General features: G+C 74.4%; 36 protein-coding genes (1 of these 36 cut by a window edge). 28 read left to right on the forward strand and 8 right to left on the reverse strand.

The features are described from left to right. The 6 genes from AB2U05_RS30205 to AB2U05_RS30230 form a co-directional block, all read left to right on the forward strand. Positions 1 to 1,481, forward strand: the 3' portion of a protein-coding gene (locus AB2U05_RS30205) for an amino acid adenylation domain-containing protein (RefSeq protein WP_369184832.1). 1,747 nt of this gene lie to the left of the window's left edge; the window shows 1,481 of its 3,228 coding nt (coding positions 1,748-3,228); the start codon falls outside the window, past its left edge; its stop codon occupies positions 1,479 to 1,481. Continuing rightward, the gene (locus tag AB2U05_RS30210) at positions 1,478 to 9,559 is read left to right on the forward strand and encodes an amino acid adenylation domain-containing protein (protein ID WP_369184833.1); all 8,082 of its coding nucleotides are present in this window, start codon (positions 1,478 to 1,480) and stop codon (positions 9,557 to 9,559) included. The genes AB2U05_RS30205 and AB2U05_RS30210 overlap by 4 nt, the downstream gene beginning before the upstream one ends. A gap of 65 nt (positions 9,560 to 9,624) precedes the next feature. Then, entirely contained in the window at positions 9,625 to 16,764 is a 7,140-nt protein-coding gene (locus AB2U05_RS30215; protein ID WP_369184834.1) for an amino acid adenylation domain-containing protein, read from the forward strand. A 77-nt stretch (positions 16,765 to 16,841) separates the two neighbouring features. Beyond that, positions 16,842 to 17,834 (forward strand): TauD/TfdA family dioxygenase, encoded by a 993-nt coding sequence (locus tag AB2U05_RS30220; protein ID WP_369184835.1) that lies wholly within the window; start codon positions 16,842 to 16,844, stop codon positions 17,832 to 17,834. Positions 17,835 to 17,846: 12 nt separating this feature from the next. After that, entirely contained in the window at positions 17,847 to 19,094 is a 1,248-nt protein-coding gene (locus AB2U05_RS30225) for an MFS transporter (RefSeq protein ID WP_045699981.1), read from the forward strand. A gap of 72 nt (positions 19,095 to 19,166) precedes the next feature. Beyond that, a complete protein-coding gene (locus AB2U05_RS30230; RefSeq protein WP_045710806.1) occupies positions 19,167 to 19,937 on the forward strand; it encodes a 2OG-Fe dioxygenase family protein in 771 nt (256 codons plus the stop codon). A gap of 53 nt (positions 19,938 to 19,990) precedes the next feature. On the opposite strand, the gene AB2U05_RS30235 is transcribed toward AB2U05_RS30230, so the two are convergent. The 3 genes from AB2U05_RS30235 to AB2U05_RS30245 are packed head-to-tail and all read right to left on the reverse strand — an operon-like array spanning position 19,991 to position 24,678. Continuing rightward, complete coding sequence (locus AB2U05_RS30235; protein WP_369184836.1) at positions 19,991 to 21,748, reverse strand: amino acid adenylation domain-containing protein; 1,758 nt, start codon at positions 21,746 to 21,748, stop codon at positions 19,991 to 19,993. A 42-nt stretch (positions 21,749 to 21,790) separates the two neighbouring features. After that, entirely contained in the window at positions 21,791 to 23,110 is a 1,320-nt protein-coding gene (locus tag AB2U05_RS30240; protein WP_052707519.1) for an MFS transporter, read from the reverse strand. Further along, a complete protein-coding gene (locus tag AB2U05_RS30245) occupies positions 23,107 to 24,678 on the reverse strand; it encodes a condensation domain-containing protein (RefSeq protein ID WP_369184837.1) in 1,572 nt (523 codons plus the stop codon). Before AB2U05_RS30245 ends, AB2U05_RS30240 begins: the two co-directional genes overlap by 4 nt. Positions 24,679 to 24,990: 312 nt before the next feature. Between AB2U05_RS30245 and AB2U05_RS30250 the strand changes: the two genes are divergently transcribed. Beyond that, positions 24,991 to 26,043: a thioesterase domain-containing protein gene (locus AB2U05_RS30250; protein ID WP_045699985.1), complete on the forward strand. Its 1,053-nt coding sequence runs from the start codon at positions 24,991 to 24,993 to the stop codon at positions 26,041 to 26,043. A gap of 67 nt (positions 26,044 to 26,110) precedes the next feature. Here the strand turns inward: AB2U05_RS30250 and AB2U05_RS30255 are convergent, their stop codons facing one another. From AB2U05_RS30255 to acnA, 3 genes are all read right to left on the reverse strand, one after another. Next, on the reverse strand, positions 26,111 to 27,370 hold the full coding sequence (locus AB2U05_RS30255; RefSeq protein WP_369184838.1) for a hypothetical protein: 1,260 nt from the start codon (positions 27,368 to 27,370) through the stop codon (positions 26,111 to 26,113). 46 nt (positions 27,371 to 27,416) lie between these two features. Further along, complete coding sequence (locus tag AB2U05_RS30260) at positions 27,417 to 28,859, reverse strand: amino acid adenylation domain-containing protein (RefSeq protein WP_369184839.1); 1,443 nt, start codon at positions 28,857 to 28,859, stop codon at positions 27,417 to 27,419. A 135-nt stretch (positions 28,860 to 28,994) separates the two neighbouring features. Beyond that, complete coding sequence (gene acnA / locus AB2U05_RS30265; RefSeq protein ID WP_369184840.1) at positions 28,995 to 31,655, reverse strand: aconitate hydratase AcnA; 2,661 nt, start codon at positions 31,653 to 31,655, stop codon at positions 28,995 to 28,997. A 48-nt stretch (positions 31,656 to 31,703) separates the two neighbouring features. Between acnA and AB2U05_RS30270 the strand changes: the two genes are divergently transcribed. Then, entirely contained in the window at positions 31,704 to 32,762 is a 1,059-nt protein-coding gene (locus AB2U05_RS30270; RefSeq protein ID WP_369184841.1) for an isocitrate/isopropylmalate family dehydrogenase, read from the forward strand. Positions 32,763 to 32,778: 16 nt separating this feature from the next. Here the strand turns inward: AB2U05_RS30270 and AB2U05_RS30275 are convergent, their stop codons facing one another. Continuing rightward, positions 32,779 to 33,900 carry a hypothetical protein gene (locus tag AB2U05_RS30275; protein WP_045699990.1) on the reverse strand — a complete coding sequence of 374 codons (1,122 nt, stop codon included), beginning with the start codon at positions 33,898 to 33,900 and terminating at the stop codon, positions 32,779 to 32,781. Positions 33,901 to 34,196: 296 nt separating this feature from the next. Here AB2U05_RS30275 and AB2U05_RS30280 point away from each other — a divergent pair, with 296 nt between their 5' ends. The 8 genes from AB2U05_RS30280 (at position 34,197) to dxr (ending at position 43,219) form a co-directional block, all read left to right on the forward strand. Continuing rightward, positions 34,197 to 34,982 carry an isocitrate lyase/phosphoenolpyruvate mutase family protein gene (locus AB2U05_RS30280; RefSeq protein WP_244178910.1) on the forward strand — a complete coding sequence of 262 codons (786 nt, stop codon included), beginning with the start codon at positions 34,197 to 34,199 and terminating at the stop codon, positions 34,980 to 34,982. Positions 34,983 to 35,069: 87 nt separating this feature from the next. Then, complete coding sequence (locus tag AB2U05_RS30285) at positions 35,070 to 36,167, forward strand: isocitrate/isopropylmalate dehydrogenase family protein (protein ID WP_369184842.1); 1,098 nt, start codon at positions 35,070 to 35,072, stop codon at positions 36,165 to 36,167. 29 nt (positions 36,168 to 36,196) lie between these two features. After that, positions 36,197 to 37,024 (forward strand): aminoglycoside N(3)-acetyltransferase, encoded by an 828-nt coding sequence (locus AB2U05_RS30290; protein ID WP_045710799.1) that lies wholly within the window; start codon positions 36,197 to 36,199, stop codon positions 37,022 to 37,024. Further along, positions 37,021 to 38,334: a FrbG gene (locus tag AB2U05_RS30295; protein WP_369184843.1), complete on the forward strand. Its 1,314-nt coding sequence runs from the start codon at positions 37,021 to 37,023 to the stop codon at positions 38,332 to 38,334. Before AB2U05_RS30290 ends, AB2U05_RS30295 begins: the two co-directional genes overlap by 4 nt. Then, positions 38,331 to 40,217: an aminotransferase class I/II-fold pyridoxal phosphate-dependent enzyme gene (locus AB2U05_RS30300; RefSeq protein ID WP_369184844.1), complete on the forward strand. Its 1,887-nt coding sequence runs from the start codon at positions 38,331 to 38,333 to the stop codon at positions 40,215 to 40,217. The genes AB2U05_RS30295 and AB2U05_RS30300 overlap by 4 nt, the downstream gene beginning before the upstream one ends. Next, complete coding sequence (locus AB2U05_RS30305) at positions 40,204 to 40,851, forward strand: NUDIX domain-containing protein (RefSeq protein ID WP_369184845.1); 648 nt, start codon at positions 40,204 to 40,206, stop codon at positions 40,849 to 40,851. The genes AB2U05_RS30300 and AB2U05_RS30305 overlap by 14 nt, the downstream gene beginning before the upstream one ends. Further along, positions 40,844 to 41,863 carry a TauD/TfdA family dioxygenase gene (locus tag AB2U05_RS30310; protein ID WP_244178907.1) on the forward strand — a complete coding sequence of 340 codons (1,020 nt, stop codon included), beginning with the start codon at positions 40,844 to 40,846 and terminating at the stop codon, positions 41,861 to 41,863. The genes AB2U05_RS30305 and AB2U05_RS30310 overlap by 8 nt, the downstream gene beginning before the upstream one ends. Positions 41,864 to 42,004: 141 nt before the next feature. Beyond that, entirely contained in the window at positions 42,005 to 43,219 is a 1,215-nt protein-coding gene (gene dxr, locus AB2U05_RS30315) for a 1-deoxy-D-xylulose-5-phosphate reductoisomerase (protein WP_045699995.1), read from the forward strand. 136 nt (positions 43,220 to 43,355) lie between these two features. On the opposite strand, the gene dhaL is transcribed toward dxr, so the two are convergent. Next, positions 43,356 to 44,015, reverse strand: a complete 660-nt coding sequence (dhaL, locus tag AB2U05_RS30320; protein ID WP_045710773.1) for a dihydroxyacetone kinase subunit DhaL — start codon at positions 44,013 to 44,015, stop codon at positions 43,356 to 43,358. Positions 44,016 to 44,355: 340 nt separating this feature from the next. On the opposite strand from dhaL, the gene AB2U05_RS30325 reads away from it, so the two are divergent. From AB2U05_RS30325 to ssuE, 12 genes are all read left to right on the forward strand, one after another. Continuing rightward, the gene (locus AB2U05_RS30325) at positions 44,356 to 45,747 is read left to right on the forward strand and encodes a NarK/NasA family nitrate transporter (RefSeq protein WP_045710772.1); all 1,392 of its coding nucleotides are present in this window, start codon (positions 44,356 to 44,358) and stop codon (positions 45,745 to 45,747) included. A gap of 38 nt (positions 45,748 to 45,785) precedes the next feature. Beyond that, positions 45,786 to 46,769 (forward strand): 2,3-diaminopropionate biosynthesis protein SbnA, encoded by a 984-nt coding sequence (gene sbnA / locus AB2U05_RS30330; protein WP_045699998.1) that lies wholly within the window; start codon positions 45,786 to 45,788, stop codon positions 46,767 to 46,769. Beyond that, positions 46,766 to 47,851 (forward strand): 2,3-diaminopropionate biosynthesis protein SbnB, encoded by a 1,086-nt coding sequence (sbnB, locus tag AB2U05_RS30335; RefSeq protein WP_369184846.1) that lies wholly within the window; start codon positions 46,766 to 46,768, stop codon positions 47,849 to 47,851. Before sbnA ends, sbnB begins: the two co-directional genes overlap by 4 nt. Further along, positions 47,848 to 49,524: an amino acid adenylation domain-containing protein gene (locus AB2U05_RS30340; RefSeq protein WP_369184847.1), complete on the forward strand. Its 1,677-nt coding sequence runs from the start codon at positions 47,848 to 47,850 to the stop codon at positions 49,522 to 49,524. The genes sbnB and AB2U05_RS30340 overlap by 4 nt, the downstream gene beginning before the upstream one ends. Further along, positions 49,521 to 50,708, forward strand: a complete 1,188-nt coding sequence (locus tag AB2U05_RS30345) for an acyl-CoA dehydrogenase family protein (RefSeq protein ID WP_369184848.1) — start codon at positions 49,521 to 49,523, stop codon at positions 50,706 to 50,708. Before AB2U05_RS30340 ends, AB2U05_RS30345 begins: the two co-directional genes overlap by 4 nt. Before the next feature lie 216 nt (positions 50,709 to 50,924). Further along, positions 50,925 to 51,494, forward strand: coding sequence for a hypothetical protein (locus tag AB2U05_RS30350; RefSeq protein WP_369184849.1), 570 nt, complete (start codon positions 50,925 to 50,927; stop codon positions 51,492 to 51,494). Positions 51,495 to 51,513: 19 nt separating this feature from the next. After that, a complete protein-coding gene (locus tag AB2U05_RS30355) occupies positions 51,514 to 51,747 on the forward strand; it encodes a hypothetical protein (RefSeq protein WP_045700002.1) in 234 nt (77 codons plus the stop codon). A 24-nt stretch (positions 51,748 to 51,771) separates the two neighbouring features. Next, entirely contained in the window at positions 51,772 to 52,512 is a 741-nt protein-coding gene (locus AB2U05_RS30360; protein ID WP_078860417.1) for a thioesterase II family protein, read from the forward strand. Continuing rightward, positions 52,509 to 53,372: a PAS domain-containing protein gene (locus AB2U05_RS30365; RefSeq protein WP_045700004.1), complete on the forward strand. Its 864-nt coding sequence runs from the start codon at positions 52,509 to 52,511 to the stop codon at positions 53,370 to 53,372. The genes AB2U05_RS30360 and AB2U05_RS30365 overlap by 4 nt, the downstream gene beginning before the upstream one ends. Before the next feature lie 67 nt (positions 53,373 to 53,439). Continuing rightward, positions 53,440 to 55,521, forward strand: coding sequence for a molybdopterin oxidoreductase family protein (locus AB2U05_RS30370; RefSeq protein WP_369184850.1), 2,082 nt, complete (start codon positions 53,440 to 53,442; stop codon positions 55,519 to 55,521). Continuing rightward, the gene (locus AB2U05_RS30375) at positions 55,518 to 57,002 is read left to right on the forward strand and encodes an FAD-dependent oxidoreductase (RefSeq protein ID WP_369184851.1); all 1,485 of its coding nucleotides are present in this window, start codon (positions 55,518 to 55,520) and stop codon (positions 57,000 to 57,002) included. Before AB2U05_RS30370 ends, AB2U05_RS30375 begins: the two co-directional genes overlap by 4 nt. Positions 57,003 to 57,091: 89 nt before the next feature. After that, complete coding sequence (gene ssuE / locus AB2U05_RS30380) at positions 57,092 to 57,646, forward strand: NADPH-dependent FMN reductase (RefSeq protein ID WP_045700007.1); 555 nt, start codon at positions 57,092 to 57,094, stop codon at positions 57,644 to 57,646. Positions 57,647 to 57,671 lie beyond the last annotated feature (25 nt).

Below are 57,671 nucleotides of genomic sequence, written 5' to 3' on the forward strand. Positions count from 1 at the left end.
AGGCGTACTGGGGCACCGACTTCTCCGCGGAGGTCATCGACGGGCTCCGCGCGGGCCTCGCCGGGCAGCCGCACCTGGCCGGGAAGGTCGAACTGCGGGCCCAGGCCGCCGACGTGGTCGACGGCCTGCCGCAGGACTACTTCGACACCATCATCCTCAACTCCGTCCTCCAGCACTTCCCGAACGCCGACTACCTGGTGGAGGTCGTCGAGCGGGCGATCGGACTGCTCGCCCCCGGCGGCCGGCTCTTCGTCGGCGACGTCCGCAACCTGCGGCTGCACCGCTGCCTGATGACCGCCGTCGAGCTGCACCGGCGCGGCGGCGCGGAGGGCCTGGACGCGGTGCGCCGCGCGGTCGAGCAGGCCCTGGTCATGGAGAAGGAACTCCTGGTCGACCCCGACCTGTTCGTGGCCTTCGGCGAGCGCTCGGCGCAGGTGGCGGCCGTCGACATCCAGCTCAAGCGGGGCCGCTACCACAACGAGCTCTCCCGCCACCGCTACGACGCGATCCTGCACAAGCACCCCCGGGCGCCGCTCGCCCCGGTCGAGGAGACCGTGCTGCGCTGGGGCGCCGACCTCGCCTCCGCCGAGCAGGTGGCCGACCACCTCGGCACCCACCGCCCGGCCGCGCTGCGCGTCACCGGGGTGCCGCACCTCGGGCTCGCCGGCGAACTGGCCGCGCTGCGGCTGCTGGACGCCGGCCAGGACGCCGGCGCCGTCCTGGCCGCGCTGCGCGGCGAGGTGCCGCTGGACGGCGTGGACGCCGAGGAGTTGTACCGGGTGGGCGAGCGGCTCGGCTACCGGACGGCCGTCACCTGCGGGGCCGCCGCCGACACCGGCGCCATGGAGGCGCTGTTCGTCGACGCCGCCGGCTCGGGCCGCACCGACGCGGTGGCCGACCCGGTGCCCGCCTACCGCCGCACCGGGCCGGACGGCGCCCCGCTCACCGCGTACGCCAACGACCCGGCCGGCTCCCGGCAGGTGGGCTCGCTGGTCTCCGCGCTCCGCGAGCACCTGCGCGACCGGCTGCCGGAGCACCTCGTCCCCGCCGCCTTCGTGCCGCTGGAGGCCCTGCCGCTCACCCCGAACGGCAAGCTCGACCGCAAGGCCCTGCCCGCGCCGGACCTGCGCGCCGGCACCCCGGGCCGCGCGCCGAGCACCCCGCGCGAGCAGCTGCTGTGCGCCCTCTTCGCCGAGGTGCTCGGCCTCGCCTCGGTCGGCGTCGACGACTCCTTCGTCGAGCTCGGCGGCGACAGCATCATCTCCATCCAACTTGCCTCCAGGGCCCGGGAGTCGGGGCTGGTGATCACCCCTCGTGAGATCTTCCGGCACCGCACCGCCGAGGCGCTCGCGCAGATCGCGGGCACGGCCGGCGGCGACGACGCGCCGGAGCCCGCACCGGCGGAGGAGGACCTGCCGGTGATCGACCAGGACGAGTTCGACGAGATCGTGCGCGGCATCGACGGGGGGACGTGGGCATGAAGCAGCAGCCGGACATCGAGGGCATCCTGCCGCTGACCCCGCTCCAGGAAGGGCTGCTGTTCCACACGCGGCTCGACCACGAGCAGGGCGGCCTGTACATCGACCAGTACGTCATCGAGCTGCGCGGCGAGCTCGACGCGGCGCGGCTGAAGGCGGCCGCCGCCGCCCTGACGGCCCGCCACCCCGCGCTGCGGACCGGGTTCACCCACCGCCGCAGCGGCGAGCCGGTCCAGGCCGTCCACCGGGACGCCCCCGTGGCCTGGCGCGAGGTCGACCTGCGCGGGCCCGGCGCCGGAGCGGCCGAGGCGCGGGCCGACGAACTGGCGGACCAGGACCGGGCGCTCGGCGTGGACCTCGGCCGGCCGCCGCTGCTGCGCCACACCCTGGCCACCCTGGCCCCCCGGCACCACCGGCTGATCGTGACGGCCCATCACATCGTGGTCGACGGCTGGTCGTTCACCATCCTCTTCGACGAGCTGTTCGCCCTGTACGCGCAGGAGTCGGACGGGCCGGCCGTGGAGGCCGCCCTGCTGCCCCCGGCCCGCCCGTACCGCGACCACCTGCGCTGGCTGGCCGGACGGGACCGGCCGGCCGCCGACCGCGCCTGGCGCACCACCCTGGCCGGACTCCAGGACCCGACCCTGCTCGCCCCGCCCGGCAGCGCCGCGACGCCCCCGGCGCCGGCGGCGGACGGGACCGTCGTGGTCCCGCTCGCCGAGGCCACCGGCGCGGCCCTGGTGGAGCGCGCCCGCCGGTCCGGGGTGCTGCTCAGCAGCGTCTTCCAGGCCTCCTGGGCGGTCGTGCTCGGCGAGGCCACCGGCCGCGACGACGTGGTCTTCGGCTGCACCGTCAGCGGGCGCAGCCCCGAACTCCCCGGCGCCGACCGGATGGTGGGCCTGCTCATCAACACCGTCCCGGTCCGCGCCCGGCTCGCCCCGGGCCTGACCCTGCGCGCCCTGGGCGAGCAGCTCCAGGACCAGCGGATGGGGCTCCTGGAGCACGACCACCTCGCCCTGACCGACGTCCAGCGCACCGCCGGCCTCCCGGGGCCACTGTTCGACACCAACGTGGTCATCGACAACTTCCCGGTGAACACCTCCCCGGCGCTGCCCGGCCGGGACCTCGACGTGTCCATCCGGTTCCGGGACACCCCGACGCACTTCCCGCTCACCCTGGTCGTCGAACCGGGCGCCCGACTGGAAGTGCGGCTGAACCACCGCGGCGAGCTCGTCGACCGGGCCCAGGCGCAGCGGCTCGCCGCCCGGCTGGCCCGGCTGCTGGAGCAGTGGGCCGCCGACCCCGGCCGCACCCTCGGCGAGCTCGACCCGCTCGACGGGGACGAGCGCGAGCGCGTCCTGCGGGCGTGGAACGACACCGCGCGGCCGCTGCCGCACACCACCCTGCCGGAGCTGTTCGAGGCCCAGGCCGCCCGCACCCCGGACGCCACCGCCGTGGTCTTCGCCGACGAACGCCTCAGCTACGCCGAGCTGGACGCCCGGGCGAGCGCCCTGGCCGGCCGGCTGACGGCCCGCGGCATCGGCCCCGAGGACGTCGTGGCCGTGGCCGTGCCGCGCTCGGCCGACCTCGTCGTGGCCCTGTACGGGGTGCTCAAGGCGGGCGCCGCCTATCTGCCGATCGACCAGGGGCAGCCCGCGCAGCGGATCGCGGGCATGCTGGCCGACGCGGCGCCCGCCCTGCTGATCGCCACCGGCGAGGCGGGGCGCGCCCTGCCGCCGGGCCCGGTCCCGAGGCTCCTCATCGACGAGCCGGACGAGCCGGACGGGTCGGAGGGGCGGGACGGCCCGCCGCGCCGCACCCCGCTCACCCCGGACCACCCGGCCTACCTGATCTTCACCTCCGGCTCGACCGGCCGCCCCAAGGGCGTCCTGGTCCCGCACGCGGCCGTCGTCAACCGGCTGCTGTGGATGCAGGAGGAGTACGCCCTGACCGCCGACGACCGCGTCCTGCAGAAGACCCCGAGCGGCTTCGACGTGTCGGTGTGGGAGTTCTTCTGGCCGCTGATCACCGGCGCCGCGCTCGTCGTCGCCGAGCCGGACGGCCACAAGGACCCGGCCTACCTCGCCGCCCTGATCACCCGGGAGGCCGTCACCACCGCCCACTTCGTCCCCTCGATGCTCGGCGCCTTCCTCCAGGAGCCGGCCGCCCGCGCCACCGCGGGCACGCTGCGCCGGGTCGTGTGCAGCGGCGAGGCCCTGCCCCCGGAGACCCAGGCGGCGTTCTTCGACACCCTCGGCGGCGTGGACCTGCACAACCTGTACGGGCCCACCGAGACCGCCGTCGACGTGACGCTGTGGCCCTGCCGCCCCGACCCGGCGGCGAGCACCGTCCCGATCGGCCGCCCCGCCGCCAACACCCGGGCCTACGTCCTCGACGGCCGGCTGCGACCGGTGGCCCCCGGCACCACCGGCGAGCTCTACGTCGCCGGCGTCCAGCTGGCCCGCGGCTACGTCGGCCGGCCGGGCCTGACCGCCGAGCGCTTCCTCGCCTGCCCGTTCGAGCCCGGCGCCCGGATGTACCGGACCGGCGACCTGGTGCGCTGGACCGGCGACGGCGTCCTGGAGTTCCTCGGCCGCGCCGACGACCAGGTGAAGATCCGCGGCTTCCGGATCGAACTCGGCGAGGTGGGCACCGCCGCCGCCCGCTGCGCCGGCGTCGCCCGGGCCGCCGCCGTCGTCCGCGAGGACCGGCCCGGCGACCGGCGCCTGGTCGCCTACGTGGTGCCCGCCCCCGGCGCCGACCCGCGGCCCGACCGGCTGCGGAAGGAACTGGCCGAGGCGCTGCCCGAGCACATGGTGCCGTCCGCCGTGGTCGTCCTGGACGCCCTCCCGGTGACCGCCAACGGCAAGCTGGACCGCGCCGCCCTGCCCGTCCCGGACCACGGCGCCGCCCGCGCCGGCCGCCGGCCCCGGCCCGGCCGCGAGGAGATCCTCGCGGGCCTGTTCGCCGAGGTGCTGGGCCTGCCGGAGGTGGGCGCCGAGGACGACTTCTTCGCCCTGGGCGGCAACTCGCTGCTCGCCATGCGACTCGTCACGCAGGCCCGCCGGGCCCTGGGCGCCGAGCTCGGCATCCGCGAGGTGTTCGCCGACCCCACCGTCGCCGGGCTGGCCGCCCGGGTTGACGGCGGGCGGCGGGCGCGGCCCCCGCTGCGCCCCATGCCGCTGCCCGAGGAGCTGCCGCTGTCCTTCGCCCAGCACCGGCTGTGGTTCCTCAACCGCCTCGAAGGCCACACCTCGGACTACCACTGCACGCTGCGGACCGCGCTGCGCGGACGGATCGACCTGGACGCCCTGCGCGCCGCGCTCGGCGACCTCGTCACCCGCCACGAGACGCTGCGCACGGTCTACCCCGAGTCCCCGGACGGGCCCCGCCAGACGGTGCTGCCCGCCGACGCCTGGCCCGGCCTGACCGTCGTCGACCGCCCGGAGCCGGACCTGGCCGCCGCGGCCGCCGACGCCGCCCTGCGCGCCTTCGACCTCGCCGCCGAGGCCCCCTTCCGGGCCACCCTGCTCCGTGCGGGCCCGGAGGAGCACCACCTGGTGCTCGCCGTCCACCACATCGCCACCGACGGCTGGTCGTGGGAGCCGCTGCTGCGCGACCTCGCCGCCGCCTACGAGGCCCGGCAGGCCGGCCGGCCCCCGCAGTGGGCGCCGCTGCCGGTGCGGTACGTGGACTACGCGCTGTGGCAGCGGGAGCTGTTGGGCGGGGAGGGGGATCCGGAGAGTCTGCTGAGTCGCCAACTGGCTTTCTGGCGGGGGGCGTTGGCGGGTGTGCCGGTGGAGCTGGCGTTGCCGTTCGATCGTGCGCGGCCGGCGGTGGCGAGTTATGCGGGGGCGTCGGTGCCGGTGGTGCTGGATGCCGAACTGCACGGCCGGTTGGCGGGGTTGGCGCGGGAGTGCGGTTGCACGCTGTTCATGGTGCTGCGGGCTGGTCTGGCCGTGCTGCTGTCGCGGCTCGGCGCCGGTACGGACATTCCGATCGGTACGCCGGTGGCGGGGCGTGCGGACGAGGCGTTGGACGAGCTGGTCGGGTTCTTCGTCAACACCCTGGTGCTGCGTACCGATCTGTCGGGGGACCCGGGGTTCGCCGAGGTGCTGGCCCGGGTGCGGGAGGCGGACCTGGCCGCGTACGAGCACCAGGACGTGCCCTTCGAGCGCGTGGTGGAGGCGCTCAACCCCGAGCGCTCGCTCGCCCGCCACCCCCTCTTCCAGGTGATGATGACCCTGGAGAGCGGCCCCGCCCCGGCCCTGGAGCTGCCCGGCCTCGCGGCCGAGCCGCTGCCGGTCGGCTGGGACACCACGAAGTTCGACCTGACCGTCGACTTCCGGGAGCACCGCAGCGCCGAAGGCGCGCCCGCCGGGATCGGCGGCGCACTGGAGTACCCGACGGACCTCTTCGACCGGGAGACCGCCGAGGCGATGGCGGCGAGCCTCGTCCGGGTGCTGGACCAGCTGGCCGCCGCCCCGCGCCGCCCGGTCGGCGAGACGGACCCGCTGTCCGCCGAGGACCGCGAGCGGATCCTGGTCCGCTGGAACGGCGCCGCGCTGCCCGTCCCCGACGCGACCCTCCCGCAGCTGTTCGAGGCCCAGGCGGCGCGCACCCCCGGGGCCACGGCGCTCGTCCACCGGGGCACCGCCCTGACCTTCGCCGAACTCGACGCGCGGGCCGACCGCCTGGCCGGCGCCCTGGCCGAGCACGGCGCCGGGCCGGACAGCCTCGTCGCGCTGGCGCTGCCGAGGTCCGCCGAGTCGATCGTGGCCCTCCTCGCCGTCCTCAAGGCCGGCGCGGCGTCCGTCCCCGTCGACCTGGAGTACCCGGCGGAGCGCATCGCGCTGCTCCTGGCGGACGCGGCGCCGACCGTGGTCGTCACCGACTCCGCCACGGCCGCCGCGCTGCCGCACGTCCCCGGCGCCCGACAGGTCCTCGCCGACGACCCGGCGGTCGCGGCCCGGCCGGCCGCCCGGCTCGGCCGCACCGTCCGGCCCGGCGACGCGGCGTACGTCATCCACACCTCCGGCTCCACCGGCCGGCCCAAGGGCGTGGTCATCGACCACGCGGGCCTGCGCAACCTCTACACCCACCACCGGGCCGGCCTGATGACCCGGGCCGAGCGGTCCCGCGGCGGCGAGCGCCGGATGCGGGTGGCCCTGACGGCCTCGCTCTCCTTCGACACCTCCTGGGAGGGGCTGCTGTGGATGGTCGCCGGCCACGAACTGCACCTCATCGCCGATGACGTCCGCCGCGACGCGGGCGCCATGGCCCGGCACATCGCCGAGACCGGCATCGACGTCCTCGACGTCACCCCCACCTACGCCGAACAGCTCATCGAGGAGGGCCTGCTGACCGACCCGCGCCACCGGCCCCGGGTCCTCCAGATCGGCGGCGAAGCGGCCGGCCCGGCCCTGTGGGCGCGGGTCAGGGAAGCGGACGACCTGATCTGCTACAACATCTACGGCCCGACCGAGTGCACCATCGACGCCCTGTGGTGGGACACCGCGGACAGCGGACGGCCCCTGGTCGGCGTGCCGCTCGCCAACACCCGCGGCTACGTCCTGGACGCGGCGCTGCGGCCGGTGCCGGACGGCGTCGAAGGCGAACTGTACGTCGGCGGAGCCCAGTTGGCCCGCGGCTACCTGGGCCGCCCGGCGCTCACGGCGGAGCGCTTCGTGGCCTGCCCCTTCGTGCCCGGGGAGCGCATGTACCGCACGGGCGACCTCGTCCGACGCGGACCCGGCGGCGCCCTGGAATTCCTCGGCCGCGCCGACGACCAGGTCAAGATCCGCGGCTTCCGGATCGAACCCGGCGAGGTCGAGGCCGCCCTGGCGCGGCTGCCGGACGTGGCGCAGGCCGCCGTGGCCGTCCGGGAGGACGGCCCGGGCGGGCCGCGGCTGGTGGCGTACGCCGTGCCGGTGGCGGGCCGCGAGCCGGACGCGGCGGCCCTGCGCCGGGGGCTGGCGGCCGCGCTGCCGGCCCACCTGGTGCCGTCCGCGGTGGTCGTCCTGGACGGCTTCCCGCTCACCCCGAACGGCAAGCTGGACCGGGCCGCGCTCCCGCGCCCCGATCACCCGGCGGCAGCCGCGGCGCGCGCACCGCGCACCGCACGGGAGGAGATCCTCGCCGGGCTCTTCGCCACCGTGCTGGGCCTGCCCGAGGTGGGCGTCGACGACGGCTTCTTCGACCTCGGCGGACACTCCCTGCTCGCCACCCGCCTGATCTCCCGGGCCCGGACGGCCCTCGGCGTCGAGGTGAGCCTGCGCGACCTGTTCCAGGCGCAGACCCCCGCCGCGCTCGCCGAGCTCACCCGGGCCGCCGACCGCGCCCGCCCGGCGCTGCTGCGGCGCGAACTCCCCGACCACCCGCCGCTGTCCTTCGCCCAGCACCGCCAGTGGTTCGTCCACCAGGCCGAGGAGCGGGCCGCCCACCACAACATGCCCTTCGCCGTGCGGCTGCGCGGCGCCCCGGACCGCACCGCCCTCGCCGCCGCCCTGGCCGACGTCGTCGCCCGGCACGAGGTGCTGCGCACCCTGTTCCCCGAGGTGGACGGCCGGCCGGTGCTGCGCGTCCTGCCCCCGGAGCAGGCCCGCCCCCGCCTCCTCGTCGAGGAGATCGAGGAGATCGAGGAGGTCGAGGGCGCCGACGAGGCGCGGCTGGGCGCGGCGCTGGCGGCGGAGGCCGGCCACCGCTTCGACCTGGCCACCGAAATCCCCCTGCGGGCACGGCTGTTCCGGCTGGGGGAGGAGGAGCACGTGCTCCTCCTGGTGCTGCACCACATCGCCTCCGACGGCTGGTCGATGGAACCCCTCCTGAAGGACCTGACGCGGGCCTACGCGGACCGGGTGCGGGGGAACGCCCCCAGCTGGGCGCCGCTGCCGGTGCGGTACGTCGACTACGCGCTGTGGCAGCGGGAGCTGTTGGGCGGGGAGGGGGATCCGGAGAGTCTGCTGAGTCGCCAACTGGCTTTCTGGCGGGGGGCGTTGGCGGGTGTGCCGGTGGAGCTGGCGTTGCCGTTCGATCGTGCGCGGCCGGCGGTGGCGAGTTATGCGGGGGCGTCGGTGCCGGTGGTGCTGGATGCCGAACTGCACGGCCGGTTGGCGGGGTTGGCACGGGAGTGCGGTTGCACGCTGTTCATGGTGCTGCGGGCTGGTCTGGCCGTGCTGCTGTCGCGGCTCGGCGCCGGTACGGACATTCCGATCGGTACGCCGGTGGCGGGGCGTGCGGACGAGGCGTTGGACGAGCTGGTCGGGTTCTTCGTCAACACCCTGGTGCTGCGTACCGATCTGTCGGGGGACCCGGGGTTCACCGAGGTGCTGGCCCGGGTGCGGGAGGCGGACCTGGCCGCGTACGAGCACCAGGACGTGCCCTTCGAGCGCGTCGTGGAGGCGCTCAACCCCGAGCGCTCGCTCGCCCGCCACCCCCTCTTCCAGGTCATGCTCCAACTCCAGAACGGCGCCGACGCCACCCTCGCCCTGCCCGGGCTGGCCGCCAGCGCCCAGCCGGTCGCCTTCGACGCCGCCAAGTTCGACCTCACCCTCGACCTGGCCGAACGCCACGGCAGCGACGGAACCCCGGCCGGCCTGCACGGCGAACTCACCTACGCCACCGAGCTGTTCACGCCGGAGACCGCGCGGCACCTGGCCGCCGGCCTCGAAACGCTGCTCGGCCGCGTCGCCGCCGAACCCACCCGGCCGCTCAGCACCGTCGACGGACTGCCGTCCCCGCGCCCGGCCGTCCGGGCCGCCGACCGGGCCGCCGACCGGGCCGCCCCGGCAGCAGCGCCCGGGCCACGACCGGACGGGGCCGGCGGGGCCGCGACCGTGCAGGCCCTGTGCGCGCTCTTCGCCGAGGTCCTCGACGTCGAATCCGTCGCCCCCGACGACAACTTCTTCGTCCTCGGCGGGCACTCCCTGCAGGTCACCAGGCTCGTCAGCCGGGTCCGGGCGGAGCTCGGCCTGGAGCTGCGCATCCGCCAGGTGTTCGAGAGCGCCACCCCGGCCGGCCTCGCCGCCCGCCTGACCACCGCCCCGAAGGCGCGCCCCGCGCTGCGCCGCTCGTCGGTCTGACCGGACGGTCCGACCCCGACGCCGAGTGCGCGCACCGCCGAGTGCGCGCACCTCTAGGAGATCCCGTGTTCCCCGTGTCATACGCCCAGCGCAGGCTGTGGTTCCTCAACCGCGTGATCGAGACCGGCCCGGCCTACAACTGCCCGCTGGCCGTAAGGCTGCGCGGCCCGCTCGACCGCACCGCCCTCGCGGCGGCGCTGGCCGACGTGGTCGACCGGCACGAGCAGCTGCGGACGGTGTTCCCCGAGGTCGGGGGCGAGCCCGTGCAGCGGCCGCTGGACCCCGGGCCCGGGACGCCGGAGCTGGCGGTCACCGGGATCGGCGAGGGCGAACTCGCCGCCGCCCTGGCCGCGCAGGCCGGACACGTCTTCGACCTGACGGCCGAGGCGCCGCTGCGCGCCGTGCTGTACGCGCTCGGCGAGGACGAGCACGTGCTGAGCCTCGTGGTGCACCACATCGCCTCCGACGGCGGGTCCTGGGCGCCGCTGCTCGGCGACCTGGCGCAGGCCTACGGGGCGCGCCGCGCGGGCACGGCCCCGTCGTGGGAGCCGCTTCCGCTGCGCTACGCGGACTACGCGCTGTGGCAGCGTGAGCTGCTGGGTTCGGCGGACGATCCGGACAGTGTGATTGCCGAGGAACTGGGTTTCTGGCGGGAGGAGTTGGCGGGGATCCCGGGGGAGCTGGCGTTGCCCTTCGACCGCCCCCGGCCGGCGGTGGCGAGCTACGCGGGTGGTGCGGTGCCCCTCGCGCTGGACGCCGAACTGCACGCCCGGCTGGCGGGGTTGGCGGCGGAGCGCGGCTGCACGCTGTTCATGGTGCTGCAGGCGGGCCTGGCGGTGTTGCTGCACCGGCTCGGTGCCGGGGAGGACATCCCGCTGGGCACTCCGGTGGCGGGCCGGTCGGAGGAGGCGCTGGACGGGCTGGTCGGGTTCTTCGTGAACACCCTGGTGCTGCGCACCGACGTCTCCGGCGACCCGAGCTTCCTGGACCTGCTCGACCGCGTCCGGGAGGCCGACCTCGCCGCCTACGAGCACCAGGAAGTCCCGTTCGAGCGCGTGGTGGAGGAGCTCAACCCCGAGCGCTCGCTCGCCCGCCACCCCCTCTTCCAGGTCATGCTGACGCTGGAGAGCGGCCGGGCACCGGCCCTGGACCTGCCGGGCCTCGCCTGCGCCGAACACCCGGTCGACTGGGACATCGCGAAGTTCGACCTGACCGCGGACTTCCAGGAACGGCGGGACGCCGCCGGCCGGCCCGCGGGGATCGGCGGCACGCTGGAGTACGCCACGGACCTGTTCGACCGGGAGACGGCCGAGGCCGTCGCCGCCGCCCTGACGCGCGTGCTGGCGCAGCTCGCGGCCGACCCCTCGGCCCCGGTGGGCGCCGTGGACCCGCTGTCCGCCGAGGAGCGCCACCGGGTGCTGGTCGAGTGGAACGACACCGACCGGCCCGCTCCGCGCGGAACCTTCCCCGAGCTGTTCGAGGACCGGGCCGCGCGGACCCCGCGGGAGACGGCGGTGGTCTTCGAGGGCGCCGCGCTGACCTACGCCGAGCTGAACGCCCGGGCCAACCGGCTGGCCCGCCGGCTGCGGGCCCGGGGCGCCGCGCCGGAGCGGCTGGTGGCCCTGGCGCTGCCGAGGTCGGCGGACTCGGTGGTGGCGATGCTGGCCGTCCTCAAGGCCGGGGCGGCGTTCGTCCCCGTCGACGTCACCTATCCGGCCGAACGCGTCACCCGGCTGCTGCGGTCGGCCGACCCCGTCCTGGTGCTCACCGACCGCCCCACCGCGGCCCTGCTGCCGCTGGGCGACCTCCCCCGGGTCCTGGTGGACGAGGACGCGCACGGGGAGTCCGCGGACGACCTCGGCCTGCGGCCGCACCCCGCGAGCACGATGTACGTCATCCACACCTCGGGCTCGACCGGGGAGCCGAAGGGCGTGGTGACCGAGCACGCGGCGATGCGCAACCTCTACGCCTTCCACCGCGACGGCGTCATCGCCCAGGCCGAGGCGGCCGCCGGCGGCCGCCGGTTCCGGGTCGCCCTGACGGCGGCGCTGTCCTTCGACACCTCCTGGGAGGCGCTGCTCTGGATGGTGGCCGGCCACGAACTGCACGTCATCGGCGACGAGGTGCGCCGGGACGCGGGAGCGATGGCCCGGCACGTCGTCGAGGCCGGCATCGACGTGCTCGACGTGACGCCGACGTACGCCGAGCAGCTGGTCGAGGAGGGCATGCTCGACGACCCGGACCGCCGCCCGAGCGTCCTGCTGCTGGGCGGCGAGGCGGCCGGCGCCGCCCTGTGGAGCCGGCTCCGGGCGACGGAGGGTCTGATCTGCCACAACCTGTACGGCCCGACCGAATGCACCCTGGACGCGCTGTGGTGGGACGCGGCGGACAGCGAGGCCCCGCTGGTCGGCCTGCCGATCGCCAACGCGCGGGCGTTCGTGCTGGACGGCCGGCTGCGGCCGGTGGCCCCCGGCGTCCGGGGCGAGCTGTACGTGGCCGGCGCCGGGCTGGCCCGCGGCTACCTGGACCGCCCGGGCCTGACGGCGCAGCGCTTCGTCGCCTGCCCCTTCGTCCCCGGCGCCCGGATGTACGCGACGGGGGACGTGGTCCGGTGGGACCGCGAGGGGCGGCTGGAGTACCTGGGCCGGGCCGACGACCAGGTGAAGATCCGCGGCTTCCGGGTGGAGCTGGGCGAGGTGGAGGCCGCGCTGGCCCGCTGCCCGGGCGTGGCGCAGGCCGTGGTGGCGGCGCGGGAGGACGGCCCGGGCGGCCGCCGGCTGGTCGGCTACGTGGTGGCGGCCGGCGAGGGCGGCGTCGACGCGGGCGCGCTGCGCCGGCGGCTCGCCGCGGTGCTGCCGGACCACATGGTCCCCTCGGCCTTCGTGGCCGTGGAGTCGTTCCCGGTGACCCGGCACGGGAAGCTGGACCGGGCCGCCCTGCCCCGGCCCGACTACGCGTCGGCGGCGGCCCCGGCCGGGCGCGGGCCCCGCGGCCCGCAGGAGGAGATCCTGTGCGGGCTGTTCGCCGAGGTGCTGGCCCTGCCGCGGGTCGGCGTCGACGACGACTTCTTCCACCTGGGCGGGCACTCGCTGCTCGCGACCCGGCTGATCTCCCGCGTCCGCTCCGTGCTGGGCGTGCAGCTGGGGATCCGTGAGCTGTTCCGGACCCCCACCGTCGCCGGCCTCGCCGCCGGGCTCGGGCCCGCCGCCCGCGCGCTGCGCCCGGCCCTGCGGGCGGCCGCCCGCCCGGAGCTGGTGCCGCTGTCCTTCGCGCAGCGGCGGCTGTGGTTCCTGAGCGAGCTGGGGCAGGGTGCGGACTACAACTGCCCGGTCGCCGTACGGCTGTCCGGCCCGCTCGACCTCGACGCGCTGGCGGCGGCGCTGACCGACCTCGCCGCCCGGCACGAGGTGCTGCGGACGGTGTTCCCCGAGCGGGACGGCGAGCCGTACCAGCTGGTCCTGCCGCCGGAGGCCGCCGCGGTCGGGATCCGGGTCGGCGCCTGCGGACCGGCCGGACCGGCCGAGGCCCTGGCGGCCCTGGGCCGCGAGGAGTTCGACCTCGCCACCGAACCGCCGCTGCGCGTCGCGGTGTTTCCGCTGGGCGAGGACGAGCACGTGCTGGGGCTGGTGCTGCACCACATCGCCTGCGACGGCGGCTCGTGGGCGCCGCTGCTGGGCGACCTGGCGCGGGCGTACGCGGCGCGCCGCGCGGGCGGGGCGCCGCAGTGGCCGGACCTGCCGGTGCAGTACGCGGACTACGCGCTGTGGCAGCGCGAGCTGCTGGGCTCGGCGGACGATCCGGGCAGCGTGATCGCCGAGGAACTGGGCTTCTGGCGGGAGGAGTTGGCGGGGGTCCCGGGGGAGCTGGCGCTGCCGTTCGACCGGCCCCGGCCGGCGGTGGCGAGCTACGCGGGTGGTGCGGTGCCCCTCGCGCTGGACGCCGAACTGCACGCCCGGCTCGCGGGGTTGGCGGCGGAGCGCGGCTGCACGCTGTTCATGGTGCTGCAGGCGGGCCTGGCGGTGCTGCTGCACCGGCTCGGTGCCGGGGAGGACATCCCGCTGGGCACCCCGGTGGCGGGCCGGTCGGAGGAGGCGCTGGACGGGCTGGTCGGTTTCTTCGTGAACACCCTGGTGCTGCGCACCGACGTCTCCGGCGACCCGAGCTTCCTGGACCTGCTGGACCGCGTCCGGGAGGCCGACCTCGCCGCCTACGAGCACCAGGAAGTCCCCTTCGAGCGCGTGGTGGAGGAGCTCAATCCGGACCGCTCGCTCGCCCGCCACCCCCTCTTCCAGGTCATGATCCAACTCGACGAGGACGTGGACGACGACCTGCGGCTGGCCGGCCTGGAGGTCCGCGACGAGCCCGTCGCCTTCGACGTGGCCAAGTTCGACCTCCGGCTGGAGCTGACGGACCGGCGGGGCGAGGGCCGGGCCCCGGCCGGGCTGGACGGTGTGCTGGAGTACGCCACCGACCTGTTCGACCGCGCCACCGTCGCCCGGCTCGCCGCCTACCTGTACCGGGTGCTGGAGCAGGTGGCGGCCGAGCCGACCCGGCCCGTCCGCGCCGTCGACCTGCTCTCCGCCGAGGAGACCCACCGGATCCTGGTCGAGTGGAACGCCACCGACACCGAGGTGTCCGAGCGGACGGTGCCCGAGCTCTTCGCGCTGCACGCGGCCCGCAGGCCGGCCGCCGTCGCCGTGGTCTGCGGCGAACTCGCGCTGACCTACAAGGAGTTGGACGAGCAGTCGGACCGCCTGGCACACCGGCTGCGGCAGCTGGGCGCCGGCCCCGAGCGGCTGGTCGCGCTCGCCCTGCCCCGCTCGCCCGCCCTCGTGGTCGCGCTGCTCGCCGTCCTCAAGGCCGGGGCCTGCTACCTGCCGCTGGACCCGGCGCAGCCGTCCGACCGGCTGGCCGGGATCCTGCGCGCTGCCGCCCCGCCCCTGCTGCTGACCGTGGACGCCCTCGCCGACCACCTGCCCCGGGACGTGCCCGGGACGACCACCGTGCTCCTCGACGGCACCTCGGCGGACGAGCCCCCGGCCGACCGGATCGCCCCGCCGCACCCGGGCACCCCCGCCTACGTCATCTACACCTCCGGATCGACCGGCGAGCCCAAGGGCGTGGTCATCGAACACCGCTCGCTCAGCCTCTACCTGGCCTGGGCCCGGCACGCGTACCCGGCGGTCGGCGGGCGGGCGCTGGTCCACTCCCCGGTGGCCTTCGACCTGACCGTCACCGGCATCTGGGCCCCGCTGACCTCGGGCGGCGAGGTGCACCTGGTGTCCCTGACCGACGACCCGGCGGCGGACGGCGCCGCACCCGCCGTCCGGCAGCCGACCTTCGTCAAGGCCACCCCCTCGCACCTCGGCCTGTTCGGCGTGCTGCCGCCCGAGTACGCGCCCACCGGCCAACTCGTCCTGGGCGGAGAGCTGTTGCTCGGCGCCGCACTGGACGAGTGGCGGGCCCGGCACCCCGGCGTCACCGTGGTCAACGAGTACGGCCCGACCGAGACCACGGTCGGCTGCGGCGAGTTCCGCATCGAGCCCGGCGACCGGCTGCCGGCCGGCGGCATCACCATCGGGCGGCCGGTCTGGAACACCCGGTGGTACGTGCTGGACACCGCGCTGCGGCCGGTGCCGCCCGGCGTCACCGGCGAGCTCTACATCGGCGGCGGGCTCCAGGCGCGCGGCTACCTCGGCCGACCGGGACTGACCGCGACGCGGTTCGTCGCCAACCCCTTCGGCACCCCCGGCGCGCGGATGTACCGCACCGGCGACCTGGTGCGCCGGCGCCCGGACGGGCAGGTGGACTTCGTCGCCCGGGTCGACGACCAGGTCAAGGTCCGCGGCTTCCGGGTGGAACTCGGCGAGGTCGAGTCGCTGGTCGCCGGGCAGCCGGGCGTCGCGGGCGCGGCCGCGGTGGTGCTCGACGACGGCCGGCTGGTCGCCTACGCGGTACCGGCGGCGGGCCGCCGGCTCGACGGCGCCGACCTGCGCGGCAGGCTCGCCCGGACGGTGCCGGAGTACCTGGTGCCGTCCCGGATCACCGTGCTCGACCGGCTGCCGCTGACCAAGAACGGCAAGGTCGACCGCGCGGCGCTGCCCGCCCCCGAGCCACTGTCCGCCGCGGCCGGCCGCGCCCCCCGGACGGCGCGCGAGGGCGAGCTGTGCGCCCTGTTCGCCGAGATCCTCGGCCTGGAGCGGGTCGGCGTCGACGACGGCTTCTTCGACCTGGGCGGGCACTCGCTGCTGGCCGTGCGCCTGGTCTCCCGGGCGCGGACGGCGCTCGGCGCGACGCTCGGCATCCAGGACCTGTTCCAGGCCCCCACCGTCGCCGAACTGGCCGCCCGCCTGGAGTCCGGCACCGAGGGCCAGGACGCCTTCCCGTGCCTGCTCCCGCTGCGCACCGGCGGCTCGCTGGCCCCGCTGTTCTGCGTGCACCCCGGAGCCGGGATCGGCTGGGTGTACTCGGGGCTGCGGGACCGGCTCGACCCGGAACTCCCCCTCTACGCCCTGCAGTCCAGGGGGCTCAACGCCGGGGCGGAGCGGCCGGGGAGCGTCGAGGAGATGGCCCGCGACTACGTCGACCGGATCCGCGAGGTCCAGCCGTCCGGGCCGTACCACCTGCTCGGCTGGTCGTTCGGCGCGGTCGTCGCCCACGCCATGGCGGCGCGCCTCCAGGCGCTCGGCGAGGAGGTCGCCCTGCTCGCCCTGCTGGACGGCTACCCCGTCGAGCCGGACGGCTTCGAGGACCGCCCCGGCCAGGGCGCGGACGACGACGCGGAGATGCTGGCCGAGCTGCTGGAATCGCTCGGCTACGAGCCGCCCGGCGAGCCCGGCGACCGGCTGCGGATGGCCGACTTCGTCGCGCGGCTGAGCGACGGGGACGGACCGCTGGCGGGCCTCGGCGCGGACACCGTCGAGGCGATGGGCGCGACCTTCGTCGGCAACGTCACCCTGGCGCACCGCCACCGGCCGCCGCGGTACCGGGGCGACGCGCTGTTCCTCACCGCCACCCTCGACACGGCGGACGGCGAATCCGGCCGGAAGGCCTGGGCCCCCTACGTGACGGGCCGGATCGACAACCACGACATCGCCTGCGCGCACGGCGACATGATGAGCGCCGACGCCCTCGCCGCGATCGGCCCGATCCTCGGCGCGGCCCTCGCCGGACCGCCGAGCGCCGGCACGACCGGGACCGTCTGACGCCCACTCGGCCGCGGGCCCCCTCGAACTCCCTTCGCACCCCTGACGAACGACTCCTTATCGAGCCCGGAGGAACCATGCCCCATTCCGTGCGCACCGCGCAGCCGACACCAGGAGACGCCGTCTTCTCGATCCCCGAGGACGAGGCGGCGGACATCGGGCGCGTCGCCCGCCGACTGGCGGCCGCGCCGCAGGACGTGGACAGCGAGGCCTGGGTGCTCGCCGCCCGCGCCGCCTGGGAGGAGCTGCCGGCGGCCCTGCGCCGCCGCGTCCGCGCCTTCCGCCGCGACTCCGGCCCCGGCGGCGCCCTGGTGGTCCGCGGCCTGCCGGTGGACGAGGCGGCCCTGCCGGGGACCCCGTCCGCGGGCGGCTCGGTGCAGCGCACGGCCAGCGTCCCCGCCGCGCTGCTGCTGATGACGGCCTGCGGTCTCGGCGACCCGACGGCCTTCCTGGCGGAGAAGTCCGGCGCCCTGGTCCAGGACGTCGTACCGGTGCCGGGGCAGGAGGAGTTCCAGGGCAACGCCGGCTCGGTGACCCTGATGCTGCACACCGAGAACGCCTTCCACGAGCACCGCCCGGACTTCGTGCAGCTGCTGTGCCTGCGGCCGGACCACGAAGGCGTGGCCGGGTCGGTGACCGCGTCCATCCGGGAGGCGCTGCCGCTGCTGCCCGGGCCGGTCCGCGACGCGCTGGCGACGCGGGACTTCACCACCCACCCGCCGCCCTCCTTCGGCCCCGGCGGCGGCCCGGTGCCCCGGCACGCGGTGCTGACCGGCGACCCGGCCGACCCGGACGTCCGGGTGGACTTCGCCGCCACCCACGGCCTGACGCCGGAGGCGAAGGCCGCGCTCCTCGACCTGGAGGCCGCCCTGCACCAGGTGGCGCGCACCGAGCGACTGCGCGCCGGCGACCTCGCGATCGTCGACAACCGGGTGACGCTGCACGGCCGGACGGCGTTCCGGCCCCGCTACGACGGCCGGGACCGCTGGCTCCAGCGCACCTTCGCCCAGGCCGACCTGCGGCGCTCGCGCGGGCTGCGGCCGCGCGACGGCTACGTCGTCGCCGGCTAGGCGGAGGTGGACATGCTCGGGCGGAGCACCGGTGCGCTGCGCCACCGGGACTTCAGACTGCTGTGGCTGGGCGAGTCCGTCAGCCAGACCGGCAGCGCGGCGACCAAGGTCATGCTCCCGCTGGTCGCGGTGACGACCCTGAACGCGGACTCGTTCACGATGGGCCTGCTGGGCGCGGCGGCCTGGGTGCCCTGGCTGGTGATCGGCCTGCCGGCCGGCGCCTGGATCGACCGGGTGCGCCGCCGCCCGGTGATGATCGGCTGCAACACGGCCTCGGCGGTGCTGCTCTTCTGGACCATGGCGGCGGCCTGGTGGGGCATGCTGACGATCGGTCAACTCCTCGCCGTGGCCCTGCTCTCCGGCGCCGCCAACGTGTTCTTCGTCGCCGCCTACAGCGCCTACATCCCCTCCCTGCTGCCGCCGGCCGACCTGACCGACGGCAACGCCAAGCTCCAGATGAGCGAGGCGGCGGCGGAGGTCGTCGCCCCGAGCGCGGGCGGCGCCCTCGCCCAGGCGGGCGGCGCCGTCCTCGGCTGCCTGGTGGACGGCCTGACCTTCCTGCTGTCGGTGCTGATGCTGACCAGGATCCGCTCGCGGGAGAGCCCGGTCGCCCGGCGCCCCCGGGGCGAGCGGTCCCTGGGCCGGGAGATCCGCGAGGGCATCGGGTTCCTCGCGGGGGACCCGTACCTGCGGACGATCCTGGCCTGCGACGCGGGCATGAACCTGTTCCTGGCCGGGACGCAGGCCGTGGAGATCGTGTTCCTCAGCCGCACGGTCGGGCTGAGCGGCGGCCTCATCGGCGCGCTGATGGCGGCCGTGGGCCTCGGCGGCGTCGCGGGCGCCCTGCTCTCCCCGTGGCTGGCCCGCACCGTGGGCACGGCCAGGGCGGTCCTGCTGTGCGCGTTCTGCGGCGGCCCCTTCGGCCTGCTCATCCCGCTGACCAGCGACGGGCCGGGCCTGCTCGTCTTCCTGGTGGGCCAGTTCTGCCTCACCGCCTGCATCGTCGCCGGGAACGTCGTCATCGTCAGCTTCCGGCAGTCGTACTGCCCGCCCGGGATGCTGGGCCGGGTCAGCGCCGGCATCCGCTTCCTGATGTACGGCACGCTGCCGATCGGCAGCCTGCTCGGCGGTGCGCTGGGCGGGGCCCTCGGCGACCGCGACGCCCTGTGGGTGCTCTACCTGGGCAACGCGCTGTGCGCGCTGCTGCTGCTCCGGGGCCCGCTCCGGACCGAGCGGGCGCTCCCGGTCTCCACCGGCTGAGCACCGGCCCGCATTCCATTCACCCGACGAGGGTCCACCGCGGACCCGTCACGTCCCCTGGAGGACACCACCATGACCACCACCCCCTCCGAGCTCTCGAAGAACGGCTACGACCGCTGGGACCTGGCCGAGCACTTCGGCCTGACCGAGGCGGACGAGAACTACCGGACGCTCCGGGCCGCCTACGACGACCTCCCCGCCGACCCCTACGCCCCCGGCTCCGGCCGCCACCGCCGGTACGCCCGGGGCGTCTTCCTCCCGTGGTCGAAGGAGTTCTTCTGGATGCCGGCCACCGAGAGCCAGGCCCGCGAGGGCATGAACGGCTACTACCAGGGCGACAACAACCCCGAGTACGTGGGCGTGGTGCGCGAACTGCCCGCCATCAGCCAGGAGATCTGCGCCAACCCGCTGCTCCTGGACCTGATCCGGTTCGACTTCGAGCAGACCCGCTGGAGCCAGGACGACGCCGTCTGGCCGCTGTACGTGGGCGTCCACCTGATCAAGCTGCACGTCGAGGACGGGGAGGGGGAGGCCGTCTCCTCCCCGAACGAGCTCCACCAGGACGGCGAGCCGTACGTCTTCTGCCACCTGATCTACCGGGACAACGCCGAGGGCGGCCACAACGTCGTCGCGACGCCGGCCCACCGCGGCAAGCAGCCGCAGGACGTCCCGGCGCACGACCTGCTCGCCGAGTTCGAGCTGGAGAAGCCGCTGGAGTCGTACGCCATCGCCGACGAGCTGGTCAGCCACTACGTGGCGCCGATCCGCAACGCCGGCGCCCCGCGCCCGGGCGAGCGGGCGATCATGCTGGCCGACTGGGTGCCGATGCGGCACCGCATCTGAGCGCCGTCCGGGGAGAGCCGCCGGCCGGCGGCTCTCCCGGGCGACAGCCTGACCTAGTCCGTGAGCAGGCCGGTGATCCCGGGGCTGCGGCGGAAGTCCGGGGCGGGGAGGGCCGACCGGTCCAGCTTCCCGTTCGGGGTGAGCGGGAGCCGTTCCAGGAGCAGGTAGCCGGCCGGCACCATGTGCTCGGGGAGCGCGGCGGCCGCCAGTGCCCGCAGGTCGGCCGGGGACGGCCGCGGGCCCTCGGGGTCGGGGACCACGTAGGCGACGAGCCGGCCGGCCTTGCGGCGCCCCGCGGACACCGCCACCGCGACCTGGGCCGCGCCCGGATGGCGGGCGAGGACGGCCTCGATCTCCCCGAGCTCGATCCGGAAGCCGTTCACCTTGACCTGGTCGTCCATCCGGCCGAGGTACTCGAACCCGCCGTCCGGGAGCTGCCGGGCGAGGTCCCCGGACCGGTACATCCAGCTGCCCGGCGCGCCGAACGGGTCGGCGACGAAGCGCTCGGCGGTGGTGTCGGGCCGCCGGGCGTACCCGCGGGCGACACCGCTGCCCGCGATGCACAGCTCGCCCTCCTGGCCGGGCGCCACCGGGCGCAGCCGCTCGTCCAGCACGTGGATCCGCACCCCCGGGGCCGCCCGGCCGATCGGCACCGGCCCCTCGGCGACCCGGTCGCCGGGGCGGAGCGCGTGCTCCGTGCAGCCCACCGTCGCCTCGGTGGGGCCGTACTCGTTCACGACGGTCACCTGCGGGTGCCGCTGCCGCCACTCGGCCAGCATGCTGCCGAGCAACTGCTCGCCGCCGACCACCAGCTGGCCGGACGGGGAGAACCCGGGCGGGAGCAGGGGCAGCACGGCCAGGTGGCTGGGGGTCACCTTGAGGAAGCCGATCGGTACGCGGGCCAGGTTCTCGCGGGTGGTGAGGTCGTCGGCCAGCGCGGCCACGTGGACGCAGCCGCCGTGCAGCAGCGGGAGGAACAGCGCGGTGACGCTGAGGTCGAAGCTCAGCGAGGAGTGCAGGAGGGACGAGACCCGGGCGGCCGGGTACGCCTGAGCCGCCCAGCCCAGGTAGTGCCGCAGTGAGCGGTGCTCGATCACCACGCCCTTGGGGCGGCCGGTGGAGCCCGAGGTGTAGATGACGTAGGCGCTGTCGCCGGGAGCCGGTTCGCGCCCGCGTTCCGCCGGGGAGACGTCCTCGTGGTCCCGGGCCGTCAGCGGCACGGAGCCGTCGTCCTCGCTCAGCAGCAGGCCGGCGGCGATCGCGGCGCCGCCGGCCCCGTCACCGGTGTCGCGCGGGCCGATCACGCAGACCGGCCCGGCGTCCTGGACCATGAACGCCACCCGGGCGGCGGGGTAGTCCGGGTCGACCGGGACGTACGCCGCACCGGACTTGAGGACGGCGAGCAGGGCCACGATCGCCTCGTGGCCGCGCGGCAGGAGGATCACCACGACCTCCTCCGGCTGCGCGCCCCGGGCGATCAGCCGCCGGGCCAGCCGGTTGGCCCGGGCGTTCAGCTCGCGGTAGCTGAGCTCCACCTTGCCGTCGAACACCGCGACGGCCTCCGGAACCCGGGCGGCGGTCCGCTCGAAGACGCGGACCAGCGGTTCGTGTCCGTCCTCCGCCGTGGCCGTGCCCGCCGGGCGGATGTCCGCCCAGTTCCGCCGGACGTACTCCAGGCACTCCTCCTTGGTCGCCTCGGGAGCCGCCCGGTGCCAGCCGTCCGGAACGGTCGTGCCGGACGGCCAGAGGCAGTGCCGCCCCCGGTCGTTGACCAGAACGGAGAAGCCGGACGCGACGGTGTGGTTCGCCATGGGGTTGCGCTCCTGCCTGGGAGTCGGGTCGATCGGGGGGTACTACGCGCTCACCTGGTCCGGGCTCGCGCCGGGCTCCGGCAGCGCCGGGTCCGGGTGCCTGGTCCGGCGCGCCCAGTCGGTCGCCGCGGGGGCGAGCAGCCCGCAGGCGGCGAAGACCAGCCCCAGGCCGATCCAGCCCGGCCCGCCCACCGTCACGCACCCGGCGATCGCGGCCGGGCCGAGCGCGGTGGCGATGCCCTCGCCGAGGTTGAACACGCCCTGGTACTGCGCCGCGGCGTGCGGCGGGGCGAGGCCCAGGGCGAGCTCGAAGCTGCCGGCCGAGTGCCACATCTCGGCGGCCGTGAACACCAGGAGCGCGAGGAAGAACAGCGGGACGGACACCGCGACCGGGACGGAGTCGGTGGCCGCCAGCGCGGCGCAGGTGAGGAGCAGGGCCAGCCCCGAGCGCACCCAGGCCCGGCCGGCGGCGGCCGGCGAGTCGATCCCCCGGGTCATCCGCACCTGGAACACCACCACGATCACCGTGTTGGCGAGCAGCAGGGCCGCGGACATCCAGCCCGGCGCGGCGTGCCGCGACGCGATCCAGAGCGGGATGCCGAGGGTGAGCACCTGCCCCGACATGAACAGCACCGCGTTCAGGGCGGTGACCGTCAGGTAGGGGGCGTCCTTCAGGGCGACCGACCGGCGCGGTGTCTCCCCGGTCCCCTCGGCCGGGGCCGCCGGGGGCAGGGCCTCGTACGCCGGGAGGGTGGACTGGATGACGGCCACCAGCAGCAGGCAGAGCGCCTTGCCCCAGAGCGCGAGGCTGAAGGCGAGCGTGCTGTCGACCTGGGTCGCGACCCCGGCGAGCACCGACCCCAGCGCCACCCCGATGTTGGTGATCGACCTCAACTGGGCCCGGAAGGTGGCGCGTTGCGGCCCCGCGGTGCGGGCGATCACCGCGTGGCGCACCGCCCGGGAGCCTTCGAAGCAGAAGCTGGTCAGGCCGACGACCGCGGCCGCCGTGCCGAAGGACCGGGCGAACGGCGTCACCGCGGCGACCACGACGTGGAGCAGGTAGGCGCAGACCAGCACCCGGCGCAGCCCCAGGCGGTCGGCGACGTGGCCGACCGGGACCCCGGCCCAGACCCCCACCGCGCCACCGACGCTGAGCACCAGGCCGACCTGGGCGGCCGGCAGTTCGACCACCCGGGCCAGGAAGAACGGCAGGGTCAGCAGGTTGATCCCGAAGCCCACCGAGTCCACGAGCTGGCCGAGCGCCAGCCGCCGGGCCGGGCCGGGCGCGGGCACACCGCCCGTCACGGCGCGCAGCACCCGGGCGGCCGGGGACGGCTTCTCGCCGGCGCCGTCGCCACTCATGCGGGCAGCGCCCGGGTCAGGCGGAGGAAGGCGTCGAAGAGGCCGCGCGCGGTGTCCTGGGGCACCCGGCCCCGGTCGCAGCTGACCGAGACCGTCAGCCGGCCCTCGCCGAGGGGCGTCACCTCGGTGTGCAGCTCGGTGGGGAGGCCGAGGTACGGCTCGACCACGCGGCGGGCCACCAGGTCGCGCATCCGCAGCTCGCCGACCGCGTTGTCCTGGAGCGCGAACATGTTCTGGAAGAGCGGGGCGCGCCCCGTCCGGGGCGGGTTCAGCCACCGGACGACCTCGGGGAAGGAGACGTCGGTCGCGGCGTAGGCGGCCGACAGCCGGGCGGCCGTGGCGCGCAGCGCCTCGCCGAGGTCCACCGTGCCGTAGCGCGTCGCCGGCTCCATCCGCAGGCAGAGCGAGTCGACGCAGCAGTCGATCACGTTGGCGAGGGCCGGGTCCCACCGGCGGGCGACCGGGAACCCGACCCCGTAGTCCCGCTGCCCGGTGGTTCCGGCGAGCGCCCGGTCGTAGACGGTGAGCAGCACCGCGAACCGGGTGACGCCGTGGCGGGCCGCGAGGGCGTCGACGGCGGCGAGTTCGCCGTCGTCGAGGGTGGTGGTGAAGCGGGCCTGCCCGGAGCCGTCCGCGGCGGGGAACACCAGCTCGGGCGTCCCGGCCAGGGTCTGCTTCCAGAAGGCCAGCTGCCGCTCCAACTCGGCCTGCCGTAACCGTTCCTGGCGTTCGCGGAGCCCGGCCCGCGCGGCCGCGCCGGCGACCGGCGGCAGCTCGGCTCGCCGCCCCCGCAGCCGGGCGTCGTAGCTGGCGCCGAGGTCGGCGGCCAGGACGGACTCGGACCAGCCGTCGAAGGCGATGTGGTGGGCCAGGACCCGCAGGACGTGGTCGCCGGTGTCGGCCGCGCGGGCCAGCGCGACCCGCCAGACCCGGCCGGCGGCGAGGTCGAGCCCCCCGCTGAGCGCCGTCCGCGTGCTGTCCAGGGCCGCGGCCCCGGTCGTGGCCTCCGGCAGCTCCAGGAGCTCCACCTCGGCCGCCGCACCGGGCTCCGCCACCGCCTGTCGGCGCGCCAGGTAGCGGCTGTTCAGCGGGTCGTGGCGGTGGTGGACGTCCTGCAGGGCGGCCCGCAGGGCCGGCCGGTCGAGCGGGCCGGTGAGGGTCCAGGTGAACAGCAGGTGGGGCGAGTGGTCGGCCGGGTCCATCAGGTGCTGGGTCAGGAAGCTGGTCTGCATCGGGGTGAGCCGGACCGTCGCCGGCCCGGGCTCCGCCGCGGGCTCCGGCACGGCCGGCTGCTCCTCGGCGGCCCGTGCCCGGTCCAGGGCCAGGTCCAGGGTCAGCGCCGTCGCGAAGCCCTGCGCCGTGGGGTGCGAGGCCAGCAGGGAGAGCGGGACGGGGAAGCCCAGCTCGTTGCCGACCCGTGCGCACACCAGCGTGCCGTCCAGGGAGGAGCCGCCCAGGACGGTGAAGGGGACGTCCTCGGGCAGGTCGTCCTCCTCCAGGACGTCCGAGAAGGCCTCCAGCACCAGGGAGAGGACCTCCTGGTCGACCGCCACGTCTTGCCTCGACACGGCCACATCCTTTCCTCGCGCCGTCGCGTTCGGCCGCACCGCGCGAATTCCGCGGTCGGCCATCCGGAGCATACAAGCGTTTCGACGGGCCTGTCCCGGGAATTCCGCGCAAACCGGGTCAAGGTGCGGGAATGGCATGGAAAATCGTATGCGAACTGTAAGTCCGGTAAAAACGGCGCCGCCGCCCGCCCGAAATTCATCGGTCCGGCCCGGCGGGCGGGGTGTTATGTTGGGCGAGTAGGCCGGATTCTTCGACGAGGAGGGGCGATGTCGGTCGATTCTGTGCGGGTGGCGGACGGATCACGGGAAAGCGTGGAGGAGGTTCTCCGGCGGACCTGGGAGGACCTGCTCGACGTCGACTTCGATTCCGGGGACGACTTCTTCGACCTGGGCGGCTACTCCTTCCTGGCGCTCCAGATGGTCAACGGGCTGCGCGAGCACGGCCTCCACCTCACGGTCACGGACGTCTTCGAGAACCGGACGTTCGCGGAGCTCGTCGACTTCCTGGCCGGCGGCCGGCCGAGCGGGCCGGCCGGTGAGCCCTCCTTCGCGTCCCTGTGGGCCGGGGCGGTCAGCCCGTGGAGCGGGCAGCGCCCCGCCGCCGCCGTCCAGCTCGCGGCCGGCGAGCGGGAGCCGTTCTTCTGGGTCCACTGGGGCACCGGAAACATCGGCTACCTCCGGCCGTTGGCCGACCGGATCCGCGCGGGCCGGCCGCTCTACGGCTTCCAGCACCCGGCGCTGGTGCGCCGCGAGCGGGTGCAGACCTCGATCGGCGAGCTCGCCGAGGGCTACCTCGCGGAGCTCCTGGAGATCCAGCCGACCGGCCCGTACCTGCTCGGCGGCCTGTGCAACGGCGGGATGATCGCCCTGGAGATGGCCCGCCGGCTGGCCGCGACGGGCCGGCAGGTCGCCTTCACGGCCTTCGTCAACACCATTCCGTCGACGGTTCCCTCGGACCTTTCGCCCGGCGACGGACTGGAGGACCTCTACCGGTTGCGCATCGCCTACCTCAAGGAGCGGTTCGGCGTGGCGAACCTCGTCGAATCCGCACCGGAAGTGCTGCGGAAACTCCAGGAGCCGGACGTCGCGTACTACGACGACCACGAGGACCCGGCCGATCTGCTGTGGTTCCAGGCGGTGTGGGCGGCCATTGCCTTCGCCCAGGCCAGGAATGAGCCGCGGCCGTTCGACGGGCGCGCGGTGGTGTTCCAGACCAAGACCGGGGAGCCGCATTTCGAGCCGCACTGGAAGGCGCTCCTGCCGAATGCGCAGGCCGAGACCTTCGATGTGCGCAGCACCCTTCCCATCCTGATGCACGAGCCTTTCCAGGAAAGCATCACGCGGCACCTGTCGCAGGATTTCTGAGCCCGGCCCGGCCGGTGGCGGGCGGGCCGGTGGCGGGCGGACCCCGGCCCGCCCGCCACCGCTCCGGTCAGCCCCGGGGGGCGACCACGACCCGGTCGGCGAACCAGGCCGCGGCCTGGTACAGGCAGCGCTCCGTGTCCTGCTCGGTCGGCGCCCCCACCAGGACCCGCCCGCCCCGGATGTGGCTCCCCGTGGTGAGGTCGGCCATCTCCCGGCCCGGTGCGATGTCGACGGTGGCCCGGACGACGCCCTCCAGCTCCAGCAGCTCGGCGGCGGTCGGCGCGCTCTCCACCCGGCCGAGCGGCGCGGGCAGCTGCACCCAGCCGTAGCAGAGCTCGCTGTGCGGCCCGGCCGGCCCGGCGAACGGGAGGCCGGCCAGGGCCCTGGCCCACTCCCGCATCAGCGCCAGGCCGTTCTTGGCCTCCAGCGCCTCGCGGACCAGGCCGCCGCCGGTGCGGCCCCCGCACTCGCTGAACGCCAGCCGGTCGCCCTGGTCGAAGGCCTCCAGGTGGAACACGCCGTCCCGGTGCCCCAGCACGTCGAGGGCGCGGCTCACCAGCGCCTCGGCCTGCGCGTACACGCGCGGGTGCTCGGCCCGGTCCAGGTGGAGCGCCCCGACCAGCGCCCCGTCCTTGAGCGCGATGAGGTTGGCCAGGTAGCGGGACACGGTGAGCGACACGACCTCGCCGTCGCGGACGACACCGTCCATCTCCAGTTCCCGGCCCGGCATGAACTCCTCGACGCACCACGGGCCCCAGCGCCGCTCTCCGCGCTCCTTGAGCAGCGCCTCCACGTCGGCCCGCTCCCGCAGCGCCCAGGTGTCCTGGGTGGAGGCGCCGAGCAGGGGCTTGACCACCACCGGGAACGGCAGCGGCGGTTCGAGCAGCTCGGCCAGGTCGTCGACGACCGCGGCGTCCGCGGCGTGGACACCGGCGGCCCGCAGGGCCTGCTTCTGCGCGTACTTGTCGCGCAGCAGCACGGCGGTGCGCGGGTCGACCCCCCGGACCCCGCTCAGCGCGGTCACGGCCGCCGTGGCCACGAGGGCGAACTCGTGGTCGGTGCCGACGGCGGTGAACGCCTCGGGCGTGAGCCCGTGCCGGGCCAGCGCGGCGAGCAGCTGCTCGACGCTGGTGTGGTCCGTCACCGTGACGATCCGGCCGGTGAAGCCGCTCTGCCGGGCCGCCGCCACCTCGGACGGCTGCATCACCCACGTCACCTCGCACCCGAGATCCTCCAGGTGCGCGGTGGTGAGCGTGCGCCAGCCGACGACGAGCAGCCGCTCGCCCCCGCCCCCGGCGCGGGTCGCCCGTCCCACTGGGTCGTTCATCGTGTTCCCCTCTGCTCTCGCCCTGTCGTCCGTGGTCGTTCGGCGGTCATTCGGTGGCCAGCCGCACCCGGTCGACCTTGCCCGCCACCGTGCGCGGCAGGGAGTCCCGGACCGTCATCGACCGGGGGTGGTGGCTCGGCGGCAGCTGGTCGCGGAGCCAGCGCCGGAGCTCGCGCCCGTCCACCTCGGCCGTCGTGACCAGGAACGCCGCGACGTGCACCGACGGGAGTCCGCCGTCGCGCAGCACCACGGCGGCCTGGCTCACCGCCGGGTGCCGCTCCAACGCCGCCTCGATCTCGCCGAGTTCGATCCGGTGACCGCGCAGCTTGACCTGGCCGTCGGTGCGGCCGAGGTACTCCAGGGAGCCGTCCGCCCGGTACCGGGCCCGGTCCCCGGTGCGGTAGGCACGCTGCTCGCCGGCCGGTGTGTCGCGCCACTGGAAGGCCCGCCGGGTGAGGTCGTCCCGGTCGAGGTAGCCGTCCGCCAACCCCGCGCCCAGCAGCAGGACTTCGCCCTCCTGCCCCGGCTCGCGGAGCTCGGCGCCGGGCTCGCCGTCCGGCCCGTCCTCCGCCGCGAGCAGCAGGGACGTGCCGGGCAGCGGATCGCCCAGGGAGACCGCCTCCGGCTCCTTCACCAGGGCCGCGGTCGCCCAGATCGTGGCCTCGGTCGGGCCGTAGAGGTTCCACAGCTCGCGGCCGGCCGGGAGCAGGTCCGCGGCGAGCGCGGGGGAGAGGGCCTCGCCGCCGGACCACAGCCGGCTGGCCGGGGAGCCGGGCCAGCCCCCGGCCAGCGCGAGCCGCCAGAACGAGGGCGTGGCCTGGACGACGTCCGGCCGGTGGCCGGCGAGGAAGGCGATGAAGGCCTCCGGGTCCACCCGGGCCATCGGGGGAGCGACGAGCAGGCGGGCCCCCACCGTCAGCGGCAGCAGGATCTCGGCGAGCGAGATGTCGAACGACAGGGCCGTCATCGAGACGACGGACTCGCCGGCCGCCAGCCCCGGCAGCTGCGCCAGGCCGGCGAGCCGGTCCAGCAGCGCGGTGTGGGAGACGGCGACGCCCTTCGGGGTGCCGGTCGATCCCGAGGTGTACATCACGTAGGCGACCCCGTCCACCGACCTGGGCGGGGTGCCGGGGTCGGGCTCGGGTGCGGCCAGCGTGAAGCCGTGGCCGTCGAGGTGACGGACCGTCAGCGCCGGTCGCGCGTCGCGGAGCACGGCCGCGCGGTGGGCGGCCGGGCTCTCCTGGTTGAGCGGCAGGACGGCGCAGCCGGCCCGGGCCGCGGCCAGGAAGGCCACCGCCCCGGCGAAACCGTCGACCGCGTCCAGGGCCAGCAGGGCGCCCGGGCCGGTCCTGGTCGCGATCGCGTCGCTCAACTCCACGGCGAGGCCGGTCAGTTCCCGGTAGGACGTGAGCTCGTCGCCGCGCTGGACCGCGACCGCGGCCGGGTCCCGCTCGGCCTGCCGGCGTACGACGTCCCAGATAGTCGTCATCTGTCTACTCCACGAAGTGCTGACCACCGGTGCGCGCGGGGCGCCGCCCGGTGGGTGGTGTCGGGTGGTTCGTCGGCCCGGACGCGGCCGGAGCACCGGAGGCCCGGCGCTCCGGCCGCGTCCAGGGGCGGACGGTCAGGCCTCGGCGTCGAGCAGGTCCGACGCCACCGAGCGCAGGAACCCGCCGCGGCGGACGTACTCCAGCTCGCCCGCGGTGTCCACCCGGGCCAGCATCCGCCATTCGGCCACCGGCTCGCCCTCGGCGGAGCGGGCCCGGACGGTCACGGTGCCGCGCGGCACCAGCCCGTCCAGCCCGATCACGTCCAGGGCCTCGTGCCCGGTGAGGCCGAGCGTCCCGGCGTCCTGGTCGGGCAGGAACTCCAGCGGGACGATGCCCATCCCGATCAGGTTGCTGCGGTGGATCCGCTCGAAGCTCTTCGCGAGCACCGCCCGGACGCCCAGCAGCGCCGGGCCCTTGGCGGCCCAGTCCCGGGAGCTGCCGAAGCCGTAGTCCCTGCCGCCGACGACCACGACCGGGACCTGCTCGGCGGCGTAGGCGAGCGCGGCCTCGTGGACGCTCATCCGCTCGCCGGTGGGGACGTGCAGGGTGCTGCTGCCCTGGACGTCGGGGGTGAGCAGGTTGCGGAACTTCGGGTTGGCGAAGGTCCCCCGGACCAGCACCTCGTGGTTGCCGCGCCGGCAGCCGTAGGAGTTGAACAGCGCCGGCTCCACGCCGAGCGCCCGCAGGTAGCGCCCGGCGGGCGAGTCGGCCCCGATGGCGCCGGCCGGGGAGATGTGGTCCGTCGTGGTGGAGTCGCCGGTGAGCACCAGGACGCGGGCCCCGGACAGGTCGGACAGCGGCGCGTGCGTCAGCCCGTCGAAGAACGGGGAGCGCAGCAGGTAGTCGGACTCGGCCGGCCAGTCGTACACCGGGCCGGAGGGGTGCTCCAGGGACGTCCATTCGGGGCCGCCGGTGAACAGCGACTCCTTCTCCGACGCGAAGTGCTCCCGGGCGACGAGCCCGACCGCCGCGTCGATCTCCTCGGGCGTGGGCCACAGGTCCGCGAGGAAGACCTCGGCGCCGTCCGGGTCGGTGCCGACGGGCCGGGCGGTCAGGTCGGTGAGCACCGTCCCGGCGAGGGCGTACGCGACCACCAGGGCCGGCGAGGCCAGGTAGGCCGCCGCGACGTCCGGGTGGATCCGGCCCTCGAAGTTGCGGTTGCCGGAGAGCACCGCCGCCAGCCGGACGCCTTCGGTGCGGGCCCGATCCTCGGCCTCCGGGGCGAGGCCGCCCGAGTTCCCGATGCAGGTGGTGCACCCGAAACCCGCCACCGAGAAGCCCAGCTTCTCCAGGTCGGGGAGCAGGCCGGCCGCCTCCAGGTAGTGGACGACGGCACGCGAGCCCGGCGCCAGACTGGTCTTCACCCAGGACGGGACGGCCAGGCCGCGCTGCACGGCCTTCCTGGCCACCAGACCGGCGGTCACCATCGAGTGCGGGTTGGCGGTGTTGGTGCAGCTGGTGATCGCCGCGATGGCGACGGCGCCGTCCGCGAGCTCGCGCCGGCCCTCGGCGGCCCCGGCGAGCGCGGCCCCGGACGGCTCGGGGAAGCTGGCCGGGACGGTGCCGAGCGGCAGCCGGTCCTGCGGCCGCCGCGGCCCGGCCGCGCTCGGCTCCACGGCGGACAGGTCGAAGTCGAGCACCCGGGCGAACTCCGGGTCGGCCGACGCGTCGGCGCCCGCGAACAGGCCCTGCTCCTTGCAGTACGCCTCGACCAGCCGGATCTCCTCGGCGCCGCGCCCGGTCAGTTCGAGGTAGCGCAGGGTGGTGTCGTCGACCGGGAAGAAGGCCACCGTGCAGCCGTACTCGGGCGCCATGTTGGACAGGGTGGCCCGGTCGGGGACGGAGAGCGCGCAGACGCCCGGCCCGAAGAACTCGACGAACCGGCCGACCACGCCGACGTTGCGCAGGAACTCGGTCATGGTGAGCGCGAGGTCGGTCGCGGTGCTGCCGACCGGGAGCTCGCCGGTCAGCCGGACCCCGATCACCTGCGGGCTGAGCAGCGAGACCGAGTGGCCCAGCAGCACGGTCTCGGCCTCGATGCCGCCGACGCCCCAGCCGAGCACGCCGAGCGCGCCGACCATCGGCGTGTGGGAGTCGGTGCCGAGGACGGTGTCCGGGGCGATCAGCCCGTCGCCGTCCGGCAGCACGACCCGGGCCAGGTGCTCCAGGTGCATCTGGTGCACGATGCCCCGCCCGGGCGGCACCACCCGCAGGCCGCTGATCTCCTGCTGGGCCCAGCGCAGGAACCGGTAGCGCTCGCCGTTGAGTTCGTACTCACGGCGCATGTTCAGCGAGAGCGCGTCGGGCCGCGCCCAGCTGGCCACCTCCACCGAGTGGTCCACCACCAGGTCGACCGGGAGCGCGGGCCGGGCCAGCCGCGGATCGAGACCGCGGTCCGCCATGATGGACCGCAGCGAGGCCAGATCCGCCAGCACCGGAATTCCCGAATGGTCCTGCAGGACGAGTCGGGTGGGCCGGAATTCGACCTCGCTGACCGGGCCGTTCGCGGTGGCCGCCGCTATCAGGGAGTTCGCCGACAGAACGGCCTGACGAAGCGAATCCCCGGCACTCCCGGCCTTTGCTGCGGCCGCCGCCCGTAGGGTATTCTCCACCAGCACCCGGAGGCTGCGCGGTGCGCTGGATATGCCGACCAGCCCCATTTCTTCCGCGGCCGCCAGACTGACGTAGCGGGCGTTCCGGTCGGGCAGCCGCAGGTCCCGTAACAGGTCGCGCATGTCTGAGTCTCTTTTTCTCTTCGGATCTTCAACGAAATCGAGGGTGAGATGACTGTTTCCCAGTACCCGGACGTCGCCGTCCGGAGCGACTCGCCGCGCCCGGAGGCCAGCGTGCTGCCGGCCGCCCTGGAGCTGCTGGAGTCGGCCGGCCTGACCGCGAACTGGCGGATCGTCGCCGGTCAGGCGCCGGACGGGGACGGAGGGCGGAAGCCGGAGGCAGGCCTGCTGCCGCCCTTCGCCGAGCCGGGGGCGTCGGCGTACGGTCTGGCCCGCGCCGCCCGGCGCGCCTGGGGCGGGACGTTCAGCGTGATCGAGCGCCGCGGCCCCCTGGTGCGTTCCGATGGCACCGTGAACGTCCTCCTGTTCCGCTACGAGCTCGACATGAGCGATACCGGGATGGAATTCGAGAGCAATTCCGGAGAACAGCTCGCGCTGGTCAAGACGGCTGCCGAACTCGGGCCCCGGGAGATACCGGAGCAGGCCGCCCTGGGAATTCAGGCGATCGCTCCGGACCGGGTTTCCGAGTTCGTCCGGACGGCGGTCGGAATGTGCCGCCGACTGGATGTCGACGACCTCGTGGTGGCGCACAAGGGGAATTCGATCAAACACACCGACGGGCTTTTCGCACTGACCGCGGCCGAGACCCTGGAGAGCCTCGCCGGTGCGGCCGGGATCGCCTGGCGGAGCCTGATCATCGATCACATGGCCGCCGAGTTGGTCCGGAACCCGGTCGACTACCGGGCGATCCTCACGCACAGCTCGTTCGCCGATCTGCTCGCCGCCGCGCTGGCCGGCCAGATGACCACCGACCAGCTCGGCGTCTGCACCACCTACGACCCGGCCGGCCGGCCGCTGTTCGGCCACGACCCCGCCCTGGACACCAGTGCCCCGGACGCGGACCCCGAACGGTGGCGGGTCCGCCGGCTCGCCTCGACGCTGGCGGCAGGCGCGGCGCTCGCCGAGCACCTGCGCCTGCCGCCGGCCGGCCGCGCCCTGCGCCGAGCGGCGGCCGAACTCGTGCGCCGGGACGGCGGCCCGATCGGTTGGGACCAGGCGGTGACCACGGCCCGGAAGTCGCTCCGGGCCGAGGGCCCCGCCCGGTCCTGACCGGTCGTCAACAAGGTCAGGCGGCGGCCTTGTTGTAGATCTCGACGAGCTGCTCGTGCGAGACGGCGCCGCCGATCCTGATCGACAGGGCCCGGACCTCCTCCAGGCAGTGCGGCAGCAGCTCCTCGCGCGGGGTGATGCCCTCCTGCTCCAGCGCCCAGGCGACCAGCGCCCGGCCGGAGTGCTTGCCGAGCACGTACCGGCGCTCGCCGCCGACGTGCTCCGGCGGGAAGGGCTCGAAGGAGGAGGTGTCGCGGAACATGCCGTTGGCGTGGATCCCCGACTCGTGCGCGAACACGTTGTCGCCGGTGATCGGCTGCCAGGGGAGGACCTGGTGGCCGGCCGCCTCCGCCACCAGCCGGCTGACCTTCTTCAGCTTGGTCAGGTCGATGCCCAGGTCGCGGTCGTACAGCTTCTTCAGGGCGACCACGACCTGCGCGAGGTCGGCCATGCCGGCCCGCTCGCCGATGGCGTTCACGGTGACGTGGAAGTACCGCGCCCCGGCCTTGAGGCCGGCCAGCGTGTTGGCGGTGGCCAGGCCGAAGTCGTTGTGCGCGTGGCACTGCACGTCGATGTCGGCCGCGCTCAGCACCGCGGCGACCCGCTCGCCGTAGGCCTCCGGGCCGAGCAGGCCCACGGTGTCGGAGAGCCGGAGGCGGTCCGCGCCGGCCTCGGCGACCACCCCGGCGTACTCCTGCAGGAAGGAGATCTCGGTCCGGGCGATGTCCTCGGCGCTGATCGAGACGAACGCGCCCCGGTCCTTGGCCATCTTGACCATGTCGCGGGCCGTCGCGAGGAGCCAGGTGCGGTCCTTGCGCACGCTGGCCTTGAGGTGGCCGGCCGAGGTCGGCAGGCCGACGTGGACGGACGTGAAGCCCAGGTCGAGGGAGCGTTCGACGTCCTCGCGGACACCACGGTGCCACACCACCAGGCGGGCTTCGTCCTGCCGGTCGACGACGGACTTGATGAAGTCCAGTTCCTCGCCGCCCATGGCGGGGATGCCGATCTCGATCGACGTCACCCCGGCCTCGATGAGCGCGTTGAGGATCGCCGTCTTCGTTTCCTTCGAGAACGCCACGCCCGGGGTCTGTTCCCCGTCGCGCAGAGTGGTGTCCTCGAGCACTAAGTCGTTGCGCATCTTGCGGAATCCTCCTTGAGGGACAACTTGGATACCGGTGCCGATAGCAAGGCAAGATCAGCGGAATCGGACATAACGGGCCGCGGATGATACAGGGCCGGACTCCGGCCGCCTTCGAATCTCCTTGCCAACCCCTGTGACGGGTGGTTAGCTAGCATAGCTCGTGTGGTCGGTGGCGTACATGGGGTTGACTGTCCCCCGACACCAGGTGAACGGTTAGCGCATCATCCATCTTCGGACTGGGAGATTCCTTGACCAAGCGAACCATGTTACGCAGGGCCATCGCACGCGGCGGAATGTCGATCGCCGCCGGTGTGCACGACGGTCTGAGCGCGCGAATAGCCCAGGACGCGGGATTCGATGTTCTGTGGGCGAGCGGTCTGGGAATTTCCGCCGCACACGCCGTCCCGGACGACAGCATCCTGACGATGACGGAATTCCTGGAAGCGGCCAGGGTCATGAACGACAGCACCGACCTCCCGGTGCTGGCCGACTGCGACACCGGGTTCGGCGACGAACGCAACGTGGCCCGGATGGTCGAGCGGTACGAGCGGGCCGGCATCGCCGGCGTCTGCATCGAGGACAAGGTCTTCCCGAAGCGCAACTCGCTCGGTGACGGGGCCCAGGACCAGGAGACGATCGAGGGCTTCGCCGCCAAGCTCGCGGCGGCCAAGAAGGCCCAGCAGACCGACGACTTCGTGGTCGTGGCGCGGATCGAGACCTTCATCGCCGGCGGCGTCAAGGAGGACGCGATCGCGCGGGCCGACGCCTACGTCGCGGCCGGCGCGGACGCCATCCTGATCCACTCCAAGTCGCGGGACGGCCTGGAGATCCTGGACTTCGGCCGCAGCTGGCAGCGCAAGGACGTGCCGCTGGTCGCCGTCCCGACCACGTACCCCGCGGTGACCGCGGACGACCTCCACGAGGCCGGCTTCTCGCTCGCGATCTACGCCAACCAGGCGCTGCGGGCCTCCATCACCTCGATGCGCGAGAGCCTGCGTCAGATCACGCACGACCGCTCCAGCCTGCGGATCGAGCCGAAGGTCGCGAAGCTCTCCGAGGTCTTCGAGCTCCAGCGCTGAGCCGCCGCCGCCCACCCACGGCGTCGAGAGGTGCGGCGCCGTCCACCCACGGCGTCGAGCGGTGTGGCGCCGCAGACACGAGAAGCCATGCGTAAACACACAGTCACTCTGATCGCGGGAGACGGCAGCGGCCCGGAGCTGGTCGCCGCCGCCCGGACGGTACTGGACACCGCGGCGGGCTCCGCGGGCTTCCACCTCGACTGGGACGTCCGGCCGGCCGGCCAGGGCGCGCTCCGGTCGGTGGGGGAGCTGCTGCCCGCGAGCACGCTCGACTCGATCCGGCGCAACGGGGTGGCCCTGAAGGGGCCGACCACGACGCCGATCGGGGTGGGCCACCGGTCGGTGAACATCACGATCCGCCGGGAGCTCGACCTGTACGCGTGCGTCCGGCCGGTGCGGGTCTGGCCGGGCGCCGGGGCGGTCGATTCCGGCATCGACGTCGTGGTCGTCCGGGAGAACACCGAGGACGTCTATTCCGGGCTGGAGTACCCGGCGGATTCGGACGGGGCGGCGGCGGTTTCGGCCACCCTGTCGGAATTCGGTCACGCCGACCCGGGAATCGCCTTCTCGCTGAAGCCGATCACTCCGGGCGGAAGCCGCCGGATCGTCGCCTTCGCGCTCGACCACGCCCGGAAGAACGGCCGGAGAAAGGTCGAGGTGGGGGCCGACGTCTATCGTTACCCGAGAACCGAGGGGCTTTTCTTCGAGGCGGCCCGGGAACTCGGCCCGGAGTATCCGGACATCGTCACGGCGACCGTTCCGGTCACCGTTCTCTGCGATTCCCTGGTCCGCGATCCGGCGGACCGCGACGTCCTCGTCCTGCCCAATCTGTACGGCGACGTGATCTCCGACGTCACCGCCGCACTGGTCGGCGGACTGGGGATGGCACCGGGCGCCAATATCGGTGACCGGACGGCCGTGTTCGAAGCGACCCACGGTTCCGCCCCGGAATTCGCCGGAAGCAATCGGCTCAATCCCACGGCCCTGATCCTGTCCGGCTGCATGCTGCTGGACCACCTCGGCGAGGCACCGACGGCGGCCCGGATCCGGGCCGCCGTGCGGAGCGTGCTCGAGGAGGGCCGGTCCGTCACCTTCGACCTGCTGCCGCCCGACCGGGCGGCGCGGGCCGTGACCACCACGGCCTACGCCGAAGCCGTCATCGAGCGCCTGCGGGACATCGGATGATCCGTCACATCGACGCGAGGAGGGAAGACTTGGAGCCGGACCGTCAGGACCGGGAGCTCGTCACCAGGGACCGGCTGGCGTCGGACCTGGCCGCACTGGGGGTGCGCCCCGGCGGCGTACTGCTGGTCCACGCGTCGCTGTCCGCGCTCGGGTGGGTGTGCGGAGGGGCCCAGGCCGTCGTGCTCGCCCTGCAGGACGCCGTCGGCAAGGAGGGCACGCTGGTCATGCCGACGTTCTCCGGCGACCTGTCGGACCCGTCCACCTGGCGCCGCCCCCCGGTGCCGGAGGACTGGTGGCCGGTCATCCGGGAGCAGATGCCCCCCTTCGACCCCGACCTGACGCCCACCCGGGGCATGGGGGCGGTCGCCGAGTGCTTCCGCCGCGCGGCCGGCGCGGTGCGCAGCGGCCACCCGCAGAACTCCTTCGCCGCCTGGGGCGCGCACGCCGAACAGGTCGTCGCCGAGCACGGCCTGACGGAGCGCCTGGGGAGGGGATCGCCGCTGGAGCAGGTCTACCGGCTCGACGGCCAGGTGCTGCTCCTGGGCTGCGGCTTCGAGAGCAACACCTCCTTCCACCTCGCCGAGTACCGCACCGCGTACCCCGGCCGGCGGAGCCACCGCAGGCGGGTCCCGGTGCCGGAGGGCGACCGGGTGCGCTGGGTCGAGCAGGAGGACATCGTCTACTTCGAGGAGGACTTCCAAACCATGGGGGAGAGCTGCCTCACCCGTACTCCGGGACACTCCCGGGGGACGGTCGGCGAGGCCGCTGCCGTGCTCTACGGCCAGCGCGCCTTCGTCGACCTGGCCTGCGAGTGGATGACGGCGCACCGGGACCTCGCCGGGGCGGTGGGCGCATGACCCACTACGCGACCGTCATCTGCGGCGGTGGCCCCGCGGGCGTCTCCGCGGTGGTGGCCGCCGCGGTCCAGGGGCGGCTGGAGGAGTTCCTCGACCGGGGCGTCCTGCTGGTCGAGGCCACCGGGCGAGCGGGATCGGGCTCCATCCCGCACTACGGGATCCGCGCCAACTCGCTGGGCTCGGCCTTCCTGGAGTGCCTGGACGGCCCCGCCGGGAGCGGCCTGCTGGCCGGGCTGGCGGACAGCGCCGAGGCCCGGGAGCTCAGGGGCTGGGCCGACGAGTACCCGCCGCTGCCGGTGGTCGGCGCCTTCCTGACCCTGGTCGGCGAGCGGGTCGTCGACGCCCTGCGCCGACACCCGCGCTGCGACGCCCTTCTGGGGCACCGGGTGGTCGAGGTCAGGACCGGGCCGGAGCGCGCGACGGTGCTGCTCTCCGGGCCGGACGGCGAGCTCTCGCACACCGGCGACCGGGTCCTGCTGACCATGGGCGGGCGCGAGCGGACCGAGCTGGCCCCGGACGCGCTGGCGGCCCTCGTGGCGCGCCGGCCCGGGCTGCGGGTGCTGTCCTCCGGCGAGGTCATCACCGACCCGTCCTGGCACCCCGACGCCGCATCCCCGCACCGCGCGCTCGGCAGCATCGCCGTCCTCGGCGGCGCCCACAGCGCCTGGGCGGTCGCCGCCCACCTGGCCCGGCTGGCCCGCGCGGGCTGGTTCGCCGGGCCGGTGGAGGTCACGGTGGTCGAGCGCCGGCTGCCGCCGATCTTCTACTTCTCGGCGGCCGAGGCCCGGGCCGAGGGCTACCGCTGGGACGAGGCCGACGTCTGCGGGCCCAGCGGCCGGGTGCACCGGTTCGGCGGACTCCGCGGGCCGGCCCGGGAACTGGCGCGGCAGGTCATGGGCCTGGCCGCGGAGAAGGCGCCGGACGGCTTCGGCCAGGTCGTCCTGGACGGCCCCTGGACGGCGGAGGCGCTGGAGGCGGCCGTCGGCGACGCGGACCTGGTCATCACCGCGCTCGGCTACGACGCGCGGCTGCCCCGGCTGCTCGGCGCGGACGGCCGGGAGCTCGAACTGGCCCGCCCCCGCGGCGCGGTGGACACCGGCCGGGACGGCCTGCCCGGCCTGGCCGCGGGCGGCAGCGCCGAACGGCTGGTGATGTACGGACTGGGCGCCGGGCTCGTCCCGTCGGAGGAGACCGGCGGCGAGCCGGGGTACCGGGGGCGCCTCGACGGCGTCTGGGTGTACCAGCACGACATCGGCGCCGTGATCCTCCGCGCCCTGCTCGCCAACGATCGTACGGAGGAGGGGCGTTGAACGAGAACCGGACCTTCGCCACGCCGGACGCGGTGCCGGTCAGGGCCGTCGTGCTGGCGGCGGGACTCGGGTCGCGGCTGGGGGAGCCCTCCTCCCGGCGGCCCAAGCCGCTCACCCCGGTGGCCGGCCGGCCGATCCTGGCCCACACCCTCGGCCACCTGGCCGGCGTCGGCGTCCAGGAGGTGGTCCTCGTCGTGGGCCACCTGCGGGAGGCCGTACGGGAGCTCGCGGGCGGCGAGTACGCCGGAATGAAGATCCACTACGTGGTCAACCCGGACCCCTCGACGACCAACAACCTCCGATCGGTCCGGCTGGCCCGCGAGTTCCTCGACCAGGACGTCTTCCTGCTGGAGGGCGACGTGGTGTTCGAGCCGGCCGTGCTGGAGCGGCTGGCGGCCGCCCCGGAGGCCAGCGCGGTGGCGGCGAGCCGACCGCTGCGGCCGCTCGCCGGCACCGTGGTCCGGGCCGACGCGGACGGCGTGCTCACCGACTACGTCGACGACCGCCGGCAGGCCGGGGCGTTCGACCACCCCGGCGCGCTCAAGACGGCCAACCTCTACCTGCTGCGCGAGGCCTTCCTGCGGGAGCGGTTCCTGCCCGCCCTGGAGGAGCTCGACCGGCGGTTGGCCGGCCAGGGCTACTACGACTACGCCGTCAGCGACGGCCTGGCCGCCGGGGGCCACGCCTGGCGGGTCGCCGACATCAGCGACCTCGCCTGGTACGAGGTGGACGACCCGGGCGACCAGCGCCAGGCCGACTTCCGGTTCAGCCCGCCGCGCGAGCAGCAGCGGATCCTGGAGTCGCTGCACGGCGGCTACTGGCGCTACGGGGTGACGGACCACGCCCTGCTCTACAACGTGCACTTCCCGCCCGCCGAGATGATGGAGATCCTGCGCTCGGACTTCGACGCGGTGCTGCGCAACTACCCCTCGGCCCACGCGCCGCTCACCGAGCTGGCCGCGACCATCGCCGCCCGGCGGCCGGAGGAGGTCGTGCTGGCCAACGGGAGCTCGGAGATCATCAAGATCCTGGCCCGCCTGCGCGGGAACTGGACCGTCCCGGTCCCCGGCTTCAACGAGTACGAGAACGTCGTCGGCGCCGAACGGGTGCACCGGTACCAGCTCGACGCGCCCGACTTCCGGCTCCCGGTGGAGGACTACGCCGCCTTCGTCCGGCGCAGCGGGGTCGACACGGCGGTCGTGGTGAGCCCCAACAACCCGACCTCGGTCGGCGTCCCGCTGGCCGATCTGCGCCGGCTCGCCGACCTGGTGGGCCCCGACGTGCTGCTGGTGATCGACGAGTCCTTCGTCGACTTCGCGCCCGCGCCGATCGCCTCGATCGGCCCGTTCCTGGACCGGCACCGCAACGTGCTGCTGCTCAAGAGCATCAGCAAGGTCTACGGCGTCGGCGGGATCCGGCTGGGGTACGCGGCCACCGCGGACACCGAGCTCGCCCGGACCCTGCGGGCGGAGCTGCCGATCTGGGACATCAACGGGTTCGCGGAGGAGTTCCTGCGGGTGCTGCCGCACTTCCGCCGGGCCTTCGCGGACAGCTGCCGGCAGATGCGGCAGAACACGCTCGCGCTGGCCGAGGGGCTGGCGGCGCTCCCCGGGATCCGGGTGGTGCCGCCGGACGCGAACTTCGTCTTCGTCGAGCTCACCGGCGGGATCCGGGCGCCCGAGCTGGCCCACGAGCTGTTCCGCCGGTTCCGGATCCTCACCAAGGAGTGCTCCGGGAAGTCCATGCCGGACGGGGACGCCTACCTGCGGGTCTCCAGCCGCAGCCGCGCGGAGAACGAGGCGGTGGTCGCCGCGGTCGCCGAGATCGTCGGCGGCCCGCGGGGCGCCGCGACGACCGAGGGGGCGGGCCGTGCCGACGGCTGAGGACGGCGCGCAGGTGCGCTGGCTGGGGCGGGGCGAGCGGGTCGTCCACGACAGCCGCTTCCTGACCGTGTCGGTGGCCGACGTCGAGCTGCCGGGCGGCGAGACGGTCGAGCACCACTTCGTCCGGGCGCCGGGCGCGGCGATCATCGTCGTGCAGGACGAGCGGCAGCGGATCCTGATGATGTACCGGCACCGCTTCGTCTCCGACCTGTGGGGCTGGGAGCTGCCCGGCGGCCTGGTCGACGACCGGGAGGATCCGGCGGTGACGGCCGCCCGCGAGGCGGAGGAGGAGACCGGCTACCGCCCCAGGAACGTCCGCCACCTCCTCACCTACCAGCCGATGGCGGGCATGGTCGACAGCCCGCACCACATCTACCTGGCGGACGGCGCGGACCTGGTCGGCGGGCCGACCGAGTGCACCGAGGCGCAGGAGACGCGGTGGATGCCGCTCGACGAGGCCGCCGAACTCCTGCGCTCCGGACGCACCGTGACGTCCGGTACGGCCATCGGCCTCCTGGCGGTGCTGGGGCTCGGCGCGGCGCGGCAGCAGCCCGGCGGGGTACAGGAGCAGCCCGGCGGGGCGCAGCAGCAGGGAATGAACGAATCGCACTCAGGAAGGACAGTTCGTGGTTGAGATTCTGAAGAAGCCCGTCACCGGCCGCAGCGTCTGGCAGCGTGCGCAGGTCGAGGACGCCTCGCAGTGGACCTACGTCCTCGACGAGGGGATGCGGGCCGAGATCCTGGAGGCCGCCGAGCGGATCAACGAGCAGGGCCTGACGGTCTGGGACCTCGACCGCAAGGCCGTCCCGCTGGAGCGGGCCGGGAAGCTCGTGGCGCAGTGCGTCGAGCAGTTGGAGCACGGCTTCGGCCTGGCCATGCTCAGGGGCGTGCCCACCGAGGGCCTGACCGTGGCCGAGTCGCAGGTGGTGATGGGCGTCGTCGGCCTGCACCTGGGCACCGCGGTGGCCCAGAACGGGCACGGCGACCGGGTCGTGTCGATCCGCGACTACGGCAAGGGCCGGCTGAACTCCAAGACCATCCGCGGCTACCAGACCAACGAGTCGCTGCCCTGGCACAGCGACGCCCCGGACATCGCCGCGCTGCTGTGCCTGACGCAGGCCAAGCACGGCGGCGAGTTCCACGTGGCGAGCGCCATGCACATCTACAACACCCTGCTGCAGGAGGCCCCCGAACTGCTCGGGCTGTACTACGCCGGGGTGTTCTTCGACTACCGCGGCGAGGAGCCGCCCGGTGAGCCGCCGGCCTACCGCAACGCCATCTTCGGCTACCACAACGGCCAGTTGAGCTGCCGCTACTTCCTGCGCAACTTCGCCGACTCCGGCACGGCGAAGCTCGGCTTCGAGCAGCCGGAGGTGGAGAAGCTCGCCCTCGACACCTTCGAGGAGATCGCCTCCCGGCCGGAGAACCACGTCTCGATGCGCCTGGAGCCCGGCGACATGCAGCTCGTGGACGACAACGTCACCGTGCACCGGCGCGGCGCGTACAGCGACGAGGAGGACGGCAGCACCGACAGCTCCCGCCACCTCCTGCGGCTGTGGATCAACGTGGAGAACGGCCGGCAGTTCCCCACCTCGCTGTCCACCCACCGCTGGGGCATGAAGGCGGCGGCGAAGCCGACGCACTGACGGAAGTCCGCGCGAGGCCGGCCCGGGGCGCCCCGGGCCGGCCTCGCGGTGCTGCTCGCGGTCGTGTGCGGAAGGTGCCGATCACCCGGGAGAGTCGGCCGGGTGACGGGCCGTCACGGGATTCGCGATACGCTGACGATCGTGACTTCTCTCTCGAACGACCCTCGCAGCGTCGTCATCCTGGGCTCGACGGGGTCCATCGGAACGCAGGCCATCGACGTCATCCAGCGCAACCGCGCGCGGTTCCGGGTGCGGGCGCTCTCGGCCGGCGGCGGCAACCTGTCCCTGCTGGCCGCCCAGGCGCTCGACCTCGAGGTCGAGCAGGTGGGTCTGGCGGACAGCGGCGCCGTCGAGGACTTCCGGGCCGCCCTGCGCGACGAGGCCGCCAAGCGCGGCCTGAAGTCGGGCGACTTCAAGCTGCCGGACCTGCTCCACGGCCCGGAGGCCTCGACCGAGCTCGCGGCCCTGCCGTGCGACTCGGTGCTGAACGGCATCACCGGCTCGGTCGGCCTGGAGCCGACCCTCGCGGCGCTGAAGTCGGGCAGCAGGCTCATCCTGGCGAACAAGGAGTCGCTGATCGTCGGCGGGCCGCTGGTCAAGAAGGTGGCTGCACCCGGTCAGATCCTCCCGGTCGACTCCGAGCACTCCGCGCTGTTCCAGTGCCTCCAGGGCGGCAAGGAGCAGGACGTCCGCAAGCTGGTGGTCACCGCGAGCGGCGGCCCGTTCCACGGCCGCGGCCGGGCCGAGATGGCCGCCGTCACGCCGGAGCAGGCCCTGGCCCACCCGGTGTGGAACATGGGGCCGGTCATCACCATCAACTGCGCGAACCTGGTGAACAAGGGCCTGGAGGTGATCGAGGCGCACCTGCTCTTCGACATCCCGTTCAGCCGCATCGAGGTCGTGGTCCACCCGCAGGTGATGGTCCACTCGATGGTCGAGTTCACGGACGGGTCCACCCTGGCGCAGGTGAGTCCGCCGGACATCCGGCTGCCGCTGTCCCTCGGGCTCGGCTGGCCGGACCGGGTGCCGGACGCGGCGCCCTCCTGCGACTGGACCAAGGCGTCGACCTGGGAGTTCTTCCCGGTGGACGGCGACGCGTTCCCGGGCGTCCAGCTCGCCTACGAGGTCGGCGAGGCCGGCGGCACCGTGCCCGCCGTGTTCAACGCCGCCAACGAGGAGCTGGTGGCGGCCTTCGTCGCGGGCCGGCTGCCCTTCCTCGGCATCGTGGACACGCTCGGCAAGATCGTCGGGGAGCACGACCGGGTGCCGAACGAGGCGATGACGCTGGAGGCGATCGCCGAGGCGGACCGCTGGGCCCGGGCCCGGGCGAAGGAGCTCGTCGGCCTGTCCGACTGACGTGAGCGACTGACGTGCGCGACTGACGTGCGCGCGTGACGCGCGCTGAAGCGGTGTCACCCGTCCCCGGGTCTCCGGGGCGTGGGTGGCACCGCTTCGGTGTGTCGCGGCACGGGCCCGGGGCGGGCCGGTCGCGTCACTCGCCCGGCAGGTGACCGGGGCGCCCGGAGCCGATGGTGTCGGCGAGGGCGCGGAAGACGAGCGTGGTCGAGGCGGCGCCCGGGTCCTGGTGCCCGATGGTGCGCAACCCCAGGTAGGAGGCCCGGCCCTTCCGGGCCCGCAGCGTGATGGTGGTGTCCAGGGCGGTCTCCGCGGCCTCGGCGGCGGCCCTGGCGGCCGCGAGGAAGCCCCCGTGGGCGAGGACGGTGTCCCGGAACGCGGCGACGGCCGGGGCGTAGGCGTCGACCATGGTCTTGTCCCCGGGATCCGCGGCCCCCAGTTCCTGGAGCACGTCGAGCCCGGCCTGGAGCGCCTCGGCGAAGCGGGCCTCGTCGGTCTCGGCGGTGTCGCCGAGCGCCGTGCCCATGGCCCGGAACGCGCTGCCGTAGAGGGGGCCGGCGGCGCCTCCGACGGTGGAGATCAGCACCCCGCCGGTGAAGTCCAGCAGGCCGCCGACGGTTTCGTCCGAGCGGGGTGCCGCTCCGAGTTCGAGGGCGGCCCGGGCGAAGCCGCGGACCAGGTTGACTCCGTGGTCCCCGTCTCCGATGACTGAATCGAGTTCCGTCAGACGGTCACGGTGTTCTTCGAGGGTCACGCTGATGCCGGTAATCCAGCAGCGAACGAGTGCGACATTCACCGACTCTCTCCTGATGCGACGAGCGAACCGAATCCGAACAGGATGTCCTGAAGAGTGAAGATCTCACGTGTCGGGGGGCGTGATGAGAGGTCTGAAGTGATGGTCGATCATCATCCAAACTCATGGCCCTGGTTACGTCAAGGTCACGACAGGTCCAAGGGGCGGCTGGGGCGGAGGGTGGTTCCAGGTGTGCTCCGGGGGACCTGATGTATTCCTCATGTTCCCCATTGTGGAACGCTGTTCGGTCTATCTATGCTGCAGGCGTCCTACCGCCTGAAGCACGTGAGCAGCCGTCACCTCGCACCGGACCACTTCCGCCGAGACAGGAGAACGGACCGCCATGCCGAGCAAACATCCCGACCGAGGACGGTGGATCGAGGGCTGGGACCCGGAGGACGAGGACCGCTGGGAGAGCTCCGGCCGGCGCATCGCCCACCGCAACCTCTGGCTGTCGGTGCTGTCCGAACACATCGGCTTCTCCGTCTGGAGCATGTGGTCGGTGCTGGTGCTGTTCATGTCCCCCGCCATCGGACTGGGCTTCACCGCGGGGGAGAAGTTCCTCCTCGTGATCACGCCCACGCTGGTCGGAGCCCTGCTACGGCTGCCGTACAGCTACGCGGTGACCCGCTTCGGCGGGCGCAACTGGACGGTGTTCGCCTCCGTCGCGCTCCTCGTGCCGACCGTGCTCGCCGTCGTCTTCGTCCAGCGGCCCGGGACGCCGCTGTGGGTGTTCCTGCTGATCGCCGCGACGGCGGGGGTCGGGGGCGGGAACTTCGCCTCCTCGATGACGAACATCACCGCCTTCTTCCCGCAGCGCCACCAGGGCTGGGCGCTGGGCCTGAACGCCGGCGGCGGCAACCTCGGCGTCGCGGTCGTCCAGCTCCTCGGCCTCCTCGTGATCGCCACCGTCGGCGACACCCACCCCGCCTACGTCGCCGCCGCCTACCTCCCGCTGATCGCGCTGGTCGCGGTGCTCGCCGCCCTGCGGATGGACAACGTCGACGTCGTGCGCGCCGCGCCCGGGGCGCAGCGCGAGGCCGTCCGGCAGCCGCACACCTGGTGGATCTCCCTGCTGTACATCGGCACGTTCGGCTCCTTCATCGGCTACGGCTTCGCGTTCGGCCTGGTGTTGAAGACCCAGTTCGGCTCGACCTCGCTGCAGGCGGCCGAATTCACCTTCCTGGGGCCGCTGTTGGGCTCGCTGTCCCGGCCGGTCGGCGGCCGGCTGGCCGACCGGTGGGGCGGTGCGCGGGTCACCCTGCTGACCTTCCTCGGGATGGCGGCGGGCGCCGGCGAGCTGATCCTCGCCTCCCACACCAAGTCGTTCCCGCTGTTCGTCGCCGGCTTCACCGCGCTCTTCGTGCTGAGCGGCCTCGGCAACGGCTCCACGTACAAGATGATCCCCGCGGTCTTCGCCGCGCAGGCCGAGGCCGCGGTGGCCGCGGGCGAGGACGCCCGGGCCGAGTTCGAGCGGTCGCGGCGCCTCAGCGGTGCGGTGCTCGGCATCGCGGGAGCGATCGGCGCCCTCGGTGGAGTGGCCGTCAACCTGGTCTTCCGCGCCGCCTACGACAGCCCCTCGGGCAGCGGCGTGCTCGCCTTCGTCGCGTTCCTCGGCTACTACGCCCTGTGCGTGGCCGTGGTCCGCACCGTCTACCTGCGCCGCGACCGCGCGGCGCGGGAACCGTCACAGCCGGCTCCGAGGGAGCGGTCCCGCATGACGATCCGTCCGTGAGCCGACCATGCCGCCACGGACGAAGGGAAGGATCAAGCATGGCCGTGATCACCGCCGCCCATGAACCCGTCGAGAGCGATGTCTACATCGACCTGCGCAGCAGTCTCGGCATCCCCCTGGTCCTCAAGTGCGAGGGGTTCAACCTCGCGGGCTCGATCAAGATGCAGCCCGCCGCCCGGATGGTCTCCGCGGCCCAGCAGGACGGAGTCCTGGGGCCGGACTCCGTCCTCATCGAGTCCTCCTCCGGCAACCTCGGGGTCGCGCTGTCGGTGATCGCCGCCTCGCGCGGGCTGCGGTTCGTCTGCGTCACCGACGTCAACTGCAACCCGGCGACGGTCACCCTGATGCGCGCCCTGGGCGCCGAGGTCGTCGTCCTCGACGAACCCGACCCGGTCGACGGCTTCCTCGGCGCGCGCCGCGCCCACGTGCGCGAGCGGTGCGCCGAGGACCCGTCCTACGTCTGGCTCAACCAGTACGAGAACCCGGCCAACTGGGTCTCCCACTACGAGAGCACCGCCGCCGTGATCGCCAAGGACTTCCCGGAGCTCGACACGCTGTTCGTCGGCGTCGGCACCGGGGGCACCCTGATGGGCTGCGCCCGCTACTTCCGGGAGCACCGGCCCGGCGTGCGCATCGTCGCCGTCGACAGCGTCGGCTCGGTCAACTTCGCCGGGGAGCCGGGGAAGCGGCACATCCCCGGGCTCGGCGCCGGCGCCCCGATGCCGCTGATCGCCCCCGAGCTCACCGCGGGCCTCGTGGACGAGGTGATCCGCGTCCACGAGATCGACACCATCCGCACCTGCCGCCAACTCGCCGGCCGCGGCATCCTCCTGGGCGGCTCCTCGGGGACCGTGACCTGTGCCGCCGCGCAGTGGCTCGCCCAGCACGGCGCCTCGGTGGACACCGCCGTCGCGATCGCCCCCGACCTGGGGGAGCGCTACCTCACCACCATCTACGACGACACCTGGGTCACCGACCACTACGGACGGGCCGACTTCGACCAACTCCTGGAGAGCCTGTGAACCCGCCTGCGAACCCGCCTGCGCACCTTCAGCCCGAGAAGCCGAGCTTCGCCGTGATCCCCGGCCGCACGGTGCACCGGATGCTGGACGGCCGGCAGCACGAACTGATCGACCTCGTCGAGCGGACGTACCTGCTGCACGGCGAGGAGCGGACCGTCAACCCGCCCTCGTACTTCCTGCGCTTCGCGGACCGGCCCACCGCCCGCATCATCGCCCTGCCGGCCTCGGTCGGCGGCGAGCGGCCCGTCGACGGCATCAAGTGGATCTCCAGCTTCCCCGAGAACCTGGAGCGCGGCCTGCCCCGCGCCTCCGCCGCCCTGATCCTCAACGACCCGGTGACCGGCTACCCGTACGCCTGCCTGGAGAGCTCCATCATCAGCGCGGTCCGCACGGCCGCGTCCGCGGCGGTGGCCGCCCGCGCGCTCACCGCCGACCGCCCCCGGCCGCGCAGCGTCGGCTTCATCGGCACCGGGCTGATCGCCCGGTACATCCACCAGTACCTCGCCGCGCTCGACTGGAAGCCCGAGGAGCTCGGCGTCCACGACCTGTCGGCGGACTACGCCGGCGCGTTCGCGCAGCACCTGCGGACGGTCGGCGGCGCGGGCTCGGTCCGTGTCCACGGGACCGCCGAGGAGCTGATCCGCGCCAGCGACGTGGTCGTCCTCGCCACCACCGCGGCGACCCCGCACCTGGACGACCCGTCCTGGTTCGCCCACCACCCGCTGGTCCTGCACGTGTCCCTGCGGGACCTCGGCGCCGACGTCGTCCTGGACAGCGTCAACGTCGTCGACGACGTCGAGCACGTCCTCAAGGCGAACACCTCGGTGCACCTGGTGGAACAGCGCACCGGCAACCGGGACTTCCTCGCCGGCACGCTGGCCGACGTGCTCACCGGCCGGGTCGCGGTGCCCGGCGACCGCACCGTCGTCTTCTCGCCCTTCGGGCTGGGCGTCCTCGACCTCGCGGTCGGCGAGCGGGTGTTCACCCGGGCCCGCGACGCCGGCGAACTCGTCGTCGTGGACGGCTTCTTCCACGACCTGGACCGCCACACCGCCCCGACGACGGAGGCCGGCCCCCGATGACGACCGACCAGCGAACGGCCGTCCCCGCCCGGGTGTGGGCCGAACTCCCCCTGGCCCCCGGCGCGGTGGCCCGGGCCGCCGGCCTGGCCCTGCGCAACAGCCGGCAGGAGGACACCCGGACGGCCGTCCTCGACCACGTCGTCCGGTACGCCGAGGCGGACCCGCGGCGCCCCGCCGTCGTCGAGGGCGACCGCACGATCGGCTACCGCGAGCTCCTCGAACAGGTCGCCGCCACCCGCGAGGTGCTGCGCGCGCACGGCGTGCGGCCGGGCGCCGTCGTCGCCGCGGTCGGGCCCCGCAGTGCCCGGACGCCGGTCGTCCTCCTGGCGCTGGAGGCGCTCGGCGCCTCCTACCTGCCCGTCGACCCGGGCTGGCCGGCCGTCCGGGTCCGCGACGTCCTCGGCCAGAGCCGCGCGGCCCTGCTCCTCGACTACACCGGCGCCCGCGACACCGCCCACGCGGCCCGCTCGTCCGCGGTGGCGGAGCGGATCCCCGTCGTCGACCTGCCAGTCGAGCTCCGGGCCGACACGCTCCCGGAACGGGACGGCGGCGACCGGTCGGCGGAGACCCGGTACACCATCTTCACCTCCGGCACCACCGGCCGCCCCAAGGGGGCCACCGTCGAGCACCGGGGGATGCTCAACCACCTCCGGGCCAAGGTCCACGACCTCGCGCTGGGCCCCCGGGACGCGGTCGCCTTCACCGCCCCGCTGGTGTTCGACATCTCGATCTGGCAGATGCTCTGCCCGTTCCTCGTCGGCGGGCGCGTCGTGGTCGTCCCGGACGCCGCCCTGCGCTTCCCGCGCTCGCTCATCGGCACGCTCGACGCCGCGGGCGTGACCGTGGTCGAGCTGGTGCCCACCATGGTCGGCTGGCTGGTCGACGAGGCCAGGCGGCTCGACAACGGATGCCTCGGGACGCTGCGCCACCTGCTGTCCACCGGCGAGGAGCTGCACCCCTCGCTCGCCGCCCGGGTGCTCGACGCCCTCCCCGGGGTGTCCGTCGTCAACGCCTACGGCCCCACCGAGTGCTCCGACGACATCACCCACCACACGGTGACCGCCGCCGACCTGGCGCGGGACCGGATCCCGGTCGGCACCCCCGTCCTCGGGACCACCCTCTACCTGCTGGTGCGGGGCGAGGACGGCACCTGGCGGGCCGGCGAACCCGGCGAGACCGGCGAGCTGTTCGTCGGCGGCACCTGCGTCGGCCTCGGCTACCTCAACGCGCCCGAGACCACCGACCGGGCCTTCTTCCGCGACCCCTTCGACCCGGACTCCCCGACCGGACGGCTCTACCGCACCGGCGACCTCGCGGCCTTCGACGCCGGGGTGGTGCACTACTTCGGCCGCAGCGACCGCCAGGTGAAGGTCGCCGGAGTGCGGATGGAACTCGACGAGATCGAAGCCGTCCTGAGCCGCCACCCGGGCGTCGAGCGGTGCGCCGTCGTGGTCGCCGGGGAGGGCGACCGCGGCGAACTCGTCGCCCACTACAGCCTGCGCGCCCCGGTGCCGTCGGACGAACTCCACCAGGCCCTGAGCGCGGCCCTGCCGGCGGCGATGGTGCCGAGGCGCTGGCGCGCGTGGGACGCCCTGCCGCTGACCCGCAACGGAAAGATCGACCACCAGGCGCTCCGGGCGGCCGACGCCACCCCTCGAAAGGAGTCGCAGTGAGCACGGACGAGACGAACGGCCCCGGCGGGGACTCGACGGATCTGGCGGACCGCGTCCGGGCCGTCACCCGGGTCGCCGAGGAGCACCTGGCACGCACCGAGCGGGAAGCGCTCTTCCCGGAGCACGCCCTGGCGGAGCTGCGCCGCACCGGCCTGCTCGGCCTGCTCGTGCCCACGGCGGACGGCGGCCTCGGCGGCACCCTCGCCGACCTGGTCGACGTCACCCTCGCCCTGGGCCGCACCGACATGTCGCTGGCGATGATCTTCGCGATGCACTGCCAGCAGTCGGAGGCCCTCGTGCGGTACGCGCGCCCGCCGCTGCGGGAGAAACTGATGGCCCGCCTGGCCGCCGGCGAGCTCTACCTGGCCTCGGTCACCACCGAGACCGGCAAGGGCGGCCACCTCTTCAAGTCCTACGCCCCGCTGCGCGAGAGCGGCGAGCGGCTGGAGATCGACCGCACCGCGCCGATCGTGACCGGGGGGACCCATGCGGACGGCTTCCTGATCACCATGCGCAGCCCGCACGCCACCGCCGACCACCAGGTCTCGTTGGTCTACGCGGACCGCGCCCAGCTCACGGTGACGGCCTCCGGCCGCTGGGACCCGATGGGCATGCGCGCCAGCCAGAGCCTCCCGATGAAGCTGACCGGCGACGTCCCCGGGGACCAGGTGATCGGCGAACACGGCGCGTTCCACCGGATCGCCCAGTCCGTCTTCGGGCCACTGGCTCACCTGGGGTGGTCCGCCGCGTGGCTGGGCACGGCGAGCGGGGCCATGTCCCGGGTCGTGCGACTGCTGCGCGACCCGGCCGGCCGAGGGCGCTTCGACCTCGGGTCGGAACTGCTGCTGACCCGGCTGTCCCGGGCCCGACAGCGGCTCGACACCGTCCACGCCCTGCTCCGACGCACCCAGGACCTGGTCGAGCGGCAGGCCGACCTGTCCGCGCCGAGCAGTCAACTGCTGCTGAACGCGCTGAAGATCACGGCCGCCGAGGAGTGCCACGCCGCCGTCGACGACCTGGTCGACGCGGTCGGGCTGCGCCACGGCTACCTGAAGGACTCGCCGACCGGGCTGGAGAAGGCCCTGCGGGACCTGCGCTCGGCCGCCCTGAACTACGGCAACGACCGCCTGCACCTGGCCGACGGTCAACTCTGCCTGCTGGACCCCGACGTGACGTTCCGCTGACCGCGAATTCCTACTTGCTGCGGCCGGGAACGACGGGTATCGTTGAATGGAATTGCCCGCGGGAATCGTCCCGGCGGATGCCCGGCATCGCGAACGTTCTGTTTCGCCCGGAGCCCTTTCGCTCGAATCTTCTCGGCTCGAAGCCCTTTCATTCGGAGCATTTTTCGCTCGAATTCTGCCGACCCAGTCACATCTCAACGCATGCGAGGTCGCACCGTGTCCGGAAACACCGAAAACCCCACCGGGGACTGGACCACCGCCCTGCGGTACATCGCGGGGCGCAAGACCGCGGAGGAGTCCCTGGGGTTCCTCGCCCACGTCAGCGCCACCGTCCGGGACACCCCGGAGCTCGCGGACGTCGTGCCGGCCGCGGCCAGGGCCTGCGTCCCCTTCTTCGCCTCGGCCGTCCTCCTGGAGGCGCCGGCCGTGCACGGCGAGCCCGTCGAGCACGGCCCCGAGCAGTTCGCGCCCGCGCTGCGGGAACTGCTCGGCGCGGCGGCGCGGGACGGCGGACCGCGGCTCGTGGCCAGCAGCCACGAGAGCCTTGTCGGCCAGTCCGATCCGCAGCTGCTGGCGCGGCTGGCGGAGCTGCAGGTCGACTCCGCGGCGGTCCTGCGGCTGGAGTTCCGGGGAGTGCCGGGCGGGCACCTCGTCGCGGTGCGCGGCGCGTCCCACCGCCGGGGCCCGTTCAGCCCGGGGGACCTCGCGCTGCTCGGTGAAGTGGCCGACCGGGTCGCGGCGTTCAACGCGTTCGCGGCCAACCTGACCGGCCGTGCGAGCCGCTGACCCGGAGGAGGCGGCCGCGATGGCAGCGACCTGGACGGACGTCCGCGACTGGATCCTCGCGCGGAACCCCGACGTGACCGAACTCGACGCGGAGACCGACATCATCGACACCCGCGTCATCACCTCCCTGCAGTTCGTGGAGCTCGTCCTCCACGTCGAGGAGCTGCGGGGCCGGATGCTCGAGTCGAGCGAGGTGGACCTCGACGCCTTCCGCACCCTCGGCAGCATCGAACGGACCTTTCTTCGTCAGTGACACCGGCCGGCAGGGGAGTTCCGCATGACCTCTGGACGATCCATCGTGCTGCAGGGCGACATCGAGCGGGCCGAGGAGGCGGTGGTGTTCCTGCCGCCGGCCGGCAGCGTCACCTCGCCGTACTTCCCGCTCGGCGGCCTGCTGCCGCCCGGGCTCCCGGCGGTGCACTGCGAACTGCCCGGCCGCGGAAGGCTCGTGGACGAGCGCCCGGTGGGCTCCGTCCGGGAGGCCGCCGACCGCTGGAGCGGGGAGCTGGCCCGGGCCCTCCCCGGCCGCCGGCTGCACCTGTTCGGGCACAGCCTGGGCTCGCTGTTCGCGTACGAGACGGCCGCCCGGTTCACGGCCGACCCGGTGTGCCGGATCGCCAGCCTGACGGTCTCGGCCGCCCGCGAACCGGGCCACACCCCGCGGGCCGCGATCGGCGCCGCCTTCGCGGCGCTGAGCCGGCAACGGCGCGGCACCGACGCGGACGGCGACGCGGACGGCGACCGGCTCGCGACGGACCTGCGCATCCGGCGCGAGTACCGGCCGCACCGGGAACCGCTCGCGGTCCCGCTCGCGCTGCTGTGCGGACGGGACGACACATTCGTCCGTCCCGAGGAAATGCCGGCCTGGCGGGAATTCGTCACCGGCCGGTTCCTCGGACTCTTCACCTTCGACGGCGGGCACGACTACTACCTCGCCCGGCCGGACCCCGTAGCCTCCGTGATCGAACGAATCACGGAAACCAGTAGGAATTCGACGCGAACTGGGAGTGAGAAATGACCGGCACCACCAACGGATTCCCCACCAACGCGCAGCTGATCGACGTCATCGGCGACAGCTCGGTCGGCATCGCGGTCACCGACGGCGCCGGCGCCGTCGTCCTCCACAACAAGGCGCTCTCCGTCCTGATGGGCGGGGAGGCGAGCCACCTCGGCGGCCGGATCGCCGTCGACGGTGCCGAGGACGGCCTCGCCCACCTGCTGGGCCTCCTCGCCGAGCAGGACCGGATCGAGCACGTCAAGGTGACCCTGCGCAACACCGGGGGCCACGCGCGCACCGCCTACGTCAACGCCGTACGGGTCGGCGAGGGCGACGGCGCCCGGATCCACTGGGTCAGCCGGCCCGAGCTCGGCAAGCGCCTCCCGGTGTCGAGCACCTCCGCCGAGGACCAGAACGCCTCCGACGCCGCGGCCTGGATCCGCTCGGTCGACGAGGCCGCCCACCCCTCCCTCGCACCCAGCGAGGACAAGGTCGACGTGATGCGCGAGTTCTACCAGGTGGCGCCCGTCGCGATCCACCTGATCGGCGTCAACGGCGGCGTCATGCACGCCAACCCGGCCGACATCGCCCTGGTCGAGTACACCGAGACGCCGGGCGAGTACGTGGGCCAGCACATCCGCCGGATCTACGAGGACCAGGGCCTGCTCGACGACTTCCTGGCGCGGTGGGACGAGGACTCCCCGATCATCAACTTCCGCGCCAACTTCGTCACCAAGGACGGCGCGCCGCGCCCGGTGCTGATCTTCTCGACGGCCCAGGCCGCCGGCGGGAGCGTCAACAACACCCGGTGCTTCGTGTTCAACGACCCGGAGCCGGGCCGCGACCGCGACACCGTCAGCGCCTTCGGCTGGCCGGCCTAGGTCCTGACGGCGGGCAGGCCCGGGTGAGGCCTGCCCGCCGGCCCGGATCCCCGAACGAGGAGCTGTGATGGTCAGAACGCACTGCCCGTACTGCGCCCTGCAGTGCGGCACCCGGCTGGAGGCCTCCCCGTCCGGCGGCGTGACGGTCCTCCCCGACGAGGAGTTCCCGGTCAACGCCGGCCGGCTCTGCGTCAAGGGGTGGACGGCACCCGGCGTTCTGACCGCAGCCGACCGGCTGACCGCGCCGCTGATCCGGCCCCGGCCGGGGGCGGCCCGGCAGCCCGCCTCCTGGGCGGCCGCGCTGGACCACGTCGGCCGGGAGCTGCGGAGGATCACCGCGGCCTCCGGGCCGGACGCGGTCGCCGTCTTCGGCGGCGGCGGGCTCACCAACGAGAAGGCCTACACCCTCGGGAAGTTCGCCCGGGTCGCGCTGGGCACCTCGCAGGTCGACTACAACGGCAGGTTCTGCATGTCCTCCGCCGCGGCGGCCGGCTCGGCCGCCTTCGGCGTGGACCGCGGACTGCCGTTCCCGGTCACGGACCTCGCGCAGGCCGAGGTGGTCCTGCTCGCCGGAGCGAACGTCGCCGAGACGATGCCGCCGCTGATGCGGCACCTGGAGGGCGCCGACCTGATCGTGGTGGACCCCCGCCGCTCGGCCACCGCGGAACGCGCCGCGCTGCACCTGAGCCCCGCCCCGGGCACCGACCTGGCGCTCGCGCTGGGCCTGCTGCACACCGCCGTCGCGGACGGCCACCTCGACCGGGAGTACCTGGACCGGCGCACGCACGGCTTCGACGAGACCTGGCGCCACGCGGCCGAATGGTGGCCCGAGCGGGTCGAACGCGTCACCGGCGTACCGGTCGCCGACCAGCGCGCCGCCGTCCGGCTGCTGGCCTCGGCCCGGCGCCGCTACCTGCTCACCGGCCGGGGCGCGGAACAGCACTCCAAGGGCACGGACACCGTCTCGGCGTACATCAACCTGGCGCTCGCGCTCGGCCTGCCGGGCCGGGCGGGCTCGGGCTACGGCTGCCTGACCGGACAGGGCAACGGGCAGGGCGGCCGGGAACACGGACAGAAGGCCGACCAACTGCCCGGCTACCGGAAGATCACCGACCCGGCGGCCCGCGCGCACGTGGCCCGGGTGTGGGGGGTGGACCCGGACGCACTGCCCGGGCCGGGCCCCAGCGGCTACGAGCTGCTGGACTCGCTCGGCCGCCCGGGCGGCCCCCGCGCGCTGCTGGTGTTCGGGTCCAACCCGGTCGTGTCGGCGCCCGCGGCCCGGCGGATCGCCGACCGGCTGGCCTCCCTGGACCTGCTGGTGGTGGCGGACTTCGTGCCCTCCGAGACGGTGGAACTGGCCGACGTCGTCCTCCCGGTGACCCAGTGGGCGGAGGAGGACGGCACCATGACGAACCTTGAGGGACGCGTCCTGCGCCGCCGGCGCGCCCTCGACCCGCCACCGGGCGTGCGCAGCGACCTGTGGGTCCTGCGGGAGCTGGCCGTCCGCCTGGGCCAGCCCCCCGAGCGCTTCCCCGACGACCCCCGGACGGTCTTCGCGGAGCTCCGGCGCGCCTCGGCCGGCGGCCCCGCGGACTACTCCGGCATCGACTTCGACGCGCTCGACACCCCGGCGCACTGGCCGAGCCGGGCCGAGGGCGAGTCCACCCCGCGGCTGTTCCTGGACCGCTTCGCGCACGACGACGGCCGCGCCCGGTTCCGGCCGGTGACCCACCGCGACGCGGCCGAACTCCCCGACGCCGACTACCCGTTGTACGCCACCACCGGCCGCGTCCTGGCGCAGTACCAGAGCGGCGCCCAGACCCGCCGGGTGCCCGAACTGACGGCGGGCGCGGGGGAGGCCTTCGTCGAGGTCCACCCGGACACCGCCGGGCGCTTCGGGGTGGCGGACGGCGGCCTCGCCCGGGTCGTCAGCCGCCGGGGAGGCACCGTCGCGCGGGTGCGGACGGTGGCGTCGCTGCGCACCGACACGGTGTTCCTGCCGTTCCACTTTCCCGACGCGGGCCGGGCCAACCTGATCACCAATCCGGTGCTCGACCCGGTGTCGCGGATGCCGGAGTTCAAGGTGTGCGCCGTCCGGCTCGAACCGCTGGAGGAGCCGCCCGCCGAGACCGGCGGCGGTCCGTCATGAGCCGGATCGTGATCGTCGGCAACGGCCCGGCGGGCTACCGACTGGCCCAACTCCTCGGCGCCCGCGCCCCGGAGAGCGACATCACCGTCCTGGGCGAGGAGCGCGAACCCGCCTACAACCGGGTGCTGCTCACCGACGTGGTGGCCGGCCGGCTCGCGGCGGAGCGCACCCACCTCACCCCCCTCGACCGGGCGGGCGTGCGGGTGCGCACCGGGGTGGCGGCGGTCGGCATCGACCGGCACCGGCGGGTCGTGCGCGCCGCGGACGGTTCGCTGCACCCGTACGACCACCTGGTGCTGGCCACCGGCGCCCGGAGCTTCCTGCCGCCGGTGTCCGGCCTGGTCGGCGCGGACGGCGCGCTCGCCCCGCGCGCGGTCGCCGTCCGCACCCTCGCCGACGGCCGGCGGCTGGAGCGGCTGCTGCGCGAGGGCGGGCGGGCCGTCGTCCTGGGCGGCGGCGTGCTGGGCGTGGAGATCGCCCGGGCGCTGACCGAACGGGACTGCAAGGTCGACGTCGTCCACCGCGGACCGCACGTGATGGACGGCCAACTCGGGCCGGACGCCGGCCGGGTGCTCTCCTCGGTCCTGGAACGGTTCGGCATCCGGGTCCTCGCCGGGCGCACCGCCACGGCCTGGACGGGTGACCGGCTGGAGCTCGACGACGGCACCGAGCTGCCGGCCGACCTGCTGGTCGTCTCGGCGGGCGCGGTGCCCGAGGTCGAACTGGCCCGGCGCGCCGGCCTGCGGGTCGGCCGGGGGATCGTGGTGGACGCGTACCTGTGCACCGAGGACCCGCGGATCCGGGCGCTGGGCGACTGCGCGGAGGTCGAGGGCCGCGTCAGCGGCCTCGTCGCACCCGCCTGGGAGCAGGCCGAGGTGCTGGCCGGGGTGCTGGCCGAGGCGCCGGCGGGCGGGGACCTGGCCGGCGAGGTCCCGGCCGGCGGGGGTGGCCGCGGCTACGCCGGCACGCCGGCGCTCACCCGGCTCAAGGCGCGCGACGTCGACCTCGTCGTCCTCGGCGAGGGCGACCGCGAGGTGCCCGGGAGCGAGGTCGTCACGGTGGCCGACGCGGCCCGGGGCCGGTACGCCCGGATGTCCGTGCGGGGCGACCGGGTCGTGGGCGCCGTCCTGTTGGGGTTCCCCGGGTGCGTGGCCGCCGTCAGCCAGCTGTTCGACGCCGCCGCTCCCGTCCCGGCCGACCGGATCGCGCTGCTGGTCGGGGCCGGGGCCGTCGACGGGACGGCCGACCCGGCGGCCCTGCCCGGGCAGGCCGTGGTCTGCCGCTGCAACAACGTCACCAAGAACGACCTCGTCGCCGCCTGGCGGGCCGGGGCCCGGGAGCGGTCCGCGCTCGTCCGCGCCACCCGGGCCACCACGGGCTGCGGCGGCTGCGGCGACGCCGTGGCGGACCTCTGCCGTTGGCTCGGCGCGGCGGACGGCGAGGCGCGGCCGGAGCCGATGAGACCGGCGCTCGCCCGATGACGACTGTGGCCCGATGACGGCTGCGGCCCGATGACGACTCCGGCCCCGATGACACGAGCGCTCACCCGATGACACCTCAGGAGAAGGACATGCCCAGCATTCTGGTGATCTCCGGCAGTCCGTCACCCGCCTCCAGGACGGAGCGGATCGGCGACATCGCGGCGCGGTGGCTGACCGACGAGGGGTGCCGCACCGAGCACCTGAGAGTCCGCTCGCTGCCCGCCGGCCCCCTGCTGAGCGCGGACGTGTCCCATCCGGCGATCGCCCTGGCCGCCGGACAGGTGGCCCGGGCGGACGGGGTGGTCCTGGCCACGCCGACCTACAAGGCCAGCTTCTCCGGCCTGCTCAAGTCCTTCCTCGACCTGCTTCCGCAGTTCGGGCTGGACGGCAAGGCGGTGCTGCCGCTGGCCACCGGCGGGAGCCTGGCCCATGTGCTGGTCCTGGACTACGCGTTGCGTCCGGTGCTGCACTCGCTGGGCGCCAGGCACGTGGTGCAGGGCCACTTCGTGCTCGACCAGCACGTGGAGCTGAAGGACGGTCGGCCGTGGATCCGGCCGGAGAGCCGGGCCGGGCTCGACGCCGTGCTGGAGCAGTTCCGCGCGGCCCTGCCCGCCGGGCGGTCGGTGACCGGAGCTGTTCACTAGGGCTTGGGATCGCGAGCGCGTCCGT

Origin of the sequence: Streptomyces sp. Y1, assembly GCF_041053115.1 — a bacterium.
Taxonomy (GTDB): Bacteria; Actinomycetota; Actinomycetes; order Streptomycetales; family Streptomycetaceae; genus Kitasatospora; species Kitasatospora rubellomurina.

Excerpts from the sequence above, each read along its gene's own strand:
- AB2U05_RS30210 (WP_369184833.1), top strand. The coding sequence starts at position 1,478 with ATGAAGCAGCAGCCGGACATCGAGGGCATCCTGCCGCTGACCCCGCTC.
- AB2U05_RS30220 (WP_369184835.1), top strand. The coding sequence starts at position 16,842 with ATGCCCCATTCCGTGCGCACCGCGCAGCCGACACCAGGAGACGCCGTC.
- AB2U05_RS30225 (WP_045699981.1), top strand. The coding sequence starts at position 17,847 with ATGCTCGGGCGGAGCACCGGTGCGCTGCGCCACCGGGACTTCAGACTG.
- AB2U05_RS30230 (WP_045710806.1), top strand. The coding sequence starts at position 19,167 with ATGACCACCACCCCCTCCGAGCTCTCGAAGAACGGCTACGACCGCTGG.
- AB2U05_RS30235 (WP_369184836.1), bottom strand. The coding sequence starts at position 21,748 with ATGGCGAACCACACCGTCGCGTCCGGCTTCTCCGTTCTGGTCAACGAC.
- AB2U05_RS30240 (WP_052707519.1), bottom strand. The coding sequence starts at position 23,110 with ATGAGTGGCGACGGCGCCGGCGAGAAGCCGTCCCCGGCCGCCCGGGTG.
- AB2U05_RS30255 (WP_369184838.1), bottom strand. The coding sequence starts at position 27,370 with ATGAACGACCCAGTGGGACGGGCGACCCGCGCCGGGGGCGGGGGCGAG.
- AB2U05_RS30260 (WP_369184839.1), bottom strand. The coding sequence starts at position 28,859 with ATGACGACTATCTGGGACGTCGTACGCCGGCAGGCCGAGCGGGACCCG.
- acnA (WP_369184840.1), bottom strand. The coding sequence starts at position 31,655 with ATGCGCGACCTGTTACGGGACCTGCGGCTGCCCGACCGGAACGCCCGC.
- AB2U05_RS30270 (WP_369184841.1), top strand. The coding sequence starts at position 31,704 with ATGACTGTTTCCCAGTACCCGGACGTCGCCGTCCGGAGCGACTCGCCG.
- AB2U05_RS30275 (WP_045699990.1), bottom strand. The coding sequence starts at position 33,900 with ATGCGCAACGACTTAGTGCTCGAGGACACCACTCTGCGCGACGGGGAA.
- AB2U05_RS30280 (WP_244178910.1), top strand. The coding sequence starts at position 34,197 with ATGTCGATCGCCGCCGGTGTGCACGACGGTCTGAGCGCGCGAATAGCC.
- AB2U05_RS30285 (WP_369184842.1), top strand. The coding sequence starts at position 35,070 with ATGCGTAAACACACAGTCACTCTGATCGCGGGAGACGGCAGCGGCCCG.
- AB2U05_RS30295 (WP_369184843.1), top strand. The coding sequence starts at position 37,021 with ATGACCCACTACGCGACCGTCATCTGCGGCGGTGGCCCCGCGGGCGTC.
- AB2U05_RS30325 (WP_045710772.1), top strand. The coding sequence starts at position 44,356 with ATGCCGAGCAAACATCCCGACCGAGGACGGTGGATCGAGGGCTGGGAC.
- sbnA (WP_045699998.1), top strand. The coding sequence starts at position 45,786 with ATGGCCGTGATCACCGCCGCCCATGAACCCGTCGAGAGCGATGTCTAC.
- AB2U05_RS30340 (WP_369184847.1), top strand. The coding sequence starts at position 47,848 with ATGACGACCGACCAGCGAACGGCCGTCCCCGCCCGGGTGTGGGCCGAA.
- AB2U05_RS30355 (WP_045700002.1), top strand. The coding sequence starts at position 51,514 with ATGGCAGCGACCTGGACGGACGTCCGCGACTGGATCCTCGCGCGGAAC.
- AB2U05_RS30360 (WP_078860417.1), top strand. The coding sequence starts at position 51,772 with ATGACCTCTGGACGATCCATCGTGCTGCAGGGCGACATCGAGCGGGCC.
- AB2U05_RS30365 (WP_045700004.1), top strand. The coding sequence starts at position 52,509 with ATGACCGGCACCACCAACGGATTCCCCACCAACGCGCAGCTGATCGAC.
- AB2U05_RS30370 (WP_369184850.1), top strand. The coding sequence starts at position 53,440 with ATGGTCAGAACGCACTGCCCGTACTGCGCCCTGCAGTGCGGCACCCGG.
- AB2U05_RS30375 (WP_369184851.1), top strand. The coding sequence starts at position 55,518 with ATGAGCCGGATCGTGATCGTCGGCAACGGCCCGGCGGGCTACCGACTG.
- ssuE (WP_045700007.1), top strand. The coding sequence starts at position 57,092 with ATGCCCAGCATTCTGGTGATCTCCGGCAGTCCGTCACCCGCCTCCAGG.